The organism is Mesoflavibacter zeaxanthinifaciens subsp. sabulilitoris (assembly GCF_014191595.1).
GTDB lineage: Bacteria > Bacteroidota > Bacteroidia > Flavobacteriales > Flavobacteriaceae > Mesoflavibacter > Mesoflavibacter zeaxanthinifaciens.
The window spans coordinates 1-57671 of the sequence record NZ_JACHWV010000005.1 but is presented as its reverse complement, the minus strand read 5'-3'; the positions used below and the strand labels follow the sequence as shown (position 1 = coordinate 57671).

Here is a 57671-nt window from a genome sequence, read left to right as displayed (position 1 = left end):
GAATAGTTGTTGCAGATGGAGAAGTAGAAGAACCAAATCAAGAAATTTCATTATCCGAAGCTCGTAAAATAGAACCTGATTTTGAAGTAGGTGAAGATGTATCTGAAGAAGTAAAATTAATAGATCTTGGTCGTCGTGCAATTTTAGCATTACGCCAAAACTTAATTTCAAAAATTCACGAGCACGATAATACAAACCTCTATAAGCAATTTAAAGAATTAGAAGGCGATTTATATACTGCAGAAGTGCACCACATACGTCACAGAGCTGTAATTTTATTAGACGATGAGGGAAATGAAATTATCCTTCCAAAAGACAGACAAATACCATCAGATTTCTTCAGAAAAGGAGATAATGTAAGAGGTATTATTGATAGTGTAGAGTTAAAAGGGAACAAGCCTGCAATTATCATGTCAAGAACATCGCCAAAGTTCTTAGAAAAATTATTTGAATCAGAAATCCCTGAAGTATTTGACGGATTAATCACAATTAAAAACGTAGTAAGAATACCAGGTGAAAAAGCAAAAGTAGCAGTAGATTCTTATGATGATAGAATAGATCCTGTTGGAGCTTGTGTTGGTATGAAAGGATCTCGTATTCACGGAATTGTACGCGAGTTAGGAAACGAAAATATAGACGTAATTAACTATACAAACAATTTACAGTTGTATATTACGCGTGCATTAAGCCCAGCAAGAGTAACATCTATCAAAATAGATGAAGAAAATAAAAGAGCAGAAGCCATCTTAAAACCAGAAGAAGTAAGTAAAGCAATCGGTAGAGGTGGACACAATATACGTCTAGCAGGTCAATTAACAGGATATGAAATTGATGTGTTACGTGAAGGTGCAGAAGAAGATGTAGAATTAAGAGAATTCTCGGACGAAATCGAAGAGTGGATCATAGACGAATTCTCTAAAGTAGGTCTGGATACAGCAAAAAGTGTACTAGAACAAGACGTAGAAGATTTAATAAAAAGAACAGACCTAGAAGAAGAAACAATTTTAGATGTTATCAGAATTCTTAAGGAAGAATTCGAAGATTAACATATATTTGAAAAAAAACAAGGTTAAAGGCAATTTATGGCTGAAACAATTAGATTAAATAAAGTATTACGCGAGCTTAACATCTCTTTAGATCGTGCTGTAGAATTCTTGGATTCTAAAGGTATCGAAATAGAGAAGCGTCCTACTACAAAAATTTCGCAAGACACTTACAATATTCTTTCTGACGAATTTGAGACAGATGCAAATAAAAAAATCAAGTCTCAAAAAGTAAATGAAGAAAAGAATAAAGAAAAAGAAGAACTTAGGCTAAAGCGCGAAAAAGAATTAGAGGCAAAGCAGAAAGCAGAAGAGGCAGAAAAAGCAGCAAAAGCAGCAAAAGAAGAAGCTCTTAAAAAAGAGCAAGAAGTTGTTAAGGCTTCAAAAACACTTTCTGGTCCTAAAACTGTCGGTAAAATCGACTTAGACCAAGGTAAAAAGGCTAAAAAAGAAGAAAAGCCAACCGTAGAAAAAGCCAAAGAAGCGCCTAAGCCAAAAGAAGAAAAAGTCTCAAAAGAAGTTTCTAAAAAGGAAGATGTTGCTGCTCCTAAAATAGAAAAGTCTAAAGTTGAAGCTGAAAATAAACAAGAGCCTAAAAAAGAACAGCCAAAAACTGAAGAGACAAAAGCTGAAGAAGTAAAATCAGAACCAGCAGAAGAAACTATAAAGACCCAATATAAAAAGCTTTCTGGTCCAAAAATAGCTGGAGATAAAATAGATCTTTCTCAATTCAATAAGCCTAAGAAAAAGAAAGACGATAAAAAATCTAACGATTCTTCAAACAAAAAGAAAAGAAGACGTATTTCTAAACCTGGAGATAACAACAACTCTGGTAATAACAGAAATAATAATAACAATAATAAAAAAGACAGCAGGTTTAAAGGTAAAAAAGGACGTAAAAGCGCTCCTGTAAAAGAAGAACCAAGCGAAGAAGAAGTACAAAAGCAAATCCGCGAAACCTTAGAAAAACTTCAAGGAAAGTCTAACAAGGGTAAAGGTGCTAAATATAGAAGAGAAAAAAGAGAGCAGCACAGAGAAAAAACCGAAAAAGACTTACAAGCAGAACAAGCAGATAGTAAAATTCTTAAAGTAACAGAGTTTGTTACAGCAAGCGAAGTTGCTACAATGATGGATGTACCTGTAACATCTATTATCTCAGCATGTATGTCTCTTGGTATGATGGTAACAATGAATCAGCGTTTAGACGCTGAAACATTAACTATTGTAGCAGAAGAATTTGGTTATGAAGTAGAATTTGTAACTGCAGATATAGAAGAGTCTATTGAAGAAGTAGAAGATAAACCGGAAGATTTAAAATCTCGTGCACCAATCGTAACTGTTATGGGTCACGTAGATCACGGTAAAACATCTTTATTAGATTACATTCGTAAAGAAAATGTAATAGCAGGAGAATCAGGAGGAATTACTCAGCACATTGGAGCATATAGTGTAGAGCTCGAAAATGGACAAAAAATAGCCTTTTTAGATACACCAGGTCACGAAGCCTTTACAGCAATGCGTGCTCGTGGTGCACAAGTTACAGATATTGCAATAATTGTAGCAGCTGCTGATGACGATATTATGCCTCAAACAAAAGAAGCAATTGCTCACGCACAAGCTGCAGGAGTACCAATTGTTTTCGCAATTAACAAAATAGATAAACCTACAGCTAATCCAGACAAGATTAAAGAAGGTTTAGCAAACATGAACTTACTTGTAGAAGATTGGGGAGGAAAAATTCAGTCTCACGATATCTCTGCAAAAGTAGGAACAGGAGTAAAAGATTTATTAGAAAAAGTATTGCTTGAAGCAGAATTATTAGAGCTTAAAGCAAATCCAAATAAACCTGCAGTTGGTACAATTGTAGAAGCGTTCTTAGATAAAGGACGTGGTTATGTCGCAACCGTTTTAGTACAAGCAGGTACATTAAGAATTGGAGATTACGTATTAGCTGGTAAACATAGTGGTAAGATTAAAGCAATGCATGACGAAAGAGGTCATGATGTAGAAGTTGCTGGGCCATCAACACCAGTATCAATCTTAGGATTAGATGGCGCACCACAAGCAGGTGATAAGTTTAATGTCTTTGAAGACGAACGTGAAGCTAAACAAATTGCAAACAAGCGTATGCAATTACAACGTGAGCAAGATGTAAGAACAACTAAGACATTAACATTAGATGAAATTGGTCGTCGTATTGCCTTAGGAACATTTAAAGAGTTAAATATCATTCTTAAAGGAGATGTGGATGGTTCTGTAGAAGCATTAACAGACTCATTCCAAAAGCTTTCAACTGAAGAAATTCAAGTTAAAATCTTACACAAAGGTGTCGGTGCAATTACAGAAAGTGATGTGTTATTAGCATCAGCTTCAGATGCCATCATTATCGGATTTAATGTTCGTCCAGTTGGTAATGCAAGAACAATTGCAGATCAAGAAGAAGTAGATATCAGAACATACTCTATCATCTATGACGCTATTAACGATCTTAAAGACGCTATGGAAGGTATGTTATCTCCAGAAGTTAAAGAAGAAGTTACAGGTACTGTAGAAATTAGAGAACTGTTTAAAGTATCTAAAGTTGGTACAATTGCAGGATGTATGGTAACTAATGGTAAAATCTTAAGATCATCTCAGGTTAGAATTATTAGAGATGGAGTTGTGGTTCATACAGGCGAATTAGCTTCTCTAAAACGCTTTAAAGATGATGTTAAAGAAGTGTCTAAAGGATACGATTGTGGACTTCAGATTAAAAACTATAACGACATTCAAATTGGAGATGTTATAGAAGCATTCCATGAAGTAGAAGTAAAAAAGAAGTTAAAGTAATTTTAACTTAAATCATAAAAAAAAGCGATTCTAATATCTTTAGAATCGCTTTTTTATTTTAGTTAAAAAACAGCCTTAATCTTTGTCTTTTTTAGGTTTAAAAATGAATGCTGAAGGGAATTTCTTTTGAATCTCAATAAGCGCTCTATCAGCCTCTAATCTGCTTCTAAAACGACCTATCCATACCTTGTAATTTGGCGTTTCATAAACTAACTCACAAGGCCATTTTTCATAAGAATTTATGAATTTTGATTTCTCTTTTTCAGCTGCTGTTAATGAGCCTGAGAAAATCTGAATTTTATATTTATTAAAATCTGTATTCTCCTTATTTAGATCTTTTTTAATCTCGATAACTTTAGTCAATTTATCGTCTTCATTAACGGTAATGTTTCCATTTTGAGCAAATATTTCATTACTAAATAGAATAATAACAGTTGTTAACAATAAGGTTTTTAAGGTATTAATTTTATTCATTTTTATCTTTGTTTAATGCAAATGTAAATTTTATAAACTTATTTATTAGTTAATTTATTATTTAGAATTACTCTAAATTACCAATTAACAGTTCGCTAACATTTCTAAAATCGACTTTAAATATTACTTTTGCATAGCGCATTTTATAACTGTGTTTGTAAAATATAGATGAAAAAATCATACCAAAGTCAAGAAGTAAATTCAATATATAATATGAAACAGGTGATTCACCGTAAGTTAGGCATTAATTCCCTTCGTTTAAGCTTAATTTTTTTACTAACTTTTTCTACCTCGCTTTTCGCTCAAGATGGCGATCCTGTAGCAGGAAAATCATTGTTTAATGCTAATTGTGCGGCTTGTCATAAGCTTGATAAGAAAATGACCGGTCCGGCGCTACGTAATGTAGAGCAGCGTCTTTCTGAAGAAGAAGGCTTAGATAGAGAGTGGTTATACACTTGGATTAAGAATAGTCCATCAATGATTAAGTCTGGAGATGCTTATGCTAATAAAATCTATGAAGAGTATGGTGGTGCAGCAATGACTCCATTTCCTCAATTATCTAATGCAGATATAGATAATATCTTAGCATACACTGCTACAGAAGCAGCTCCGCCACCAGCGCCAACTCCTGGAGCAGAAACAGGAACAGCTCAAGTAGAAGGTGGTATTTCAAACGATATTATTTTAGGTGCTTTAGGTTTGTTGTTTGCTTTATTAGCAATCGCATTATTTTTAGTAAACAAAACATTACGTCGCTTTGCTGAAGCAAAAGGAGTTGAGCTAGAATCTACAAAACGCACACCGATTTGGAAAGCATTTATTCAAAATCAATTTTTAGTATTGGTAAGTGTAATTGTGTTGTTGTTAGCTTCGGCATATTTTGTCTACGGTTACTTTATGCAAGTTGGTGTTAATCAAGGTTACGAGCCGGTACAGCCAATTCACTATTCTCACCGTATTCACGCTGGAGAAAATGGTATAGATTGTAAATATTGTCACTCTTCAGCAAGAGTTAGTAAGCATTCTGGTATTCCTTCGTTAAACGTTTGTATGAATTGTCATAAATCAATTTACGAAGTAGCGCCAGAGACCCAACAAGAAGGTTTAGCTGAATATGGAGTTGATTACAATGCAGAAATCAAAAAGCTTTACGCTGCTGTTGGTTGGGATGATGCTGAACAAAAATATACAGGAGAAACTTCTCCAGTTAAATGGATAAGAATACACAACTTACCAGACTTTGCATACTTTAACCACTCGCAACACGTAACTGTTGCAGGTGTAGAGTGTCAAACATGTCATGGTCCTGTTGAAGAAATGGAAATTATGAGTCAGCATGCACCATTAACAATGGGATGGTGTATTAACTGTCACAGAGAGACCAATGTAAAAGTTAAAGACAATGCTTATTACACAAAAATCCACGAGCAATTATCTAAAAAGTATGGTGTAGAAAACCTTACTGCTGCTCAAATGGGTGGATTAGAATGTGGTAAATGTCACTATTAATTATTAATAAGAAATAAATTCAATTATATAATATGTCATCAAACAAGAAATACTGGAAAAGTGTTGAGGAGCTAAATGAGAATAGCTCTATTGTTGAGACGCTAAAACAAAACGAATTTGTTCAAGAAATTCCAACTGACGAGTTTTTAGGAGATAAAGATAAGTTAGAGAGTTCTTCAACAACACGTCGTGATTTCTTAAAGTATGTTGGTTTTAGTACAGCTGCTGCTTCTTTAGCGGCTTGCGAAGGACCAGTTGTAAAATCAATTCCTTACGTAGTTCAGCCAGAAAGAATCGTTCCTGGTGTAGCTAACTATTATGCTACTGTAATTGCAAATGGTTTTGATTATGCTAGTGTTTTAGTAAAAACTCGTGAAGGTCGTCCAATTAAAATTGAAAATAACACTTTAGCACCAACACACGGTAGTGCTAATGCAAGAGTGAATGCTTCAGTTTTAGATTTGTATGATAGCTTAAGACTTCAAGGACCAAAAAAAGGAGGTAATAATATCTCTTGGTCTGATTTTGATGCTGAAACCTCAAAAAAATTAAATGAAATTAAAGCGTCAGGAAAGCAAATTGCTTTGTTGACTCAAACATACTCTAGTCCATCAACCAACAAATTAGTAGCTGAATTTACTGAAGCTTATGGTAATGTAAACCATGTGGTTTATGATGCTGTTTCAGAATCTGCTGCTTTAGATGCTTTCCAAGCTAAATACGGAGAGCGTGGTTTAGCTAATTATGATTTTTCTAAAGCAATGACCATAGTTTCTGTTGGTGCAGATTTCTTAGGAGATTGGCAAGGTGGAGGATTTGATGCAGGTTATGCGCAAGGACGTATACCGAAAGATGGTAAGATGTCACGTCACATCCAATTTGAATCTAATATGTCTTTATCAGGTGCAAACGCAGATAAGCGTGTTCCTGTAACACCAACTAACCAAAAATTAGTGTTAGCGCAATTACATAGTTTAATTGTCGGTGGATCTGTAAATGCTAATGCACTACCAGCAAATGTAAAAGAGGCTGTTCAAAAAGTAGCTTCAGAATTAAAAAGAGCAGGAAGCAATGGTGTGTTAGTATCAGGTATTCAAGATGTAAACGCTCAAACAGTTGTTTTAGAAATTAACGAAGCTTTAAATAGTAAAGCATTTGATGCTAAAACACCTATAAAAACACGTCAAGGTAACGTAAAAGCTGTTCAAACTTTAATATCAGATATGAAAGCTGGTAAAGTTGGAGCGGTAATTATGAGTGGTGTAAACCCAATGTATACTTTACCTAACGCTAAAGATTTTGCTGAAGCAATTAAGAAAACAGATCTTTCAATTTACTTTACAATGAAAGAAGATGAAACTGCATCTGTTTCAGAATATCTTGCTGCAGCACCACATTACTTAGAATCTTGGGGAGATGTAGAATTCAAAAAAGGACACTATGGTTTAATGCAACCAACAATTCGTCCTTTATTTGATACAAGACAATTTCAAGAAGCATTATTAAAGTGGAACGGTAACGATTCTTCTTTAAATGAATATATCAAAACTACGTGGAATGCAGGTGTACTTAATGGAGGTTCATTCAACAAAGCATTACACGATGGAATATTTGTAGGTTCAATTAACTCAGCTGAAGTTGCAGAAACTGAAGAAGTTGAGCAAGACGAAACACCTGCAAGTAATGCTGCAAGAGCTTTAGCATCTTCAGCTAAATCAAAAGGTACTGAATTAGTGCTTTACACTAAAACAGGTATGGGAGATGGACAACAAGCTAATAATCCATGGTTACAAGAGTTTCCAGATCCAATATCTAGAACATCGTGGGATAATTATTTAACAGTATCAAAATCAGATGCTGAAGCTTGGGGATTAGTAAATGAACATGAAGCTACAGGTGCTTTAAATGGTAGTTATGCTACTGTAAAAGCCAATGGTGTAAGTGTTACAGTTCCTGTAATTATTCAACCAGGACAGGCAAAAGGATCTGTTGGTTTGTCTTTTGGATACGGTCGTACAGCTGGTTTAAAAGAAGAAATGCAAACAGGTGTAAACGCTTATCCTTTATACAAAGACTTTAACAATGTTCAATCTGTATCAGTAGAAAAAGCTACTGGAATGCATGAGTTTGCTTGCGTACAATTACAAAACACCTTAATGGGTCGTGGTGATATTGTTAGAGAAACAACTTTAGAAATTTTCAATACTAAAGATAAACATTATTGGAACCCAATTCCTGAAGTATCATTAAACCATGAAGAAACTCCGGTAACTTCACCAGAAGTAGATTTATGGGATGAATTTGATAGATCAATAGGTCACCACTTTAATTTATCTATAGACTTAAACGCTTGTACAGGATGTGGAGCATGTGTTATTGCATGTCATGCTGAAAACAATGTTCCTGTAGTAGGAAAAGAAGAGATAAGACGTAGTCGTGATATGCATTGGTTACGTATTGATAGATACTATTCTTCTGAAGAAACTTTTGAAGCTGATGATGAAAAGAAAGAAGGTTTCTCTGGACTATTCGGAGATAACGGATCATTAGGTGGATTTGGAGAATTAGAACATCCAGCGGATAATCCTCAAGTGGCTTTCCAACCAATAATGTGTCAACATTGTAATCATGCACCTTGCGAAACTGTTTGTCCAGTTGCAGCAACAGCTCATGGTAGACAAGGTCAAAACCATATGGCATATAACCGTTGTGTAGGTACAAGATACTGTGCTAACAACTGTCCATATAAAGTACGTCGTTTTAACTGGTTCTTATACAATGGAAACGATGAGTTTGATTATCACATGAATAATGATTTAGGTCGTATGGTTGTTAATCCAGACGTAACAGTACGTTCTCGTGGTGTAATGGAAAAATGTTCTATGTGTATTCAAATGACACAAAAAACCATTCTTGATGCTAAACGTGACGGACGTGAGATTAAAGATGGAGAGTTCCAAACAGCATGTTCTGCAGCTTGTAGTAGTGGAGCAATGATTTTTGGAGATATCAATGATAAAGAAAGTAAAGTTGCAAAACTTACAGAAGATAATAGAATGTATCACTTACTAGAGCATGTAGGTACAAAACCAAATGTGATGTACCATACTAAAGTAAGAAATACTACAGAATCATAAATTAACTAAGAAACACTTATATAAGGATTATGGCGTCTCATTACGAAGCACCTATTAGAAGACCTCTAGTTACCGGCGAGAAATCGTATCACGATGTAACAGTAGATATCGCTGCTCCTGTAGAAGGTAAAGCAAATAAACAATGGTGGATTGTTTTTTCAATTGCTCTTGTTGCTTTTCTTTGGGGAATAGGTTGTATTATTTATACCGTATCAACAGGAATTGGTACTTGGGGATTAAACAGAACAGTAAACTGGGCTTGGGATATTACTAACTTCGTTTGGTGGGTTGGTATTGGTCACGCAGGAACTCTGATTTCAGCAGTACTTTTATTATTCCGTCAAAAATGGAGAATGGCAATTAACCGTTCTGCAGAAGCAATGACAATTTTCTCTGTAGTTCAAGCTGGTTTATTCCCGATTATTCACATGGGTCGTCCATGGTTAGCATATTGGGTATTACCAATTCCAAACCAATTTGGATCGTTATGGGTTAACTTTAACTCGCCATTACTTTGGGATGTATTTGCAATTTCTACGTATTTGTCAGTATCATTAGTATTCTGGTGGACTGGATTACTACCAGACTTTGCAATGTTACGTGATAGAGCAATTAAGCCATTTCAAAAGAAAATATATAGTTTATTAAGTTTTGGTTGGACAGGTCGTGCAAAAGACTGGCAACGTTTTGAAGAAGTATCTTTAGTACTTGCAGGTTTAGCAACACCATTAGTACTTTCGGTACACACAATTGTATCGTTTGACTTTGCAACGTCTGTTATACCAGGATGGCATACAACAATCTTCCCACCATACTTCGTTGCTGGAGCAATTTTTTCTGGTTTCGCAATGGTAAATACACTTCTTATCATTATGAGAAAAGTGTGTAATATGGAAGATTATATTACAGTACAACACATCGAGTTAATGAACATCGTAATCATGATTACTGGTTCTATTGTAGGTGTGGCATATATTACTGAGCTTTTCGTAGCTTGGTACTCTGGAGTAGAATTTGAACAATATGCATTCTTAAACAGGGCAACTGGTCCTTACGCTTGGGCATATTGGATGATGATGTCTTGTAACGTATTCTCTCCACAGTTTATGTGGTTTAAAAAGTTACGTACAAGTATTATGTTCTCATTCTTTATTTCTATTGTTGTAAACATAGGTATGTGGTTTGAGCGTTTTGTAATTATTGTTACATCATTACACCGTGATTACTTACCGTCTTCATGGACAATGTTCTCTCCAACTTTTGTAGATATAGGTATTTTTGTAGGTACAATAGGATTCTTCTTTGTATTATTCTTATTATACTCTCGTACGTTCCCTGTAATAGCACAAGCAGAGGTTAAAACAATCTTGAAATCTTCAGGACAACGCTATAAAAACATAAGAGAAAGAGGTGACAGTTTAGTAGGAACAGGCGCAGACAAAAGAACTTCTGTTTATAATAAAGTAGAAGCACCTAAAGTAGAGGCAGCTCCAACAACAGAAGCACTACCAAAACCTGAAAACACTGAAAAAGTAAGTAATTTACTTTCAGGAATAGGAACCTTTGACCCAGCAACACAAACTGCTGATGATTTAAAGAAAATCAATGGTATTGGCCCTAAAATGGAAGAAGTACTTAACAGTATAGGTATTTATACTTACCTTCAAGTAAGTAAGATGACAAAGAAAGAATACGACTTGTTAGATGAAATTACAGGTTCTTTCCCAGGAAGAGCAGAACGTGATGATTGGTCAGGACAAGCTAAAAATTTAATAAACTAAAAGTAGCATATGGAAGCTTCAAAAGTAATTCACGCTATTTATAACGACGATGATGTTTTAATGAACGCAGTAAAAAAAGTTAAAGCTGCAAAACATCATATAGAAGAAATTTACACACCTTTTCCAGTACACGGACTAGATAAGGCAATGGGATTAGCACCAACACGTATAGCAATAACAGCTTTTTTATACGGTTGTGTAGGTTTAACAGTTGCAGTTTTAATGATGAATTTTATCATGATTGAAGACTGGCCTCAAGACATTGGAGGTAAACCAAGTTTTAGCTACTTAGAAAACATGCCAGCTTTTGTACCAATTATGTTTGAGCTTACTGTATTTTTTGCAGCTCACTTAATGGTAATTACATTCTATTTAAGAAGTAGAATGTGGCCTTTCAAAAAAGCTGAAAATCCAGATCCTAGAACTACAGATGACCATTTCTTAATGGAAATACCTGTTAGTGGAAACGAAAACGAATTACATAACTTGTTAGTAGAAACTGGTGCAGTAGAAATTAACGTAGTTGATAAAGCTCATTAATTAGATACAATGAAACATTTAATTAAAATAACAATAGTAGCCTTAATTACAGTATCGTTTACGTCTTGTAATAAAAAGACAAGACCTAATTACGAATACATGCCAAACATGTACGAATCTGTTGCTTATGAGGCTTATCAAGAATCTGATGCTTTTGCAAATGGTGTAGAAGCACAATTGCCTGTTGAAGGAACAATCTCAAGAGGATATATGCCTTTTGATTATGCAGGAGACACTGATGGATACAATTTAGCTAAAGCTGAATTAACAAGTCCATTAGATTCTACTCAAGTTGATTTAAATAGAGGTAAAGAACTTTACAATATTTATTGTGGTATTTGTCACGGTAATAAAGGTGCAGGACAAGGACAATTAGTAAAGAGAGAAAAAATACTTGGAGTTCCTAGTTATGCAGATGCAGGTAGAGCGATAAATGAAGGTAGTATTTACCATGTTATCTATTATGGTAAGAATGCAATGGGTAGCTATGCTAATCAACTAAATGAAGAAGAGCGTTGGCAAGTTGTAGCTTATGTATTAAGCTTAAAAGCAAATTTAGAAAAATAAGATTTAGATAAAGTTTATATAAAGATATGTACACGTTTTCAAATAGACTAAAGATTTTTGCTGGTATCTTAATTGTTTTAGGACTTTTAGGGGTAACCTATGGTTTTATGAATTCTCATAAAACATTAGACCAAGTAAAAGAAATGTTAGCGGCAGAAGCAAGTCATGGTGGTCATGGCGATTCTCATCAAACAGAAGAGCATGTTGTTAAAGGAGGTAATGACCATTCAGACAATGCACATGATACAAACTCGCATGGAGCACTAGAAGATGCTGGACATCACTCAAGTACAGATGCTCATCACGGTGACGAGCATGCAAAACATGTTCAACATCAAATACATAACAGACCATGGTCAGCATTATATGTGGCTGCATTTTTCTTTATGATGATAGCATTAGGTGTATTAGCATTTTATGCAATTCAATTTGCAGCACAAGCAGGTTGGTCTCCTTTATTATTTAGAGTAATGGAAGGTATTACGTATTACCTTTTACCTGGTGCAATAATTGTTCTAGCTATTGCAATGATGGCAGGAGATCATATTTTTGTTTGGATGAATCCAGACATGGTTAATCCAGAAAGCGAACACTTTGACAAATTAGTAGCAGGAAAATCTGGTTGGCTTAATTCTACAGGATTCTTAATTAGAGGCATTATTTTTATAGCAGGTTGGAGTATATACCGATTCTTTGCTCGTAAATTCTCTTTAGCTCAAGATGAAGCAGCAGCTGGAGATAACTCTAATTTCAAAAAATCATTCCGTATTGCAGCTGGATTTTTAGTATTCTTTATTTATACTGAATCTATGATGTCTTGGGACTGGATTATGAGTGTAGATCCTCACTGGTTCTCTACATTATTTGGATGGTATGTATTTGCAAGCATGTTTGTAAGTGGTATTACTGTAATAGCATTAATTACAATTTACTTAAAATCTAAAGGGTTATTACCACAAGTAAATGATAGTCACATTCATGATTTAGCAAAATTCATGTTCGGTATAAGTATTTTCTGGACTTATTTATGGTTCTCTCAATTTATGTTAATCTGGTACTCAAACATTCCAGAAGAAGTAACATACTTTGTAACTAGAATAGAAGATTATAAATTACCATTCTTTGGTATGGTAGCAATGAATTTTATTTTCCCACTATTATTATTAATGAACAGTGATTACAAACGTATTCCTTGGTTTGTTGTAATGGCAGGAGTTGTAATATTAGCAGGTCACTATCTTGATATATTCAATATGATTATGCCTGCAACAGTAGGAGATAGATGGTTTATTGGTGTACCAGAAATAGGTTCAATATTATTATTTGCTGGATTATTCTTATTGTTAGTATTCTATGCAATATCAAAAGCACCTTTAACAGCAAAAGGAAATCCTTTTGTAAAAGAAAGTGAACATTTCCATTATTAATAAAAAAACAAATAAAGAAGAACGACAACAATGACGGCTTTAATATCAATTTTAGTTTTAATATTTATTTTCGTTGCCATTTGGCAAATGGTTAAAATCTTTGATTTGACTCAAACGGGTAAATCTACAGAGAACAACCAAATTGCTAATGATAATGACAACAAAGTAAACGGTTACTTAATGATAGGTTTCTTAATCTTCATTTATGCAATAACTATTGTTTGCATCGCAAAATATGGTGATTTACCGTTACTTTCTAATTCTGCATCAGAGCATGGACCAAGTGTTGATAGATTAATGATAATCTCTTTACTTGTTATCTTCTTTGTTCAAACAGTAACACAATTCTTACTACACTATTTTGCTTTTAAATACAGAGGTCAAAAAGGAAGAAAAGCTTTATTCTTTGCAGATAACAACAAATTAGAAGCTATATGGACAATCATTCCGGTAATAGTTTTAGCAGGTTTAATCATTCAAGGTTTATTTACTTGGACTAGCATCATGAATGTTGATGAAGAAGCAGATCCTATGGTTGTAGAGCTTTATGCACAACAATTTAACTGGAAAGCAAGATATGCTGGAGCAGATAACGCATTAGGTAAAGCTAACGTAAGATTGATTGATTTAGATAAAGCTAATATCTTAGGTGTTGATGAATCTGATCCTAATGCCCAAGATGATGTTATTGTAACAGAATTGCACTTACCTGTAGGTAAACCAGTATTATTTAAAATGCGTTCTCAAGACGTACTTCACTCAGCTTATATGCCTCACTTTAGAGCACAAATGAACTGTGTTCCTGGTATGATTACTCAGTTTAGTTTTACTCCAACAAAAACTACTGCTGAAATGAGAGAAGTACCAGAAATTAAAGATAAAGTTGCAAACATTAATAAAATAAGAACTGAAAATAGTAAAGAACTTATTGCTAATGGTGAAGAAGCTTTAGAACCTTACGAGTTTGATTACTTACTTTTATGTAATAAAATTTGTGGTACATCTCACTACAATATGCAAATGAAAATTATTGTAGAAACTCAAGAAGAGTTCGACGCTTGGATGAAAGAACAAAAACAGTTCAAAAATTCATTAAATTTGTAATTCTAGAAAAAGAAAAATTTTAATTAAAGAAAAGATTATTAGATTATGTCAGCACACGTAGAAGCACATGCACATGACGATCATGGTCATCACCATAAAGAAACATTTATAACTAAATATATATTTAGTCAAGACCATAAAATGATTGCCAAGCAGTATTTAATTACTGGGCTTATAATGGGAATTATTGGAGTTGTAATGTCTTTAATGATGCGTATGCAAATTGCATGGCCTGGAGAACCTAACGCTTTCCTTCAAACCTTTTTAGGTAAATGGGCTCCAGACGGTGTAATGAGCGCAGATATTTACTTAGCTTTAGTAACAATTCATGGTACCATCATGGTATTTTTTGTATTAACAGCAGGTTTAAGTGGTACTTTTAGTAACTTATTAATACCATTACAAATTGGAGCAAGAGATATGGCTTCAGGTTTCTTAAACATGGTGTCTTATTGGTTATTCTTTGTATCTTGTGTAATAATGGTTGCTTCATTTTTTGTTGAAGCTGGACCAGCAGCAGCAGGTTGGACTATTTATCCTCCATTAAGTGCTTTACCTATGGCTCAAGGTGGATCTGGTCTTGGTATGACATTATGGTTAACCTCTATGGCTATTTTTATTGCTTCTTCTGCTTTAGGATCATTAAACTACGTTGTTACAGTATTAAACCTTAGAACAAAAGGTATGTCTATGACTAGATTACCTTTAACAATTTGGACATTTTTCGTAACTGCAATTATTGGTATTGTTTCTTTCCCGGTATTATTATCTGCAGCTTTATTATTAATAATGGATAGAAGTTTTGGAACATCATTCTTCTTATCAGATATATTTATTCAAGGTGAAGTTTTACATTACCAAGGAGGATCTCCTGTATTATTTGAACATTTATTTTGGTTCTTAGGTCACCCAGAAGTTTATATCGTATTATTACCAGCATTAGGTATTACCTCAGAAATTATTGCAACCAACTCACGTAAACCTATATTTGGATATCGTGCCATGATTGCTTCAGTTTTAGCAATTGCATTTTTATCGACAATTGTATGGGGTCACCACATGTTTGTATCAGGTATGAATCCATTCTTAGGTTCAGTATTTACTTTTACAACATTATTAATTGCAATTCCTTCTGCTGTAAAAGCATTTAACTATATTACCACATTGTGGAAAGGTAACTTACAGCTTAATCCAGCAATGTTATTCTCTATAGGTTTAGTTTCTACCTTTATTACAGGTGGTTTAACAGGAATTATTTTAGGAGATAGCGCATTAGATATTAACGTCCACGATACATATTTTGTAGTAGCTCACTTCCACTTAGTAATGGGTATTTCTGCACTTTATGGTTTCTTTGCAGGTGTTTATCACTGGTTCCCTAAAATGTTTGGTAGAATGATGAACAAAAACTTAGGTTACGTTCACTTCTGGATCACTGCAGTTTGTGCTTATGGTGTATTCTTCCCAATGCACTTTATTGGTATGGCAGGATTACCAAGACGTTATTATACAAACAGTGCATTCCCATTATTTGATGATTTATCAAATGTGAACGTTGTTATTACTGTATTTGCTTTAGTAGGTGGAGCTTTCCAAATCGTATTTTTCTATAACTTCTTCTCTAGTATTTTCTACGGAAAGAAAGCAGAACAAAACCCATGGAAGTCTAACACTTTAGAATGGACTACTCCAGTAGAGCATATACACGGTAACTGGCCAGGAGCAATCCCAACTGTACACAGATGGGCTTACGATTATAGTAAACCAGGACATGATGACGACTTTGTTCCTCAAGATGTACCTTTAAAAGAAGGAGAAGAAGAGTTACAACACTAATCATCACTCTAAAATATTTAAAAAGCCTTTCTAAACAGAAAGGCTTTTTCTTTATATTTGCTTTTGTATGAATGAAAACCTAGATCCAACAAACGATAATTTTTCTCCTGAAGAATTTGATATCGAAAAAACTTTAAGACCTCTAAATTTTAGCGATTTTACAGGTCAAGATCAGGTATTAGAAAACCTCCAAATATTTGTACAAGCAGCCAATAAAAGGTCAGAAGCATTAGACCATACGCTTTTTCATGGTCCACCAGGTTTAGGTAAAACGACATTAGCCAATATCTTAGCTAATGAGCTTAATGTTGGTATTAAAGTGACTTCTGGACCAGTTTTAGATAAACCAGGTGATCTTGCAGGACTTCTTACTAACTTAGATGAAAGAGATGTTCTTTTTATAGATGAAATTCATCGTTTAAGTCCAATCGTAGAAGAGTATTTATATTCTGCTATGGAAGACTATAAAATTGATATTATGATTGAGTCTGGACCAAATGCAAGAACCGTTCAAATCAATCTAAATCCGTTTACTTTAGTTGGCGCTACAACTCGTTCAGGATTGCTTACAGCACCTATGCGTGCTCGTTTTGGTATTCAAAGTAGATTACAATATTATAGTACCGAATTATTAACAACAATCATACAACGTAGTGCAGACATTTTAAATGTACCAATTTCTATGGAAGCTGCAATTGAAGTTGCAGGTCGTAGTCGTGGTACACCAAGAATTGCTAATGCATTATTGCGTCGTGTTAGAGACTTTGCGCAAATAAAAGGTAATGGATCTATAGATATCAAAATAGCTAAATATGCTTTAGAAGCTTTAAATGTTGATGCTTATGGTTTAGATGAAATGGATAACCGAATTCTTTCTACCATAATCGATAAATTTAAAGGTGGACCAGTCGGTATAACAACCATTGCTACAGCAGTTAGTGAAAGTTCAGAAACTATTGAAGAAGTTTATGAGCCATTCTTAATTCAGCAAGGTTTCATTATTCGTACGCCACGAGGAAGAGAAGTAACTGAACTAGCCTATAAACATCTTGGAAAAATAAAAGGACCAACACAAGGCGGTTTGTTTTAAGAAAAGAATAAAATTTATGAAGCAACAAACACATATTCCTGAGGTTTCATTGCTTCAGTTTATAAAACATTCTTTCAAAATTCTAAAAAATCCGTTACCATTTCATCATAGAAATTTTAATAAATATGGTGATATTTTTAGGCTTAATATTGGCGCAAAAAATCATATTTTCTTTTCTCGTGATGCACAATTAGCTATTCACGTACTTCAGAAAAATCAAAAAAATTATACAAAGTCAAAAATTCAAACTAAAGATTTATCAAAATATGTTGGTAAAGGACTATTAACTGCAGAAGGAGATCATTGGAAAACGCAGAGAAAACTTATTCAACCTGCATTTCATAAAAAAAATCTTCAACAGTTATTAGATACGATTCAGTCTGCAATTAATACTGAGTATGATAAAATTGAAACCAATAAACCTATAGATGTCTTTCCTATTTTTAATGATTTAGCGTTTCAAACTGTAGTTAAATCTTTATTTAGTAGTGCCGCAAATGAAGACGAGATAAATAGACTACAACACATTACTGAAGAAGTTCAGAAAATGTTGGTCAAAGAGCTTAGACAACCGTACCTAGGTTGGTGGTTTAAAATAAGTGGTACATTACAAGATTACTTAGATTTAGGACAAGAGTCTAAAGATATTTTAAAACGAATTGTAAACCAACGCCAACAATCTAGTGTTAAGTACAACGATTTATTAGATATGTTGTTGTCTGCAAGATATGATGACGGTTCTTCAATGGAAGAGAAGCAGCTGTTAGACGAAATTTTAATCCTATTTGTAGCAGGTCATGAGACAACATCAAATGCGCTAACATTTACTCTACAACTATTAGCGTTACATCCTGAATGGCAAGACAAAATTTATAATGAAATAAAAGCGAATGAAGATGAGCAAGACTTGATGAATCAAGTAATGAATTCAAAAATTTGTCAGCAAGTTTTAGAAGAATCTATGCGTTTGTATCCGCCAGTTTATTTTATTGACCGAGTAAATATTGAGGACGATAATTTTAAGGATTATCATTTTAAAGCGAATTCAAATTTATTGTTTTCGGTTTTCGAAATTCATCGTCATCCAAAACTTTGGAAAGAACCAAATAAGTTTTTACCAGAACGATTTGAAGATGGTGGTAGACAATTTTCTTCACAATATTTTCCTTTTGGAGCTGGACCAAGAAAATGTATTGGTAATAATTTTGCAATGTTTGAAATGATTATAGCAATAAACGAAATTATAAAACGCTACAAAATCAAGCCAGAATTTAAATCTATAGATATTTTGCCTCTTATTACTTTAAAACCAAAAAATGCTATCTTAAATTTTGAAGCTAGATAATATTGAATACTAAAACTAAATACACGCAATTAATTAAAACCGAAGCAAAACGTCTCGGTTTTTTGTCGTGCGGAATTAGTAAAGCTCAATTTTTAGAAGAAGAAGCGCCACGTTTAGAAAAATGGTTAAATAAGAATATGCATGGTCAAATGTCGTATATGCAAAATCATTTTGATAAGCGTTTAGATCCAACAAAATTAGTAGAAGATTCTAAAAGCGTCATTTCGTTATTACTTAATTATTACCCAGAACAAACGCAAATAGAAGATAGTTACAAGCTATCAAAATACGCATACGGTACAGATTATCATTTTGTAATAAAAGATAAATTAAAGCAACTTCTAGCATTTATAAATGAAGAAATAGGAGAAGTCTATGGTCGTGCTTTTGTAGATTCTGCACCAGTTTTGGATAAAGCTTGGGCAGCAAAAAGTGGGTTAGGTTGGATAGGCAAACATAGTAACCTATTAAGCCAAAAAACGGGCAGCTTTTATTTTATTGCAGAACTAATTATAGATTTAGAGTTAGATTACGATAACCCAACAACTGACCATTGTGGGACATGTACAGCTTGTATAGACGCGTGCCCAACACAAGCAATTGTAGAGCCTTATGTGGTAGATGGAAGTAAATGTATTAGCTATTTTACTATCGAGTTAAAAGACGAATTACCGTCCAATATGAAAGACAAATTTGACGATTGGATGTTTGGATGTGATGTGTGTCAAGATGTTTGTCCATGGAATAGGTTTAGTAAACCTCATAATGAACCATTATTTAATCCGCATCCAGAATTGCTATCTATGACTAAAAATGATTGGCAAGATATTACCAAGGATGTTTTTAATAAACTATTTAAAAAATCAGCGGTAAAACGTACAAAATTTTCTGGTTTACAAAGAAATATTAACTTTTTAAAATAGGTTTAGTAGAGTTTCTAACTATTAAATCTGTATCTAATACAACCTTTTTATATCTAAATTTCTCATTTTTCTTTTTAGCTTTAATTTCTTTATATAAAACTTTAAAAGCTTCTTTACCCATTTTAAATCCTGGTTGATTTATGGTTGTTAGAGAAGGAGATACAACTGTAGACATAAACCAATTACTAAATCCAACTATAGAAATATCTTCAGGAACTTTTATATTCATTTCATTAAAAGCAGTAATTGCTCCGATAGCAACTAAATCTGTATTTACAAAAATACCATCAACATTTTTATGTTCTTCAACTAATTTTTTTGCATAATATTTCCCTTCTTCAAAACTAACATCATTTAAAACATAAACTAGTTTAGAATCGTAAGGTATGTTAAAATCTTCTAGTGCTTTTTTGTATCCTAAAAATCTATCAATTGAGTTTTGAGGTAGCAATGGACCTCTAAAATGGGCAATTTTTTTACAACCAATTTCAATCAAATACTTTGTAGCTTCATAAGCAGCTTTTCTATCATCAATAATTACCTTCGAGCAGTCAATAATTTTTGCAATTTTATCAAACATAACTAAAGGTGTATCATTATCTATAACCTCTTTAAAATGATCAAATTTAGAAGTGCCATTTGCTATAGAAACTAAAATTCCATCCACTCTTTTATTTTGTAATAGCTCTAGTTGTTTCTTCTCTAGCTCATAAGACTCATTAGACTGTAAGATTATAACTAAATACCCTTTTTTTTCTGCCTGCGCAATAATACCCTTAATAACACTAGAGAAAAAATGATGTACAATTTCAGGAACTATTAACCCAATAGTTTTAGACTCTTTAGTTCTTAAATTTACTGCAAAAGAATTTGGTTTATAATTCATCTCTTTAGCAGTTTTAAGAATAAGCTTTTTGGTTTCAGGATTTACATCAGCGTAACCTTTTAAAGCTTTAGATACAGTAGATACAGAAACATTAATTTTTTCTGCAATTTCCTTTAAAGTAGTTGGCATTTTACATGTTTTTGTAAAAGTAACTAAAATTTACGAAAACGTTTTTGTTATTTTCGAAAACGTTTTCGTTTAGAAATTTATATTTTTATTAAGATCTAGTTATAAATTTGACAACAAACAACTAATAATTTTGAATATTTAAAACTCATTACATGATGAACACGATTAAAACAAAATGCTTTTTAGCAGTTTCTTTTTTCTTTTCATTATCGTTTGTATTGGCCCAATCAACGATAAAAGGAAAAGTTAAAGACCTTAGCGGTACACCAATACCAGGTGTTAATGTAATTTTAGATGGAACAACCAAAGGATCTCAAACAGATTTTGAAGGTAATTACACGATTTCTAACGTAGAAAATGGTACTTACATTGTAAAAGCATCATATTTAGGGTATGCATCGCAATCTAAAAATGTTTCAGTTAATAATGCAGATGTAACATTAAATTTTGATTTAGAAGAAGATACAGAATCTTTAGATGAAATTATTATAACAGGTGTTACTAATCCTAGATCAAAAATTGAATCTAGTGTATCTGTAACAAGTATGAAGCCTAAGGTTATTGCTCAGTCAGCGCCTCGCACAACTGCAGAAATTTTTAGAACGATACCTGGTATAAGATCAGAATCTTCTGGAGGAGAAGGTAACTCTAATATTGCTGTTCGTGGTGTACCAATTTCTTCAGGTGGATCAAAATATGTCCAACTACAAGAAGATGGATTACCAGTGTTGTTATTTGGTGATATTTCTTTTGGTACCGCAGATATTTTTACAAGATTTGATTCTAATGTAGCGCGTATAGAAGCAATAAGAGGTGGATCTGCATCTACATTAACATCAAATGGACCAGGTGGAATTATAAACATTATTAGTAAAACCGGAAAAACAGAAGGCGGTAACTTAGCAACAACAGTTGGTTTAGATTACAATTCTTTTAGAGCAGATTTTGATTACGGTACTAAAGTAGGAGAAGATTTATACTTGCATACAGGTGGTTTTTATCGTGTAGGAGAAGGTGTGAGAGAAACTGGTTTTACGGCTAATAATGGAGGTCAATTAAAATTAAGTTTAACAAAAGAATTTGAAAAAGGTCAAATTAGAGTTTATGCTAAATATTTAAATGATAAAGCAGCAGCTTACTTACCAATGCCAATGAAGGTAACAGGAACAAATAGTAATCCAGATTGGAGTAATGCACCTAATTTTGATGCAACAACAGGATCTTTACACTCGTCAAATTTATTACAAACAGTAGGTTTAGGTGCAGACGGACAGTTAAGAAGAGGAGATGTAAGAGACGGTATGCATCCTAAATCTACATCTGTAGGTATGGAAGCAAAATTTGATATAGGTGAAGGTTGGAAAATTAAAAACAACGCAAGATTTTCTGCAAATAACGGAAGCTTTGTATCTCCATTTCCAGCAGAAGTTGCTTCAGCATCTTCAATAGCAGATAGTTTTGGAGCAGGATCAACATTACAATTTGTAGATGGGACAGCAGTCCCTACGAACAGTTTAGTAGCTAGAATACATATGTTTGATGTAGAGTTAAACAACTTTAACAACTTTATGAATGATTTTAAACTTCAAAAATCTTTTGAAGGTGTAGATTTAACTGTTGGTTACTTTAAATCTTTACAAAATGTGTCAATGTCTTGGTTATGGAATTCTTACTTACAAGAAGTTAATGATGATAACGCAAGATTAATAAATGCATTTGACGCATCAAATAATCCATTAAGTGAAAACGGATTGTATGCTTACGGAGTTCCGTTTTGGGGTAACTGTTGTACAAGAAACTACGATACACAATACAATGTTTCTGCACCATATGCTAACGTAACAGTAGAAGCTACAGATCAATTAACTTTTGATGCAAGTGCAAGGTATGATAAAGGTAGAGTAGATGGTTCTTTTGCTGGCGCAGTAACAACTCAATTTGATGTTAATAATGATGGAGTTATTTCTGTACCAGAACAAAGCGTAGCTGCAATAGATAATGCTAATGTAACACCGGTAGATTACGATTACGATTATTTTTCATACTCAATAGGAGCAAACTTCAAGATTAAAGAAAACCAAGCAGTTTTTGCAAGATATAGTAAAGGTGCTTCAGCAAAAGCAGATAGAATTTTATTTTCTGGATTAAACTATACAGACGGAGATAGAATAAACGCTTTAGACTTTATTAGACAAGCAGAATTAGGTTTTAAACAAGGATTTAAAAACGGAGCTTTGTATGCAACTTTCTTTATGGCTAATACAGCCGAAGAAGGCGGTTTTGAGGCTTCTACAAATAGTATCATAGAAAATGATTATAAATCTAAGGGATTAGAAGTAGAAGGTTTTTACAACTTTAATAACTTTAACTTACGCGGTGCTGTAACTTACACAGATGCAGAAGTAGACTCTGGTGCTAACGAAGGTAATACACCAAGGAGACAACCAGACTTTATTTATAACATAATGCCATCTTATAACTTTGGTCAAACAAAACAAAACTCTATAGGATTAAGCTTTACTGGTCAAACAGAAGCTTATGCGCAGGATAATAACGAGTTAGTAATGCCAGGCTTTGTTATAGTAAGTGGTTTTGCTAACGTTAAGATTACAGATTCACTTTTTGCTAACATTTCTGCTAACAATATTTTTGATAGTATAGGTGTAACAGAGGTAGAAGAAGGAAGCATTGTAGAAAATCAAGACAACTATGTTAGAGCTAGACCTTTACCAGGAAGATCTATGACACTTGGTTTACAATATAAATTTTAAAATTTATTTGATTTGATTGATAAAAATAGGTTGGTATTTAAAAAAGTATCAGCCTATTTTAAATAAAGCTTACTGTGAAAACAATAATTCTAAATACTTTTTTTTCATTAATATTTCTTTTCAATACAAGTGTAATTGAAGATCAAAACCAATTTAAAAATAATAATATTCAAGATGTAATAATAGTTTATGGAAGTGATACTTGCCATTACTGTTTGGATACAAAAACATTTTTAAATAAAAACAATATTAAGTATACGTACTATGATATTGATGAAAATGAAAAAGCATTAAATGAAATGCTTAATAAACTAAGAGAAAAAAAAATAAGTGTTTCAGATTTAAAGATACCGGTAATAGATAAAAACGGAAACATCTTTACAAATAACATTAAGTTTGAAGATTTTTTAAATAAGATAAAAGAATAAACGTAATGCTAAAAAAACCAAAATTAAGTTTCTGGCAAATACTAAATATGAATGTTGGGTTTTTCGGAATCCAATACAGTTTTGGTTTACAACAAAGCGCAGTTACACCTATTTACGATTTTCTAGGAGCAAGTCCTGATCAAATCCCAATACTACATTTGGCAGGACCGGTTACAGGTTTAATTGTACAACCATTAGTTGGTGCTTTAAGTGACAAGACTTGGCATCCTAAGTTAGGTAGACGTAAGCCTTTCTTTTTAATAGGAGCAATATTATGTAGTATAGCTTTGTTAGCTTTTCCGTTTAGTAGTTCATTATGGATGGCTGCTGGTTTGTTATGGATTTTAGACGCAGGTAACAATACTGCTATGGAGCCCTACCGTGCTTTGATTGCAGATAAATTAAGCGAAGAGCAACAACCACTTGGTTTTCAAATGCAAAGCTTTTTTACAGGATTTGGACAGACGTTAGCTAATTTATCTTTATTTATTTTTCCTTTAATTATAGTTGGTACCACAGGTTCATTACCTTCATGGGTCTATGCATCTTTCTTTTTAGGATCTATATGTTCTATCGGATCTATTTTGTGGAGTATGAGTAAGACTAAAGAAGATCCACCAACAAAAGAAGAGTTAGAGTTAATAAGAAGCAATGATAAAGGAATTTTTCATCCATTATTAGAGATAATAGAAGCTATCAAAGATATGCCAAAAGTAATGTGGCAATTAGCTTTAGTATATCTATTTCAGTGGTATGCATTATTTTGTTATTGGCAAAATTCTTCAAAAAGTGTAGCGCTTTCTGTCTGGAATGCTACACCAAGTTCTAATCCAGATGCATATGCAGAAGCAGTTGGTTGGACAGGATTAATTAACGGCTGGTATAATATTATAACATTTTTAGTTGCTTTTGGTTTAGTATATCTAACAAAAAAAATAAAACCAAAACATGTACATGCTATCTGTTTACTTGTAGCAGCAGTTGGTTTTTTTGCATTTCCAATTATAGAGAATAAAAATTTATTGTTTGTGGCAATAACAGGATTTGGTATTGGCTGGGCAAGTATGATGGGTATTCCTTATTTAATTGTTGTATCAGACATACCAAAAGAAAGATACGGAGTTTATATGGGAATTATCAATATGATGATAGTTATACCAATGATTATTCAAACATTGTCGTTTGGATACATACTTAAACACTTTTTAGGTAATGATCCAAGAAACGCAATAACTTTTGCAGCAGTACTATTGGTTATCAGTGCTGCGTTAACATTAATTATTAAAACAAAAAATAAAGCTTAATATATGCACTACGAAAAGTCCATAGAGTTACTTTTAAAATGCAGTACAGAAAAAGGATTTGTTGCAAGCGCTCAAGATATTTCAAATTATAAACGTGTTTGGGCTAGAGATGGAGTAATATGTGGTTTATCTGCTTTAGCTTCTGGACATAGAGAGTTAATAAAAACATTTAAAAACACATTACTTACACTAGCAAAGCATCAACACGAAGTAGGTACAATACCATCTAATGTAGGTGTTTTAAAAAAAGATGAATCTGTAAGTTATGGTGGATTAGCAGGTCGTGTAGATGCTGCTACTTGGTTTGTAATTGGTGTTTGCCAATACGCTAACTATACAAATGATTTTGCTTTTTTTAATGATTTAAAACCAAAAATATATAAAGTATTACAGCTTTTAAATGCTTGGGAATTTAATAATAAACACCTAATGTATATTCCGTTATCGGGTAATTGGGCTGACGAATATATTACCGACGGATATGTCTTATACGACCAACTATTAAGGTATTGGGCAATACAATCTTTTAATTATTTAGAAAACGATCAAAGCTTAAGTAATAAGCTTATTCAAATAAAAAATCAAATTAAAGCAAACTTTTTTCCTAATTCTAATAAAGAAAAATTTCATGATCGTGCCTATAATGCAATAAAGATAGATTCATTTTTACCATGCTCATTCTCACCATCAGGATATAAAACTAACTACGACGCGTTTGCAAATGCATTGCTGTTAATTTTAGATTTTGGAGATAAAAAATTTAAAAACAAACTAATAGATTACAGTTTAGAATTAGCAGAATCTACAAAATTAGGTTTGCTACCTGCTTTTTGGCCAGTTATAAAACCAAACGATCAACATTGGGATTTACTTAAAGATAACTGTAAATATGAATTTAGAAATTACCCATACGAGTTTCATAACGGTGGTAGTTGGGCAATGGTTAATGGTTTTTTTGGATTAGGACTACTTAAACAAGGAAAAACAGAACAAGCAAAAAAAATACTTAAAAATATAGATAAAGTTAATCAAGTTGAAGATTATAAGTTTTACGAAAACTTTAATACTAAAACAACAGAACCTAACGGAGTGCCTTATTGCGCATGGAGCGCAGCAGCATCTGTATTACTTACTCAGTCTATAAAACAACAAATAAAATTTATTTAAATTGAAAACTATAGATATTTTATGCGTTGGTGAAGTATTGTTAGATTTTATTGGAGAAGAAGCTAATAAAACAGTACAAACAACAAGCGCATATAAAAGATACTTAGGAGGATCTCCTACAAATGTTGCAGTAAATGCAGTAAAGCTAGGCTTAAAATCTGCATTAGTTGCTACTTGTGGTAATGATGGATTAGGACGTTTTGTAGAAGATAAATTAACCAAAAGCAATGTAGATGTAAGTGCATTAAATAAAACTGAAGAGTATCCAACATCTATCATTTTAGTGTCAAAATCTACAGAAACTCCAGATTTTTTACCATTTAGACAAGCAGATTTTCATATAAATGAAAGTCAAATTTCAGAACAATTAATAGAGTCGTCAAAAATTTACCATACAACTTGTTTTGCGTTAAGTAAAAATCCGGCAAGAACAACAATTCTAAATAAAGCAAAAAAAGCAAAAGAAAAAGGATTGTCACTTAGTATAGATGTAAATTATTCTGAAAAAATTTGGCCAAACACAGAAGAGGCAATTTCTGTAATTAAAGAATATTTAAAATTAGATCCTTTAGTAAAATTAAGTTTAGATGATTGTAAGCGATTATTTAAAGAAGATAAAAAAGACCAATTTATTTTTGATTATTTTCATTCTTTAGGTGCATCAGTAGTATGTTTAACAAAAGGAAGTGAAGGAGTTGTGGTATCTGATAAGTCTGGAGAGTTAGTAGAAAAAGCAAGCTTAAAAATAGAAAATATTAAGGACGCAACAGGAGCTGGTGATGCTTTTTGGACAGGTTTTTTATATAGTCAATTAAATAATAAAAATTTAGAGGATAGTGTTGATTTTGCTCAAAAAATAGCAAAACAAAAACTTCAACACGTTGGAGGTTTACCTAATCATGTTAAGTTTTAAAAAAAATATTCATAATTTTATGAAAAGCTACCTATTAAAGGTGGCTTTTTTTATACACTAATTTTAAGCAAACAATTATATAGCTTACATTTGTAATTCAATTTAAACTTAAAAAAATTCCGCGTAAGCAGAAACATTATATCCTTATGAGTAAACAAAGTAGACGTCGCGAAGCTTTAGTATATCACGCAAAGCCAACTCCAGGAAAAATTAAAGTAGTACCAACAAAAAAATATGCAACTCAAAGAGATTTGTCTCTTGCATATTCACCAGGTGTTGCAGAGCCTTGTTTAGAAATAGAAAAAGATAAAAATAATGCCTATAAATATACTTCTAAAGGAAATTTAGTAGCAGTAATATCTAACGGGACAGCAGTTTTAGGATTAGGAGATATTGGTCCAGAAGCTTCAAAACCAGTAATGGAAGGTAAAGGTTTATTATTTAAAATCTTTGCAGACATTGACGTATTTGATATAGAAGTTGATACAAAAAATGTAGAAGAATTTATCCAAACCGTAAAAAATATAGCTCCAACCTTTGGAGGGATAAATTTAGAAGATATTAAAGCGCCAGAAGCTTTTGAAATAGAGCGTAGATTAAAAGAAGAACTGGATATTCCAGTAATGCATGATGACCAACATGGTACTGCTATTATATCTGCAGCAGCATTATTAAATGCTTTAGAGTTAGCAGAAAAAAAGATAGATGAAGTTAAAATTGTAGTAAGTGGTGCAGGTGCAGCTGCTATCTCATGTACAAGACTATATCAAGCTTTTGGAGCAAAACGCGAAAACATTGTCATGTTAGACAGTAAAGGTGTAATTAGAAGCGATAGGGATAACTTAACAGCTCAAAAAGCAGAGTTTGCAACCGATAGAAAAATAAATACATTAGAAGAAGCAATGCAAGATGCAGATGTCTTTATTGGCTTATCAACGTCAGATATTGTAAATCAAGATATGTTACGTTCAATGTCTGTAAACCCTATTGTATTTGCTATGGCAAATCCAGATCCAGAAATAGCCTATGATTTAGCAATAGCAACTAGAGAAGATATTATAATGGCTACAGGACGTAGTGATCATCCTAATCAAGTAAATAACGTATTAGGTTTCCCATTTATTTTTAGAGGTGCATTAGATGTTCGAGCAACAAAAATTAACGAAGCTATGAAAATGGCAGCAGTTAAAGCTTTAGCAGATTTAGCTAAAGAGCCAGTGCCAGAACAAGTAAATATAGCTTATGGCGAAACGCGTTTAGCATTTGGTAAAGATTATATTATACCAAAACCATTTGACCCAAGATTAATTTCTGAAGTACCACCAGCAGTAGCAAAAGCAGCTATGGAAAGTGGCGTAGCAAAAGAACCAATTGAAGATTGGGAAAAATATAAAGACGAATTAATGCAACGTCTTGGATCTGATAACAAATTAATGCGATTATTATTTAATCGTGCTAAGATGAATCCAAAGCGTGTTGTATTTGCAGAAGCAGATCAGTTAGACGTACTAAAAGCAGCTCAAGTTGTATATGAAGAAGGTATTGCACATCCAATTTTGTTAGGTCGTCAAGAAGAAATAGAGCGTCTTAAAGAAGAAATAGAGTTTGATGCAGAAGTGCCTATTATAGACCCAAAATCAGATGAGCAGTTAGAGCAAAAAAATAAATATGCTCAAGTCTATTGGGAACAACGTCAAAGACGTGGCGTAACTCTTTTTAATGCACAAAAGATTATGCGAGAGCGTAATTATTTTGCAGCTATGATGGTTAACGAAGGAGATGCAGATGCTGTAATTACAGGATATTCTCGTAGTTACCCTTCTGTTGTAAAACCAATGTTAGAACTATTTGGTTTAGCACCTGGTTCTTCAAGAATAGCTACAACAAACTTAATGATGACACAACGTGGACCATTATTTTTAAGTGATACGGCTATAAATGTAGATCCTTCTGCTAAAGATTTAGCTAGAATAGCTCAGATGACAGCAAAAACCATGAAAATGTTTGGTTTAGAGCCCGTAATGGCAATGACCTCATATTCTAATTTTGGATCATCAACAAATCCAAGAGCATCAAAGGTAAGAGAAGCTGTAAGTTACCTACATAGAGCCTATCCAGATTTAGTAGTAGACGGAGAGTTACAAACAGATTTTGCTCTTAATAGTAAAATGCTTCAAGACATTTTTCCTTTTTCAAAATTAGCAGGACGTAAAGTAAATGCATTAATATTTCCTAATCTAGATGCAGCTAATATTACTTACAAGCTTTTAAAAGAATTGAATAAAGCAGATTCTATAGGACCAATTATGATGGGTATGAAAAAACCTGCTCATATACTACAATTAGATGCAAGTGTAGACGAAATTGTAAGTATGGCAGCTATAGCTGTAATAGATGCTCAGCAAAAGCAAAAACTAGAAGAAAGTCTAAGGAATAAGAAGTAATTTTGAGTAAGAATAATTTTATTACATTTGAGGGTTTAATAGGGCTATTTTATGATTACTCATATACAAGGTAAATTAGTAGAAAAAAATCCTACAGATGTTGTAATAGATTGCAACGGTGTAGGATATTTGTTAAATATATCACTTCATACTTATTCTCAAATACCAGACCAAGAAGCATTAAAACTGTATACACATCTTCAAGTTAGAGAAGATGCACATACACTTTTTGGATTTGCGTCATTGGCAGAAAGAGAAGTATTCAGGTTATTAATATCTGTAAGTGGTATTGGTGCAAATACAGCAAGAACGATGTTGTCTTCGTTAACTCCAAAGCAAATTAGAGAAGGTATTGCAACAGAAGATGTAGCTTTGATTCAATCTATAAAAGGAATTGGAGCAAAAACAGCACAAAGAGTAATCATAGATCTAAAGGATAAGATTCTTAAAATCTATGATATAGACGAAGTTTCTGTTAAAGAAAGCAATACAAATAAAGAAGAAGCGTTATCTGCATTAGAAGTTTTAGGTTTTGCTAAAAAGCAAGCCGAAAAAGTTATAGATAAAATAGTGGCTCAACAACCAGATGCCAACGTAGAAACTATAATAAAACTAGCACTAAAAAATTTATAATTTATTTTGAATACAGCTCAACATAGTTTTTATAAATCCACACTAACTAACCTATTTACCACTTTTTTATTATTATTTAGTGTTGTTATTGTAGCTCAAGAAACTCCAGAAACAGAAACCGATAGTACCAAAACAGGCTTTAATTTAGGGCAAATACAAATGCCTAATCCAAGCAGTATTGTTTCAAAATACACTTATGATGCTTTAACAGATAGATATATCTATACAGAATCTGTAGGAGAGTTTAATATCAATTACCCAATAATTTTAACACCACAAGAGTATCAATCTTTAGTAGATAAAGAAAACATGCAATCTTATTATAAAGAAAAGATTGATGCTTATGATGGAAAGAAAGAAAACTCAGAAGAAGCTCAGAAAAATCTATTGCCAGAGTTTTATGTAAATTCAGGTTTTTTTGAAAGCATTTTTGGAGGAAATACTATTGAGTTTATCCCTCAAGGATCCGTAGAAATGGATTTAGGTATCCTTTTTACAAAGCAAGATAACCCTTCATTTTCACCAAGAAACAGACGTAACTTTACTTTCGACTTTGACCAACGTATTAGCTTAAGTATGTTGGGTAAAGTAGGAACACGTTTACAAGTAAATGCAAATTACGATACACAGTCTACGTTTGATTTTCAAAACGTAATAAAATTAGAATATACACCAACAGAAGACGATATCATTCAAAAAATTGAAGTTGGTAACGTTAACATGCCTTTAAACAACTCATTAATTTCAGGAGCTCAAAGTTTATTTGGTGTTAAAACGCAACTTAAATTTGGTAAAACAACAATTACAGGTGTGTTTTCAGATCAAAGATCAGACACAAGATCTGTAGTTGCTCAAGGTGGCGGAACTTTAGATGAATTTGATTTTTTTATTAGAGATTATGATGAAAACCGTCACTTCTTCTTAGCACAATATTTCCGTAACAACTATGATAAAGCATTAGAAAACTACCCGTTTATTAATAACAATATTCAGATTACAAGAATAGAAGTATGGGTAACAAACAGAAGTAATCAAACGCAAAATGTACGTAACGTTGTAGCGTTTCAAGATTTAGGAGAAACAGGTGTTATAGGTAATACTGGTGTAAATGTTTATCAAGGTCCAAACGCATTTCCGGATAACGGAAACAATGGTTTAGATCCAACAATTATTGGGCAGCCAATGTCTCAATTAACAGATGCAGTAAGAGATATTGCTACCGTACAAAACGGAATTTTAATACCTGGTTTTAACGAAGGTTTCGACTTTGCAAAACAAGAAAATACCAGAAAGTTAATAGAAGGACAAGAATATAAAGTAAACACACAATTAGGATATATTTCTTTAAATCAAAGACTTAATAACGATGAAGTTTTAGCAGTAGCTTATCAATATACTGTTGGTGGGCAAGTATTTCAAGTAGGAGAATTTGCTAACGATGGTCTTGATGCAACAGATGTTAATACCAACTCTCAAGGTCAAGTAACTAATGTAACTAACAACGCATTAGTTTTAAAACTTTTAAAAAGTAGTATTACTAGTGTACAGCAGCCAATTTGGGATCTAATGATGAAAAACATTTACGATACCGGAGCTTATCAATTAAGTCAAGAAGATTTTAAGCTTAATATTTTTTATAACGAAGCTGCACCACTTAACTATATCACACCAGTAGAAGGTACATCTTTTCCTACTGTAGATTTAGATAATAATCCAACAACAGATGATGAGGTTATACAAGAAACTACGCTGCTAAGATTATTCAATTTTGATAAATTAAATTTTAATAATGATCCTCAAATAGGAGGAGACGGATTTTTTGATTTTGTATCAGGAATAACTGTAATACCAGAAAATGGTAAAATAGTTTTTACTAAAGTAGAACCGTTTGGACGTTATTTATTCGACTTATTAGATGATGATGGTAACCCAGGTGATAATGCTGCAGATTATGAAGCAGATACTTACACTAACCCAAACCAAGAAAAATACGTTTATGACTTGTTATATAAAGCAACAAAAACAGCTGCTTTAGACGAGTCCGAAAAAAATAAATTCCAAATAAAAGGACGTTACAAATCGTCTGGTGGTGATGGTATCCCGATTGGAGGATTTAATGTGCCAAGAGGATCAGTACGTGTACAAGCAGGAGGAAGAGTGTTAGTAGAAGGTGTAGATTATACAGTAAATTATCAGTTAGGTAGAGTATACATTATTGATGATGCTTTAAAAGCCTCTAATACTCCTATTCAAGTTTCGACAGAAAATAACTCAATCTTTGGGCAACAAACTAAACGTTTTACAGGAATAAATGTAGAACATCGTTTTAACGAAAACTTTGTGGTTGGTGCTACGTATTTAAATCTTAACGAAAGACCTATTACTCAAAAAGCAAACTATGCTACAGAGCCTATAAACAATACAATTTTAGGGTTTAATGGTAATTATTCTACAGAAGTTCCATTCTTTACAAGACTTGTTAATAAGCTACCAAATATAGATACAGATGCACCATCAAATTTTTCTGTTCGTGGTGACTTTGCATACTTACTACCAGGTGCACCAAAAGGAACTAATTTTAATGGAGAAGCTACTGCATATATAGATGACTTTGAAGGTACTCAAAACGGAATTGATCTAAAATCACCTCAAGCTTGGACACTATCTTCTAGACCTTTAAATTTAAATAACACGACAGCTTTTGATGCTGTAGGTATAGAAAATGGTTATGGTAGAGCAATGTTAAATTGGTATTCTATAGACCCAATTTTCTACGGAAGTCAAAGACCATCAGGTATCTCAGATGATGATATGTCAAGCCTTTATACAAGCCGAGTATTTGTAAACGAACTTTTTCCGCAGCAAGATATAGCTCAAGGACAAACTACAGTTATTAATACTTTAGACTTAGTTTATTATCCAGATGAACGTGGTCCGTACAATTTTCAACCCGGTTCTGAAAATGGAAATACAGTAAACCCTGAAGAGAGTTGGGCAGGTATAACTAGACAAATAACATCTACAGATTTTGAGCAATCTAATGTTGAGTATATCGAGTTTTGGCTTCAAGATCCATTCCAAGAAAATCCATCTAATCCAGGAGGTAAATTATTTATAAATCTTGGAAGTATTTCAGAAGATATCTTAAAAGATGGACGTAAACAATATGAAAACGGTTTACCACAAGACGGTAATATTAGTTTGTTGCCTCAAACAGCTTACCAGTCTGTAGTACCACAAAACCAAGCGTTAATTTATGCATTTGATACGACAGGAGATGAAAGAACTAATCAAGATGTTGGATTTGATGGTTATAATGATGCAGAAGAAGCAGCTAATTTTCCAGCAGCATTTTCAGGAATAGCAGATCCAGCAAAAGATAACTACAACTATTATTTAAATGCTGAAGGCGATTTGTTTGAGCGTTACAAACAATATAACGGTGTAGATGGTAACTCTCCAGATTTCTTTAGCGATACTAACAGAGGATCAACAACACAACCAGATGTAGAAGATGTTAATCGTGATAATACTATGAATACTATTGATAGCTATTATCAATATGAAATAGAAATAACACCAGCTACATTAAACTTAGATAACGAATTTATTGTTGATACTAAAAATGTTAACGGAAACAGTAATCCAAGAGTTTTACCAAACGGAGATACCGCTTATCCAAAATGGTATCAATTTAGAATACCAGTAAGTTCTGGTGAAGCTGTAAATGGTATTACAGACTTAAGATCTATAAGGTTTACAAGACTATTCTTAAATGGCTTTGAGCAACCTACAGTATTTAGATTTGGTACATTAGATTTAGTAAGAAGTGATTGGAGAAGATTTAGATTAGCATTAGATGGCGGTCCAACAGATCCAACATTTGAAGATACAGATTTTAGTGTAGGTGCAGTAAGTACACAAGAAAACGAAGGTAGTTATGTATCGCCACCAAGCGTAGTTCCAGAACAATTAAATAATAACAATACCATTGTTAGGCAAAATGAGCAGTCTTTAGTCGTTAAAGTATGTGATTTAAAAGCTAAAGATGCTAGAGCTGTATTTAAGAATATTGCAATAGATATGCGTCAATATAAAAAGTTGCGTATGTTTATGCATGCACGTCAAGGCGAAACACCAGGCTTAGGTGATAATGAGATGGTAGGGTTTATAAGAATGGGTAACGATTTAACCCAAAACTATTATCAAATAGAAATTCCATTAGAAGTTTACAACGGAGGCGGTACAGCAGAAGATTTTTGGCCAGAAGTAAATGAAATAAACTTAAAGCTAGAGGTTTTACAACGCCTAAAAGCTTTAGCTATTAGTAACCAAACCTTAACAAGTGGTCAGGCTAATTTTTATGATGTTGTAGGAGATGATTTAATAGAGGTTCCTTTTTCTGAACAATTTGAAGGTTATGTATCTGGTCAACATCGTGTGGCAATAAAAGGTAACCCTAATTTTGGAGATATTAGAACCTTAATGGTTGGTGTAAAAAACGCAACTAATAGTAATTTATGTGGTGACGTTTGGTTTAATGAGCTAAGACTTTCAGACATGAATAACGAAGGTGGTTGGGCTGCCGTAATGAGTGTAGATACTAATTTGGCAGACTTTGCAACAGTAAGTGCTACAGGTAGAATGAGCACTTCTGGTTTTGGAGACATCAACCAAGGACCTAGCGAGCGTAGCTTAGAAGATGTAAAACAATATGATGTTGTAACCAATGTTAATATTGGTCAATTATTACCAGAAAAATGGGGGTTACAAATACCATTTAATTATGGTCAAGGAGTAGAAGTGGTAACACCAAAGTTTGATCAACAATACGAAGATTTAGAGCTTCAAACACGAATGGACGAAGCTGCAGACGATGCAGAACGTGATCAAATTTTAGAACAATCCGAAGAGTATACTAAAAGAAAAAGTATCAACTTTATTGGAGTTAAAAAAAATAGAACAGGAGAAGCAAAACCTCGTTTTTACGATGTAGAAAATTTAACACTTAACTACTCTTACAACAAAACAGAACATAGAGATTTTGAAATTAAAAACTCTGTAGACAAACAAGTAAGAGCAGGCGTTAATTATGCTTATAATTTTGAACCAAAAGTAATTGAGCCATTTAAGAAAAATGATTCTTTATTTACTGGAGAATATTGGAAGCTATTTAAAGATTTAAACTTTAATGTGTTACCTGCTAGTTTTACTGTAAATACAGATTTAAACCGTCAGTATAATAGGCAAAAGTTTAGAGACATAGATTTAGGAGGTAATAATATTGGATTAGAAGAACTATATAGAAGAAACTATACTTTCGACTATCAATACAATATCAACTGGAATCTTACAAAATCACTTCAACTTAACTTATCTGCTTCAAATAACAATATTGTTCGTAATTATTTTAAAAACAATATTATTAACGGAGAACCAGATCCTATGCTAGATGTTTGGGACGGTTTCTTTGATTTTGGAGATCCAAACCGTCAACAACAACAAGTTGGTATTAATTATGAAATTCCTTTTGCTAAAATCCCAACCTTAAACTTTATAAAAGCAACGTATAGTTACTCTGGGTTATACCAGTGGCAAAAAGGATCTGATTTATTTGGTAATCTAACAGCAGATGATGGTAACACCTACGATTTAGGTAACTCAATTTCTAATGGTAATTCACACAATATTAATTCAACTTTAGACATGAATAAGTTGTATAAATATTTGGGTATAGCAAAAAAGAGAAGTCCAAGACGTAGTAATAGAGTTAGTAGGTCACGTGGTGCACAACCACCAGCAGTTGCCAATAAAGATGAAAAAGCAAAACAAAAGAAAAAAGGAGATGGTTTTGGAGCCAAACTAGGTAACTTTGGTATAGGAATATTAACATCGATTAAACGTATACAAGCTGTTTATAGCGAAACTAATGGTACATACTTACCAGGATACTTACAAACACCAGGTTTTTTAGGTACATCAAAGCCAACATTAGGTTATACATTAGGTAGTCAAAGAGATGTGCGTGATCTTGCAGCAAGAAATGGATGGTTAACCATCTTCCCAGATTTTAACCAACAGTATACGACTAACCAAACTAAACAGTTAGATTTATCTGCAAACTTAGAGCCGGTTAAAGATTTAAAAATCGATTTAATTGGATTTAGGACTTATGCTGAAAATTATACAGAAAACTATCGTATAGAAAATGACGAGTATGTTTCCTTAACACCAAATACTTACGGTAACTTTAGCATATCAACATTTACATTACCAACAGCATTTAGTAAAAGTGATGAGAATGGATCTCAAGCATTTGATGATTTTAGAGCAAATAGAATTGAAGTAGCAAAACGTTTAGCCACGCAAAGAGGAATTGATGTTACAGATCCTGTAAATCTAGATGCAGAAGGTTATCCAAAAGGGTTTGGTAAAACAAGTCAACAAGTATTATTGCCATCATTTGTTAGTGCATATACAGGAAGAGGAGCTAACAAAACACCATTAGATGCATTAAGAGATATACCAATTCCAAACTGGGATTTAAAGTACACAGGTTTTATGAAGTTTAATTGGTTTAAAAAACGATTTAAACGTTTCTCTTTAACACACGGTTATCGTTCAACATATACCATTCAACAGTTTAGAACAAACTTAGATTATACACCAATAGATTTTACAGTAGATTATGATTCTCAACCAAATGAAGCTTTAGATCAAGCAGGAAACTATAAAGCAAAAAGTTTATTAAGCGGTGTAACTTTAACAGAAATGTTCAGCCCATTATTCCGTTTTGATATGGAGATGAAAAACTCAGTAAGAGTACTTTTAGAGATGAAAAAAGACCGTATGCTATCATTAAGTTTTGATAATAATCTAATGACCGAAATTGCAGGAAACGAGTATACGGTAGGATTAGGCTACCGCCTTAAAGACGTACGCATAAAATCAAAATTAGCAGGACCAAGACGATCAATAGTATCAGATTTAATTATGTCTGCAGACTTGTCTGTAAGAGATAACAAAACAATAATTAGATACTTAGATGTAGACAACAACCAAATAACAAACGGTCAAACCATTTGGGGATTAAAATACAATGCAGAATATGCTTTTAGTAGAAACCTAACAGGTATTTTTTACTTCGATTATACTTTCTCAGAATATGCAATTTCAACAGCATTTCCTCAAACAACAATTAGATCAGGTTTGACACTTAGATATAATTTCGGAAATTAGTAATTCTTTATTTGAAATTATTACTCATTTAAATACATTTGTAGCAACTTAAAAAATAAAAGATGAATATTCCAGCAGATTTAAAATATACTAAAGACCACGAATGGGTTAAAATTGAAGGCGACCAAATAACAGTTGGTATTACAGATTTTGCTCAAAGTGAGTTAGGAGATATAGTTTACGTTGAGGTTGAAACTTTAGACGAAACTTTAGATGCAGAAGAAGTTTTTGGAACAGTAGAAGCAGTAAAAACAGTATCAGACTTATTCTTACCTGTAGCAGGAGAGATTGTTGCTTTTAATGATTCTTTAGAAGACGAACCAGAAAAAGTAAACACAGATCCTTACGGAGATGGTTGGATGATTAAAGTAAAAGTATCTGATGTATCATCATTAGATAACTTACTTTCTGCAGAAGATTATAAAGCCATAATTGGTGCGTAAATTATTAGTATTACTTAGCATAGGTTACTCAATTGTGCTTACAATATTAAGTTTATTGCCACAAGTAGGACCAAGTAATATGCCAAGTAATAGTGATAAAGTATTTCATGCAGTTGCTTATATGTTTTTTACCATGATTTGGTATCTAACACTAAAACAAAGTTATTTTTTAAAAAAAGCTTTAAGTAAAGCAGTTGGATTAGCCATAGTTTTTGGCATAATTATTGAAATATTACAACACACATTAACACAGCACAGAGAAGCAGATATTAAAGATGTAGTAGCCAATATAATAGGAGCTCTTTTAGCTGTATTGATTATTAAATTAGCGTTAAAAATGAAAGTTAAAAACAACTAATACCTTGTTTTTTTAGTAAATAAATAGTTATTTTAGCATTCAGTAAAAATCACAAACATGGAACCAAAGAAAAATCCAGAAGCAAATGTAGGTCGTAACAGTAGTCTATATCTAGCAGTAGGTTTAGCACTTATGATGTTTATTTCGTACACAGCGATTAATCATAAAACATATGACAAAGAAGCAATTGACATTGGTCAATTAGATCTTGGTGAAGAAATAGAAGAAGAAATTCCAATTACTGAAATACAAAATACACCGCCACCACCACCGCCACCACCAGCAGCTCCAGAAGTTATTGAAGTTGTGGAAGATGAAGAAGAAGTGGAAGAAACAGTAATCGAGTCTACAGAAACAACTCAAGAAGAAGTAATCGTAGAGGTTGAAGAAGTAGAGGTAGAAGAAGTAGAAGAGGTAATAGAAGATGTACCATTTTCTATCATTGAAAACGTACCAGTATTTCCAGGTTGTGAAAAAGGTAACAACGATACTAAGAAAAAATGTATGTCTGATAAAATCAATAAGTTTGTACAACGTAACTTCAATACAGACTTAGCTCAAGATTTAGGTTTAGATTCAGGTATTAAAAGAATCTTTGTATCATTTAAAGTAGATACACAAGGTAATATCGTAGGAATTAGATCGAGAGCTCCGCATCCAAGATTAGAACAAGAGGCTGCAAGAGTAATCCAAAAGTTACCTAAAATGAAACCTGGTAAGCAAAGAGGTAAGCCAGTAAATGTACCTTACTCTTTACCAATTACATTTAGAGTAGAATAGTTAAAAAACTATCATATATTAAAAATCCCGTTACAATTGTAACGGGATTTTTGTTTTTGGTATGTTTATTGTAACATTTTCATAATATTAACATTTAAACTTTATTAATTATGAAAAATCTTAAAAAAGAGCACAATCTCACTCGCCAAAATGAGAAAAGTGTGCAGCATTCACAAAAACATGATGCAAATTTACAAAAAAACTCAACGTTGTATTTTCAAGTGGGTTTAATTCTTTGCTTATTGGCTGTTTATGGCGCTTTAGAAATGCGTTTCGAATCAACAGATTTAGCTATTGTCGAAAATTCTGTAGTGCCAGAATTTGAAGAATACACTTTAGATCAAAAAAAGTATGTTGTTGAAGATGCAGTTAAAACTGAAGAACCGCAACCAAAAGAGCAACCAAAGGAATTGATTGATTTAAAAGAAGTGCCTGATGATACTCCTGATGAAAAAATCACAAAGAATATTGTTACAGAAACAAATGTAAAGACTAAACCAATTGATTTAAACCCTGACGATTTAAATGTTGATGAACCAGAAGAAGAAATTGAAAAAATTTTTAATGTAAATTTGGTTGAACAAGTACCAATTTACCCAGGTTGTGAAAGTGAAACCACTAATAATGGGCGAAAAAAATGTCTATCAGATAAGCTCTCCAAATTAGTTAGAAAAAAGTTTGATACTGGTCTTGGTAGCGAGTTAGGTTTAAACGAAGGTATTCAAAAAATCTATGTGAATTTTAGAGTTGATAAAGCTGGTAATGTTCAAATTTTAAAGACACGTGCACCACATCAAGATTTAGAAGAAGAAGCTAAACGTGTGGTTAGTAAAATACCACAAATGAAACCTGGTAAACAAGGTGGAAAAGAAGTTTCGGTTTTATATACCTTACCTATAATATTTCAAGTAAGATATTAAACAGATACTATCATTTTTTAAAAGTCGTTATCGTAATAGATAGCGACTTTTTTCGTTTAAAGCTGTTTTAAAAAAAGCATTATCTTTCAGCAAAATTTAAACCCAAAATAAATGAAGTCATTCATTTTAACCCTATTCACTTTAGTAACGTGTTCAACCTACGGACAAAACAATACTTTTATAAGTAAACCACCAGTTTTTAAAAATTGTAAAAATCAAGAAGATAGTTCTCAACTTAATTGCTTTAATCAAGAGGTTTTTAATTTTATATTTAAAAATTTTCAAACTCCGGAAGATATTGATTCTAATTATAAAGGTGAAATAGTTGTAGTTTTTGAAGTCACAGAAAAAGGAACTTTTAAAACAGTTTTTGTAGAAGCAAAACATAAATCTTTAAAGAAAGAAACGCAACGTGTTTTTAATCAGTTTCCTCAAATAGAACCAGCAACTTACAACGGTAATCCAACGTTTAGACAATATTCTATGTCTATTTATTTGCCATTAAACGAAGCTAATAAACCTTCAGATATTGAAGATTTTAGTGTTAATAACAATAATAATCAATCTAAAACTAATGAAATTGAGCAATTAACAGCTTTAGAAAAAAAGGCGAAAGCCGAATTTGATAGCGTACAAAAAGCAGTAACAAAATATCAAAATAAAGAATATAACAGTCAAATATATATCCCATTTAGTCATGAAAACTATTTTCGTTTTGACCGTTCGATGAATTTAGTAGGTACCAATAGTCACACAGCATCAAAACCATTTATGTACGAAGATGTTAAAAATTATTACGATTTTGAAGCAGAAAATGAAGCTTTAAAACAAGATAGACGGACTTGGGCAGGACAAAAGTTATGGAATGAGCATTTAGTGCAATTACAAGGTAAAGAGTATTGGTTTACTGTAGATCCTGTTTTTGATTTACAATTAGGTAAAGATACTGATGCAGATTTTGATTACACGTATAACAATACACGTGGAGTTTATATACAAGGTGGATTAGGTAATAAGTTTAGCTTTTCTGCAACGGTTTACGAAAATCAAGGTCGGTTTGCACAATACGTTAATCAATATGCAGAAAGTTTAAAGGCGTTTGGTCCTGATCCTGCCATAATACCTGGTCGTGGTATTGCAAAACGATTTAAAGATGATGCTTATGATTATCCTGTAGCAGAAGGATATTTGTCATATTCACCTGCAAAATTTATTAATGTTCAGTTTGGGCATGGCAAACAATTTATTGGCGACGGTTACCGTAGTTTACTACAAAGTGATGTAGCAAGTCCTTATCCTTTTTTAAAGTTGAATACTAAATTTTGGAAAATTAAGTACACCAACACTTGGACCTGGTTAAAAGATGTAAGACCAGAAGCGGTAGTAGATGATGCATTTAGAACAAAATATATAGCAAATCATTACTTAAGCTGGAATGTCTCAAAAAAATTAAACATAGGATTATTTGAATCTGTTATTTGGGAAAATACTAACGATAGAGGCTTTGATGTTAACTATTTAAACCCAGTAATTTTCTTTAGAGCGATAGAATTTGAAACTGGTCAAGGTGCAGGTAATGCTATTTTAGGAGCTTCAGGAAAGTATAAATTTAATGATAATGTAAATGTTTATGGACAATTTATTTTAGACGAATTTTCTTTAAATGATGTGAAAGCAGGAGAAAAAAGCTGGAAAAATAAGTTTGGGTTTCAATTAGGCGCTAAATATTATAACGCTTTTAAAGTAAAAAACTTAATGCTTCAAGCAGAATATAACCAAGTAAGACCGTATACATATTCTCATAATACAATTGTTCTAAATTACGCACATAACAATCAACCTATGGCTCATCTTTGGGGCGCAAATTTTAGAGAGTTAGTTTTAATTGGACGTTACCAAAAACAACGTTGGTTTGGAGAAGTTAAGGTTATTACTGGTGTTAGAGGTTTTGATTACAATAACCAAACAGATAACTTTAGCTATGGTGGCGATATTTATAGAGATTATAATGACAGACCATTTGATACAGGTGTAGAAATAGGTCAAGGTATAAAAACAACATCTATAAATGCAAGTGCTCAATTAGGATATTTAGTTAATCCAGCCTCTAATTTAAAAGCATTTGTTAATGTAAACTACAGAAATTTTAATCCAGAAGGAGAAACATTAAACGTTTATAATAACAGTACTGTTTGGTTTAACTTTGGTTTAAGAACAGACTTATTTAATTGGTATTTTGATTACTAAAAACATTTAAAAGTATCATATTAAAACCTCAAGTTAAAAACCTTGAGGTTTTTTTATGCTAAATAATCAATTAGCAGTATCTTTGCGCAAGCAAAAAACTAAGCTAAAATTTTGAGTACAACAACTACGGTCGTAAAACATACAGCAATTTCAGATTTTAAAGAAATTACAAAAATGCGTTTGTCTCTAAGCGTAGTTTTTTCATCTATTGCAGGTTATTTACTTGGTGCAGATACAATAAGTGTAAAAGTCTTAATTTTATTAGCTCTTGGTGGTTATTTTATGGTTGGAGCAAGTAATGCTTTTAATCAAATTATAGAAAAAGATTTAGATGCTTTAATGCATCGCACAAAAAATAGACCAGTTGCTTCAGGAAGAATGACTGTAAACACAGCATTTATAATTGCTTGCGTTTTTACTATTTTAGGTATAGTTATTCTTTATACTATTAATCAGCAAACAGCAATGTTTGGTGCTATTTCAATATTTCTTTACACAAGTGTTTACACACCTTTAAAAACAAAAACACCTTTATCAGTATTTGTAGGAGCTATTCCAGGAGCTATTCCATTTATGTTAGGTTGGGTAGCGGCAACAGATCATTTTGGTATAGAACCAGGAACTTTGTTTGCACTTCAATTTTTTTGGCAATTCCCTCATTTTTGGGCAATAGGCTGGTTTTTATTTGAAGACTATAAACGTGGTGGGTTTTTTATGTTACCTACAGGAAAACAAGATAAAGGAACAGCAATTCAAGTCATATTATACACTATTTGGACTATTTTAGTTTCAATAATTCCAGTTTTTGGTTTTACAGGAAAATTAGAATTATCGATAGTAGCAGCAATTATTGTTTTTGCATTAGGTTTAGTAATGTTATACTACGCTATACTTCTTTATAAGAAAATGACCGAAAAAGCGGCAAAACAATTAATGTTATCTAGTGTACTTTATATAACAATTATTCAAGTTATTTACGTCGTAGACAAATTTTTAAGATAAACAATGGATTTAACCGAAGGAACAATTCAAGAAAAACACAGAAGATCAAGAAAAATGATGCTATACTTTGGTATAGGAGCATTAATTATGTCTTTTGCAGGTTGGACTAGTGCATTTATAGTAAGTAGTTCTAGACCAGATTGGTTATCAGATTTTGTAATGCCTCAGCCTTTTTGGACTAGCATTATAATTATGATAATTAGTAGTGTAACTTTTATAATAGCTAGAAAAGCTTTAGAAAAAAATAATAAATCATTAACAACTGTAATGCTAGTAGTTACATTTGTTTTAGGGCTATTATTTGTTTTAAATCAAATTAAAGGATTTAATCAAATTATAGACATGGGATATAATTTTACAGGACCAACAAGTAATGTAACGGTAAGCTATATCTATCTTATAGCAGTGGTACATATTATTCATGTTCTTGCAGGATTAATACCAATTTTAGTAGTAATAGTAAATCATTTAAGAGGAAAATATACCTCAGAAAATTATACAGGTTTTGAATTAGCCGAAATATTTTGGCATTTTGTAGACCTATTATGGCTTTATTTATTCTTCTTCTTATATTTTTTCTTAAGCTAAAAATTGGCGTAAAACCTTATTTAGACGCGTTAAAATTTAGCGGAAGCAATTTTTTTAAGTCAATAAATTGATTATTTTTGTCACACTTTTTAACAACTAATTTAACACTATGAGCACGACAGTTGCAACTACCAATACAGAAGGTAAAACTTGGAGTGGTGGAAATGAGCCACTTAAAGCAAGTTATGGTAAAATGATGATGTGGTTTTTTATCGTAACAGATGCCCTTACTTTTTCTGCGTTTCTAGCAGCTTACGGATTTTCAAGATTCAAATTTATAGACTCTTGGCCAATAGCAGATGAGGTTTTTACTCACGTACCTTTCTTACACGGTCAGGAATTACCTATGATTTATGTGGCGTTTATGACGTTTATATTAATCATGTCTTCTGTAACAATGGTATTAGCGGTAGATGCTGGTCACCATATGAAAAAGAATAAAGTAACTTGGTATCTTTTCTTAACAATTATTGGTGGTATCATCTTCGTTGGTTCTCAAGCTTGGGAATGGGCAACATTTATAAAAGGAGATTATGGTGCTGTTCAAACAAAAGGAGGAAACATTTTACAGTTTGGAGAATATAAAACAAACGAAAACGGAGAACAAGAATTTAAAAGAGTAGCAGTTAAAGATTTTGTTATAGTATCTCCTACAGAAAGAACTAATCACGAGCGTAAAAACGGACTTTGGTTTGTAGATGAAGGTACATTACCTCCTTATCAAATCAAAGATGTCGTTGCTGGTTTAGAAGCTAATCCAAATATTTTAGTAAGAACTCAAATTTTAAATGAAGAAAGAGAAAAAACTGTACTTTCTCGTGAAGAGTCATTAGCAGCTATCAAAAATAACGGTAAGCGTGTTGTAGAAGGTGCAAACTTAGAAGTTAATGAATATGGATCGCCATTATTCGCAGATTTCTTCTTCTTTATTACAGGTTTTCACGGTTTTCACGTACTATCAGGAGTAGTAATTAATATTATCATTTGGTTTAATGTTATTTTAGGAACTTACGAAAGACGTAAAAGCTACGAAATGGTTGAAAAAGTTGGTCTTTACTGGCACTTTGTAGATTTAGTTTGGGTATTCGTATTTACATTCTTCTACTTAGTATAATTTAATAGAAAAAGATTTATCATGGCAGATACACATAAATTAGAAATATTTAGAGGACTTATCAAGTTTAAGTCTAACACTCAAAAAATTTGGGGCGTATTAATCTTACTATCTATTGTTACAGCTGTAGAAGTTGTCTTAGGTATTTACAAACCAGAAGCTTTAGAATCTCACATATTAGGGATGAAAGGTTTAAACTGGATCTTTATCATTTTAACAATAGTAAAAGCATATTACATTACTTGGGACTTTATGCACATGCGTGACGAAACACCAGGGTTAAGACGTGCAGTTGTTTGGACAGGTGTATTCTTAATCTGTTACCTAGTATTTATTTTATTACAAGAAGGTGGATACGTTTATGATGTTTATGATAATGGTTTTATTAAAAGAGATTTCTAATATAGAAACTTAACATAAATTATAGTAAAAAAGGTGGCTTTATAAAGCCACCTTTTTTTATTTTTGCATAACTAAATACATTTCATAAAAATGACGAAGAAAAATATAAAAAAAGGAGCTATACTAAGTATTCTATTCTTTCTACCAGTTATTTTTCTTTTGTTTCTGTATCCATCTACAAATAATTATAATCCATTAGATGTAGTGCATGAAGATGTTTTAGATTTTTCTAATCTTTCTTCAGCAAAAACAGACATAAATCTTAAAGATCACATAACAGTTTTAGGTTTTTTAGGAGAAGATCCAGAATCAAAAATTGTAGAAACTTCAAATTTAAAAGAGCTTATTTATGATAAGTTTCAAGGGTTTAAAAAGTTTCAAATTGTGATGATTGTAGCAGAAGGTACAGAAGATAAAACAGAACGATTATCTAAAGAGCTATCTAAATTTGAACCTTTAGAATATTGGCATTTTGTTTCACTAAACAATTCAGACATAAAAAAACTGTTTAATAGTTTAAGATCAAGTCAAGTTTTAGACTATAATCATGCTATTAGTAATGTTTTTATAGTAGATAAAGACCTAAACCAAAGAGGACGATTTGATGATAGGTCAAAACGAGAAATTAAAAGAGAAGAGAAGCCATATATTTTAACTTCATACAATGCAACAATGGTTTCTGAGTTAAAAAATAAATTAGCAGCAGAAGATTTGCGAGTACTTTTTACAGAGTACAGACAAAAACGTAAAGGCGAATTTAACTCAACAGTTAGAAGAGCAGAAGATTTAAAAGGAGAGCAAAATGAGTAAAAAAGCAAACTATTCATACGTAGGAATATCGTTTATTATTTTACTGTTTGGAATTATTTTTATTCCAAAAATTGTAGACAGAATAACTAACAAAGATGTAAATCGTACCTATGAAAGTAGATCAGGAAGTATATTAAAAAATCCTTCAGAAGTAGATAAAAAAGATCAAGCTTTAGAGTATTTGGTTATTAATGGTAAACGTAAAAAGGTGCCAGAATTTAGCTTTACTGATCAAAACGGAAACACAATTACTAACAAAGATTACTTAGGTAAAGTTTATGTGGTAGAGTTTTTCTTTACAACATGCCCAACTATTTGCCCAAGAATGAATAGAAATTTAGTCGAAGTTCAAAATACTTTTAAAAACGAAGATAACTTTGGTGTAGCGTCATTTAGTATAATGCCAGAGACAGATACGCCAGAAAAATTAAAAGAATATGCCGAAAACTACGGAATAACAAATCCTAATTGGCATTTAATGACAGGAGATAAACAAGATATTTATAACTTGTCAAATATTGGATTTAATATCTTTGTAGATGTAGAAAATTTTGAACATTCAGGAGATTTTGCTTTAGTAGATAAAAACGGATTTTTACGATCTAGAAAAGACAACTTTGGTAACCCAAAAATCTTCTACAAAGGTGTAATTAGCGAGCAAGAAAAAGTAGACGAAGATGGCAATCCGCAAGAAATCTCAATGCTTAAAGAAGATATTGCCAAATTATTAAAAGAATAAATAAACATCACTTCCAGTGATTTTGAGCTACGAAAAATTGTATCGAGAAGAAAACATGAGCACAGAAAACCTACAAGAAGAAAAAAAGTACAACAAATGGATTGTTGCACTTTCGGTAATTATCCCATTAGCTGTAGCAGCATTATTTGGTATAAAACTTAAAGATTTTGGTATAGATGTAGAGCCATTAACTTTTTTACCTCCAATTTATGCCGCTATTAATGCAGTAACAGCAATAGTTTTAGTGTATGCTGTAATTTCTATTAAAAAAGGACAACGCAAACAACACGAAAATTTAATGAAGTTTGCCATAACGCTTTCAGTGTTATTTTTAGTCATGTACGTAGCTTACCATATGACTAGCGACTCGACCAAATTTGGAGGAGAAGGTGCTATAAAATATATCTATTACTTTATTTTAATAACTCACATTGTATTGTCTGTTGCAGTAATACCATTTGTGTTAATTACATATGTTAGAGCCATTACAAACAATTTTGAAAGACATAAAAAAATAGCAAAAATTACTTTTCCGTTGTGGCTATATGTAGCAGTTACAGGAGTTATAATTTATATAATGATTTCACCCTATTATGTTTAATTTGTCTGTTCGAGCGCAGTCTTAATGATTTCACCTTAATAAGCAAAATTGTCATTCAGAGCGTAGCGAAGAATCTTATAATTATGAAAACTAAATTATTCTTTTTTATTTTTTCTCTTTTCTTTTTTCTAAAAAGCAACGCACAATGCGCTATGTGTCGTGCTGTTTTAGAAAACGAAGAAGGGCAATCTGCAGCAAAAGGCATTAACGACGGTATTATTTATTTAATGTCTATACCTTATATCTTAGTATTTGGTTTAGGTTTTTTTGTGTATTGGAAATATTTTAGAAAGAAAAAAGTAGAGGCTTAAAATCTCTAAATCAACTTTTAACAAAATATTTAAAAAAAAATTGTAACAAATCTTGTCCTTTGTAGTCTAATTGATAATGAGTAACTTAAATCAATCAAAAACCATCAATTATGCTCACCATAAAAAAACTACACAAGTCTTACCCAATTGGGGATTCTAGTCTACATGTTTTAAAAGGAATTGATTTACAAGTCGAAGAAGGCGAAATGGTAGCCATTATGGGTTCTTCTGGTTCAGGAAAATCTACGTTGCTTAACATTATTGGTATGTTAGACGAAGCTGATGAAGGAGAATATATTTTAGATGGTGTACCAATTAAAAATCTTACAGAGAAAAAAGCAGCCATATATCGTAATAAATTTTTAGGATTTATATTTCAGTCGTTTAACCTAATTAGTTACAAAAACGCTTTAGAAAATGTGGCACTTCCATTATATTATCAAGGTCAAAAAAGAAAAGACCGTTTAGAAAAAGCTTTATTTCACCTTGAAAAAGTAGGTTTAAAAGAATGGGCACATCACTTACCTAACGAGCTGTCTGGAGGGCAAAAACAACGTGTAGCAATTGCGCGTGCTTTAGCAGCTAACCCAAAACTATTATTAGCAGATGAGCCAACAGGAGCTTTAGACACCAAAACATCTCATGAGATAATGGATTTTATCCAGTCTTTAAACGATGAAGGAAAGACTATTCTTATGGTAACACACGAAGAAGATATTGCTAGTATGTGTAAGCGTATTGTACGTCTTAAAGATGGTGTGATTATGGAAGACACATTTGTAGAACAAGTAAGAGCTTCTCAATATGTTTGATATAGATCTTTGGCGCGAGATATTTCAAAGTATCAACAAAAACCGAACTAGAAGTTTGTTGTCTGGTTTTACGGTAGCGTTTGCCATTTTATTATTTGTTATACTTTTTGGGATTGCTAACGGACTTAAAAATACGTTTGCAGAAGCATTTGTAGATGATGCAGCCAATTCTATTTTTATCAATGCAGGTATGACTACTAAAGCCTATAAAGGATTGCAGTCAGGTAGACGTATTCAACTTAAAAATGAAGATCAAAACTTTATTGAAGACGAGTACGGTAATAAAGTTCAATACATCACTTCTAGAATTTATAAAAATGTCAACGCCTCATTTCGTAACGAAAAAAACAGTTACAATTTAAGAGCAGTAAATCCTGATCATCAGTTTTTAGAAAAAACAATGATAAGAGATGGACGTTACATAAACCAATTAGATATAGATAATAAGTCTAAAGTTGTTGTTATTGGTCGTTTGGTAGAAGAAGATTTATTTTTAAAAACAACTGCTTTAGGTAAATATATAAACCTAAGTGGTATACCTTATAAAGTTGTAGGAATTTTTACAGACGATGGTGGCGATAATGAAGAACGAATGATTTATATGCCTGTATCTACCGCACAACAAATTTATGGTAATAACGATTATATAGATCAGATTAACCTAGGCTACAATCCAGAATTAGATTACGATCAAGCTATAAACTTTGGAAGACAATTAGAAAACAAATTAAAGGAACGTTTTACAGTGTCTCCAAAAGATCAGCGTGCCATTAGAGTACGTAATATGGCAGAAGGGACAAAGCAAGTTGGTATGATGACTTTTGGACTAACTGTTATAATTATAGTTATTGGTTTTGGTACACTAATAGCAGGTGTTGTTGGTATTAGTAATATCATGATATTTATAGTTAAAGAACGTACTAAAGAAATAGGTATACGTAAAGCACTTGGGGCATCACCACGATCAATAGTTTCAATAATTTTAATAGAATCTATCCTAATTACAGCAATTGCTGGTTATGTAGGATTGTTAATTGGTGTTGGTGTTTTAGAATTTGTTGGACCAATTTTAGAGCCTTACTTTATTAAAGATCCAGGTGTAAGTACCAGTTTGGTTGTAAGTGCAACCATTACGTTAATTATTGCAGGATCTATAGCAGGATATTTACCAGCAAAAAAGGCATCAAAAATAAAACCAATAGTAGCACTTAGAAACGATTAATATGAAGTTTTTATTCGAAAGAGATACTTGGCAAGAAGTGTACGAAAGTTTAAGCAAAAATAAACTTCGTACCATATTAACCATGGTTGGTGTTTGGTGGGGAATTTTACTCCTTATCGGTTTACTTGGTGCTGCACGCGGATTAGAAAATTCGTTTAACAGATTATTTGGTGACTTTGCTACAAACAGTGTATTTGTTTGGGGACAAAGTACAAGCAAACCTTTTAAAGGTTTTCAAGAAGGAAGACAAGTACAATTACAATTATCTGACGCTAAAAAAGTAGAAGAAAATGTAGAAGGGATTGAGTTTGTTGTACCTCGTAATCAAAATCAAGCACAAGTTGTTAGAAATTTTTTATCAGGGACATTTAGTTTAAATGGAGATTATCCTTTATTAGATAAAGTACAGAAGAAAAAGCTAATTCACGGTAGATTTATCAATCAAAATGATATAGATAATAATAGAAAAGTTGTTGTGATTTCAGAAGAAGTCTATAAACAATTATTTGAAAAAGATGCTGAAATGATTGGCGAATACGTTCAAATAAACGACATGAATTTTAAAGTGATTGGTATGTTCCAAAACGGAAATGTAAATATGGGACCAACCAGTGATATGCACATACCGTTTACAACATTTCAGCAAATCTATAATTTAGGAGATAGAATTGGTTGGATGATGATTACCGGTAAACCAGAATATGATATCGCTCAAATAGAACAAGACGCAAAATTATTACTGCGTAATCTAAATAGAATTCACCCAGAAGATAATCGTGCTTTTGGTAGTTTTAACTTAGGTAAAGAGTTTAAAAAAGTAACAGGCTTTTTAGTTGGTATGCAGTTTTTAACTTGGTTTGTAGGTATAGCAACATTAATTGCAGGTGTTTTTGCAATTGGAAATATTTTGCTAATTACGGTTAAAGAACGTACTAAAGAAATAGGTGTAAGACGCGCATTAGGTGCAACACCTTTTGAGATAAAACGACAAATTTTAGTAGAAGCCGTTTTCTTAACCATATTTGCAGGAATATTAGGAATAATTTCTGGAGGTTGGATATTAATAGCATTAGATGCAGCTTTTGGACAAGGTGATGAAGCTGTTATAGTAAACGCTTCAGTCTCTATAGCAGTCGTTTTTATAGCATTAATTATACTTGTTGTTTTAGGAACATTAATAGGACTAATACCAGCATTTAAAGCCACAAGTATAAAACCAATAGAAGCATTAAGAGAAGAATAAACTAAACAATCAAAATTAATAATCAATACAATGAGTAAAACAGCAAAAATCCTAATTAGCGTCATAGTAATAGTATTACTGCTAGCTGTAGTTTTAAAGTATTTTAATAACGCTAATTCTAAAGCTATTGAAGAGTTTAAAGTGGAAGAGCCATTTTATACCTCAATTAACACTAAAGTTGTCGCAACAGGAAAATTAAATCCAGAGGAAGAAATTGAGCTTAAACCTCAAATCTCAGGAATCGTAGATAAAGTGTTAGTAGAAGAAGGAGATATCGTAGAAAAAGGAGATTTAATTGCAAAAATTAGAGTCGTTCCTAACGAGCAAAATTTAGCAAGTGCAAGCAGTCGTATTGCATCAGCTAAATTATCTATGAATAATGCTGAAACACTGTACAACAGAAACAAAACTCTTTTTGAAAAAGGAGTAGTTTCTAAACAAGATTTTGAAAATAGCGAGCTGTCTTACAACCAAGCTAAAGAAACTTATAACCAAGCTTTAAACGATTATCAAATCATAAAACGCGGATCGTTATCTGGCGGAAGTAGTGCAAACACAAACATTACTGCACAAATTGCAGGAACAATTCTAGAAATCCCAATTCGAGAAGGTGACCAAGTCATTCAAAGTAACAACTTTAATGCAGGTACAACTATTGCTACTATTGCAGATATGAGTAAAATGATTTTTGAAGGAAAAGTAGACGAAGCTGAAGTTGGTAAAATAGAAGAAGGCAAAAAGATAAAAGTAGTTTTAGGAGCTTTAAACGAAAAAGACTTCCCTGCAACTTTAACCTTTGTAGCACCTAAAGGAATAGAAGAAAATGGTGCAGTACAATTTACTATTAAAGCAGATGTAGATGTAGAACAATCTACAAAAATTAGAGCAGGTTATAGTGCTAATGCAGAAATAGAAATGGAAAGCAAAGACAGTATTCTTTCAATTAAAGAATCATTACTTCAGTTTGATAGAATAACAGAAAAGCCATTTGTTGAAAAACAAAAAGAAGACGGCACTTTTGAAAAAGTAGATGTAGAAACTGGTATATCAGACGGTATCAATATCGAAATTACTGAAGGTGTAAGCGAAGGAGATAAAATAAAAGTGTGGAATAAAGCATCAAAAGATAATAATGATGGAGGTAACAACTAAGATAAAACAACTAGCCCTAGCAGGATTGCTGTTAGTAGGATTATCTGCTTCAGCACAACAAAAAAAATGGAGTTTACAAGAGTGTGTAGATTACGCTCTTGAAAATAACATAACCATTTTACAAGGAGAAAATTCAATATTAAATAACGAGCAAAATATAGATGCTGCAAAAGGACAGTTTTTACCAAGCGTGAGTGGTTTTGTTGGACACACATTGTCATTAGGTAACAGAGAGTTATTTCCTGGTCAATTTGTAGACCGTACAGATAACTCAACTAACGCATCGATTAGTTTAAATCAAACTGTTTTTAATGGATTTAGATTAACAAATCTTTACAAACAATCTCAATTAAATTTAGAAACATCAAAGTTAGAACTTAACAGAATTAAAGATGATATTTCTTTAAATGTGGTTAATGCTTATCTTAATGTATTATTTAATATAGAAAATCTTGAAATAGCTAAAGCGCAATACAGTTTTAGTAAAAAACAATTAGATCAAGTAAGAGATTTAGTAGATGCAGGTGTGCAACCACAAGCCAATGTTTATGATGCAGAAGCAACATTAAGTAGCGACTTACAAAGTGTTACAGTTGCAGAAAATAATTACGAGCTAGCATTACTTTCTTTATCTCAATTATTACAATTACCTTATGAAGGTTTTGAAGTAGAAGTTATAGAGTTAGATAACCCTTCATCAGAGTTAATGTATAATAACGCTAGTCCTATAGTTTCTTATGCTCTTGATAATAGATACGAAATTAAAGTAGCTCAAAAAAACATTGAAAACTCTGCTTTAAATACAGAAATATCTAAGAGTGGATATTTACCAACAGTTTCATTTAACTACGCATTTGGATCTAATGTCTTTTTTACAAATCTTATAGACACAGAAGATTCTTTTTTCAATCAGTTAAATAACCAAAAAGGACATAGATTTTCTTTAAATGTAAGCGTTCCAATATTTTCTCAGTTTCAAAATAAAACCAATGTCGCTAAAGCAAAAATTCAAGAAGAAAATGCTCAGCTTAATCTTAAACAAGCTAAGTTAGATGTAGAAGCAAATGTACAACGCGCTTTTACAGACGCTAAAGCTGCTTTAAGAGCTTATGAAGCTGCAAAGTCTAGTTTGCAATCTCAAGAAATAGCATTTCAAAACTCACAAGAACGATATGACATAGGAGCAATGAATGCTTTTGATTTAGAACAATCAAGATTAAGATTGGTCAATGCAGAATCATCTTTAATTAATGCTAAATACGATTTTATTTTTAAAACAAAAGTGTTAGATTTCTACCTTGGTAAACCAATAACTCAGTAATACTTTGGCATACATCCTAAACATAGAAACTGCAACAACAAACTGCTCGGTATCTGTTGCAAAAGACGGTAAAACTATAGCTTTAAAAGAAGACTATGACAACGGTTATAGTCATGCAGAAAAACTTCATGTTTATATAGATGAAGTTTTAAAAGAAGCACAAATCGAAAAGCAACAATTAGATGCAGTTGCGGTTAGTAAAGGACCAGGTTCTTATACTGGTTTGCGTATTGGTGTATCAGCAGCAAAAGGATTGTGCTTTGCGTTAGAAGTTCCTTTAATTGCTGTATCTACTTTAGAGGCTTTAGCACATCAAGTTGAAGCTGAAAGCGGCTTAATTGTACCAATGTTAGATGCGAGACGCTTAGAAGTGTATTCAGCAATTTTCAATTCAGATTATCAAGAGGTAAGAGCTATTGAAGCTCAAGTTTTAGATGAAAATTCTTTTTCAGAATATTTAAAAGATAATAAAGTTTACTTTATAGGAAACGGTGTAAAAAAGACAATGGATTTAATTAAAAGTGAAAATGCATTTTTTATAGAAGAAAAACTACCTTCTGCAAATGAAATGAGTGCATTGTCTTTTGAAGCCTATAAAAAAAGCAACATACAAGATGTTGCTTATTTTGAGCCTTTTTATTTAAAAGATTTTATTGCTTTAAAATCAAAAAAGTAATTAGTTTTCTTTGTGTATTTCTACTTGATGTGGATATGGTATTTCTATACCAGCAGCATCTAGTGCTTCTTTAGTGTTTTCCATAGTTTCAAAATATACATCCCAGTAATCTTCAGTCTTACACCAAGGTCTTACAGCAAAATTTACAGAGCTATCTGCTAGTTCTAAAACGTTAACTGTAGGAGCTGGTTGTTGTAGTACCTTCGGGTTATCAGTAATAACTTTCATTAAAACCTCTTTAGTTTTTTTAATGTCAGAATCATAACCAACTCCAAAAACCAAATCCACACGTCTTGTACCTTCCGTAGTGTAATTAACAATGTTTCCATTAGATAATGCACCGTTTGGGATGATAATTTCTTTGTTAGAAAGACCTATAAGTTTGGTGGTAAATATTTCGATTTCTTTTACAACACCTATTTCACCTTGTGCTTCAATTAAATCACCAATTTTAATTGGTTTAAAAATCATCAATAAAACACCGCCAGCAAAGTTACCTAAAGATCCTTGTAAAGCCATACCTACAGCTAAACCAGCAGCTGCTAAAATTGCAGCAAAAGAAGTAGTTTCTACACCTAATTTAGATAGAATAGCTAGGATTAGTAAGATTTTTAAAACCCAACCTAAAAAATTTACAAGAAACTTTTTTAAGCTTTCGTCATACTCTCTTTTTTCCATAAATTTTTTAGTAGAGCTTAGAAGTTTTTTAATAATCCATGACCCTACAACCCAGATAATAATTGCTGCGATTATTCTTAATCCATAATCAGTAGCGTACTTAATACCTGTATCAATCCATTCTTCTTTCATAAATAAAATTTTAATTGTTTAACTTTAAATTCAAAGTTAGGAATTTATTGCTCTAACTTGTTTTATATTTGATAAAACTATTCAAATAGTTAAAAAGCGATTTTTATCGATGAAATAGTTAAATTATCAGATTTATTAGGCAAAATTTATGCGATGTCGTAAATTCAAACACATTTTTAACAAATTCTTTACAGTAAGCATGAAGAAATTTTTACTATCGTTATTCTCTTTTTTCTTGGTAATCTTAGGATGGGCACAAGATATTAATATGCAAAACGGAACGTTTAACCAATGTTCGGGTGTTTTTTATGATTCTGGAGGACCTTCATCTAACTATGCAGATGATGAAGATTTTGTTATAACTATATGTCCAGATGGACCAGAACAATTTATTCAATTAGACTTTACTTTATTTAGTACTCAGGTTAGTTTAGATGTCATGACTATTTATGATGGAGACGATATTACAGCTCCTGTAATAGGTAGTTATTCTGGTGGAGGAGCTGCAAATAACCCAGGTACTGTTTCTGCGTCACCAACTAGTGCTACAGGTTGTATTACTATTCAGTTTACTTCAGATAGTGGAGCTAACACTTTAGGATGGGCAGCAAATATTTCATGCTTACAATCTTGTCAAACTATAACGCCTAGTATAGATTCAACAGATCCTGTTGCAGATGGAACTGGTGTTATTCAAATTCCCTTAGGCGGTACAGTGTTGTTTGATGGAAGTGCAACGTTTGAAGATGATGGTACTGGTGCTACTTATAATTGGAATTTTGGAGATGCAGGTGTAGCTTCAGGACAATCAGTTAGTCATACATATAATAACTTAGGGACTTTTACAGCTACATTAACGGTTACAGATACAAATCCAACAGGATGTTCTGCTTCAACATCCGTTACAGTAGAAGTGCTTAGTCCATATATAGATGTAGATCAAACAACTTATACCGTAGACCAATTAGTTACAGATGTGTTAATAGATAGTCCTTGTGCTGCAGTATCAAACATTAACTGGAGTACAGGATCAAATTATGGTCAAGAAAACGGAATAGGTTATTTTTCTGCTATACCTGGTGCGTTTCCATTTGAGTCTGGTATTGTTTTAAATTCAGGAGATGCAATGGAAGCAGAAGGACCAGAAACCGGTACGCAAAGTAGTGGTGGATGGCCAGGAGATGCCGATTTGGAAAATGCAATTCCTGCTTTAAATGCGAATGATTCAAATGATGCTAGTTTTATCCAATTTGATTTCGTACCTATTGCTAATTCAATAAGCTTTGACTTTTTATTTGCGTCAGAAGAATATGGTGGTTTCCAATGTAGTTTTACTGATGCATTCGCTTTCTTACTAACAGATTTGACTACTGGAGTAACTACTAATCTTGCATTAGTACCAGGTACAACAGATGTAGTATCTGTATTTACAGTTCGTGATAATACTTATAATGGTGGATGCCCATCTGTAAACCCAGGATATTTTGATTCTTATTATGGCCCAGGTGGAGAACCTCTAAATAATGACCCTATTGACTTTAGAGGCTACACTAGATCAATGACGGCTTTTTCAAACGTAACACCTAACAATAATTATCGTATTAAATTAGTTATTGCAGACGCGTTTGATAGTGCATATAATGCTGCTGTATTTTTAGGAGCAGGTTCTTTTGACTTAGGAGGAGATTTAGGTGATGATGTAACAATTGATGCAGGAACTGCAATTTGTGGAGGAAATCCTATTACATTAGATACAGGACTTACAACAGCTACACATACTTGGTATTTTGAAGGAAATCCTATAGCGGGAGAAACAGGACCAACTATAGATGTTTATCAAGAAGGAAATTATAGTGTAGATATTGTGTATTCAGCTTCTTGTCAAACTTCAGATTCTATTTATATTGAATTTTTGCCTAGCCCTACTGTTGAAAATACAATAGACTTAATACAATGTGATGTGTTTTCTTCAGATGAGACATTTGATTTAACGGTTAATGATGCTGAAGCTATTGGTACTCAAGATGCTTCTTTGGTTAATGTTAGTTATCATAATTCTCTAACAGATGCTCAAAACGATACTAATCCAATTACGACGCCCGATAATTATATAACTTCAGGTCCTTACCCAGAAACTATATTTGTAAGAATAGAAGATAGTGCTTCTGAAACTTGTGTAGGTACTGATAGTTTTACTTTAGATATTTATTCCTTATCAATCAATCCAGCGTCAGATATGGTAGTTTGTGATGATCCGAGTAATGATGGTGTAGAGCCATTTGATTTAGAGAGTCAGACGCCATTTATATTAGGTACTCAGCCAGCTTCAGATTATGTAGTGACGTATCATAATAGTTTTGCAGAAGCAGATTCAGACACAAACGCATTAACGAGTCCTTATGTAGGCGGACCAAACGAGCCAATATATGTAAGAATAGAGGCATCGGGAGATGCGACGTGTTATAGTGCAACTGCGATGCCATTATTTAATTTAATAGTAAATGCCAATGACGATTCAAGTTTTACAGCGACACCAACGTGTGATGGCGCAGTAATGAGTAATGTCGTAACGCCAGGCGGAACTTTTGCATTAACAACCAC

The 57671-nt window shown here is 32.5% G+C and carries 44 protein-coding genes (1 of these 44 running past the window's edge); 41 read left to right on the top strand and 3 right to left on the bottom strand.

Annotated features, from left to right (window positions below; genetic code table 11):
* Together nusA and infB are read left to right on the top strand one after the other, a co-directional pair.
* On the top strand, positions 1-1046 hold the 3' portion of the coding sequence (gene nusA, locus FHS04_RS08475) for a transcription termination factor NusA (RefSeq protein ID WP_106677443.1). It extends 187 nt beyond the left edge of the window; the window shows 1046 of its 1233 coding nt (coding positions 188-1233); its start codon lies beyond the left edge, outside the window; the stop codon is at positions 1044-1046.
* A 36-nt stretch (positions 1047-1082) separates the two neighbouring features.
* Positions 1083-3872 (top strand): translation initiation factor IF-2, encoded by a 2790-nt coding sequence (gene infB, locus FHS04_RS08470; protein WP_183408372.1) that lies wholly within the window; start codon positions 1083-1085, stop codon positions 3870-3872.
* A 75-nt stretch (positions 3873-3947) separates the two neighbouring features.
* Here infB and FHS04_RS08465 read toward each other — a convergent pair whose 3' ends face one another.
* Positions 3948-4346, bottom strand: a complete 399-nt coding sequence (locus FHS04_RS08465; protein WP_106677447.1) for an SPOR domain-containing protein — start codon at positions 4344-4346, stop codon at positions 3948-3950.
* Positions 4347-4559: 213 nt separating this feature from the next.
* On the opposite strand from FHS04_RS08465, the gene FHS04_RS08460 reads away from it, so the two are divergent.
* The 11 genes from FHS04_RS08460 to queG all read left to right on the top strand — a co-directional run bounded on the left by FHS04_RS08460 (position 4560) and on the right by queG (position 19605).
* The gene (locus FHS04_RS08460) at positions 4560-5855 is read left to right on the top strand and encodes a c-type cytochrome (RefSeq protein WP_027879461.1); all 1296 of its coding nucleotides are present in this window, start codon (positions 4560-4562) and stop codon (positions 5853-5855) included.
* Positions 5856-5887: 32 nt separating this feature from the next.
* Complete coding sequence (locus FHS04_RS08455; RefSeq protein WP_106677449.1) at positions 5888-8992, top strand: TAT-variant-translocated molybdopterin oxidoreductase; 3105 nt, start codon at positions 5888-5890, stop codon at positions 8990-8992.
* Positions 8993-9021: 29 nt separating this feature from the next.
* Positions 9022-10773, top strand: a complete 1752-nt coding sequence (gene nrfD / locus FHS04_RS08450; RefSeq protein WP_106677451.1) for an NrfD/PsrC family molybdoenzyme membrane anchor subunit — start codon at positions 9022-9024, stop codon at positions 10771-10773.
* A 9-nt stretch (positions 10774-10782) separates the two neighbouring features.
* Positions 10783-11313, top strand: a complete 531-nt coding sequence (locus tag FHS04_RS08445; RefSeq protein WP_027879459.1) for a DUF3341 domain-containing protein — start codon at positions 10783-10785, stop codon at positions 11311-11313.
* 9 nt (positions 11314-11322) lie between these two features.
* Entirely contained in the window at positions 11323-11880 is a 558-nt protein-coding gene (locus FHS04_RS08440) for a c-type cytochrome (RefSeq protein WP_027879458.1), read from the top strand.
* A gap of 26 nt (positions 11881-11906) precedes the next feature.
* Positions 11907-13307, top strand: a complete 1401-nt coding sequence (locus FHS04_RS08435) for a DUF4779 domain-containing protein (RefSeq protein ID WP_106677453.1) — start codon at positions 11907-11909, stop codon at positions 13305-13307.
* 30 nt (positions 13308-13337) lie between these two features.
* Positions 13338-14411 carry a cytochrome c oxidase subunit II gene (locus FHS04_RS08430; protein WP_027879456.1) on the top strand — a complete coding sequence of 358 codons (1074 nt, stop codon included), beginning with the start codon at positions 13338-13340 and terminating at the stop codon, positions 14409-14411.
* A gap of 45 nt (positions 14412-14456) precedes the next feature.
* Entirely contained in the window at positions 14457-16247 is a 1791-nt protein-coding gene (locus FHS04_RS08425; protein WP_027879455.1) for a cytochrome c oxidase subunit I, read from the top strand.
* Between the two features lie 67 nt (positions 16248-16314).
* Complete coding sequence (gene ruvB, locus FHS04_RS08420; protein ID WP_027879454.1) at positions 16315-17337, top strand: Holliday junction branch migration DNA helicase RuvB; 1023 nt, start codon at positions 16315-16317, stop codon at positions 17335-17337.
* 16 nt (positions 17338-17353) lie between these two features.
* Positions 17354-18682 (top strand): cytochrome P450, encoded by a 1329-nt coding sequence (locus tag FHS04_RS08415; RefSeq protein WP_106677455.1) that lies wholly within the window; start codon positions 17354-17356, stop codon positions 18680-18682.
* 2 nt (positions 18683-18684) lie between these two features.
* Positions 18685-19605: a tRNA epoxyqueuosine(34) reductase QueG gene (gene queG / locus FHS04_RS08410; protein WP_106677457.1), complete on the top strand. Its 921-nt coding sequence runs from the start codon at positions 18685-18687 to the stop codon at positions 19603-19605.
* On the opposite strand, the gene FHS04_RS08405 is transcribed toward queG, so the two are convergent.
* Positions 19589-20620 (bottom strand): LacI family DNA-binding transcriptional regulator, encoded by a 1032-nt coding sequence (locus FHS04_RS08405; protein ID WP_106677459.1) that lies wholly within the window; start codon positions 20618-20620, stop codon positions 19589-19591. The genes queG and FHS04_RS08405 overlap by 17 nt on opposite strands.
* A gap of 155 nt (positions 20621-20775) precedes the next feature.
* On the opposite strand from FHS04_RS08405, the gene FHS04_RS08400 reads away from it, so the two are divergent.
* From FHS04_RS08400 to tsaB, 27 genes are all read left to right on the top strand, one after another.
* Positions 20776-23391, top strand: coding sequence for a TonB-dependent receptor (locus tag FHS04_RS08400; protein WP_106677461.1), 2616 nt, complete (start codon positions 20776-20778; stop codon positions 23389-23391).
* A 74-nt stretch (positions 23392-23465) separates the two neighbouring features.
* Positions 23466-23819 (top strand): glutaredoxin family protein, encoded by a 354-nt coding sequence (locus FHS04_RS08395; protein WP_181256108.1) that lies wholly within the window; start codon positions 23466-23468, stop codon positions 23817-23819.
* Between the two features lie 5 nt (positions 23820-23824).
* Complete coding sequence (locus tag FHS04_RS08390; RefSeq protein WP_027879449.1) at positions 23825-25123, top strand: MFS transporter; 1299 nt, start codon at positions 23825-23827, stop codon at positions 25121-25123.
* A 3-nt stretch (positions 25124-25126) separates the two neighbouring features.
* On the top strand, positions 25127-26290 hold the full coding sequence (locus tag FHS04_RS08385) for a glycoside hydrolase 100 family protein (RefSeq protein WP_106677465.1): 1164 nt from the start codon (positions 25127-25129) through the stop codon (positions 26288-26290).
* A 1-nt stretch (position 26291) separates the two neighbouring features.
* Positions 26292-27203, top strand: a complete 912-nt coding sequence (locus tag FHS04_RS08380; RefSeq protein ID WP_106677467.1) for a carbohydrate kinase family protein — start codon at positions 26292-26294, stop codon at positions 27201-27203.
* Between the two features lie 146 nt (positions 27204-27349).
* Positions 27350-29647, top strand: a complete 2298-nt coding sequence (locus FHS04_RS08375) for an NADP-dependent malic enzyme (RefSeq protein ID WP_106677469.1) — start codon at positions 27350-27352, stop codon at positions 29645-29647.
* Positions 29648-29698: 51 nt separating this feature from the next.
* The gene (gene ruvA / locus FHS04_RS08370) at positions 29699-30280 is read left to right on the top strand and encodes a Holliday junction branch migration protein RuvA (RefSeq protein ID WP_027879445.1); all 582 of its coding nucleotides are present in this window, start codon (positions 29699-29701) and stop codon (positions 30278-30280) included.
* A gap of 6 nt (positions 30281-30286) precedes the next feature.
* Positions 30287-37519, top strand: coding sequence for a T9SS outer membrane translocon Sov/SprA (gene sov / locus FHS04_RS08365; RefSeq protein ID WP_106677470.1), 7233 nt, complete (start codon positions 30287-30289; stop codon positions 37517-37519).
* Positions 37520-37581: 62 nt separating this feature from the next.
* Positions 37582-37962, top strand: coding sequence for a glycine cleavage system protein GcvH (gcvH, locus tag FHS04_RS08360; protein WP_106677472.1), 381 nt, complete (start codon positions 37582-37584; stop codon positions 37960-37962).
* Positions 37955-38320, top strand: coding sequence for a VanZ family protein (locus tag FHS04_RS08355; RefSeq protein ID WP_146131293.1), 366 nt, complete (start codon positions 37955-37957; stop codon positions 38318-38320). Before gcvH ends, FHS04_RS08355 begins: the two co-directional genes overlap by 8 nt.
* A 57-nt stretch (positions 38321-38377) precedes the next feature.
* On the top strand, positions 38378-39100 hold the full coding sequence (locus FHS04_RS08350; RefSeq protein WP_106677476.1) for an energy transducer TonB: 723 nt from the start codon (positions 38378-38380) through the stop codon (positions 39098-39100).
* A 110-nt stretch (positions 39101-39210) separates the two neighbouring features.
* Entirely contained in the window at positions 39211-40020 is an 810-nt protein-coding gene (locus tag FHS04_RS08345; protein ID WP_106677478.1) for an energy transducer TonB, read from the top strand.
* Positions 40021-40131: 111 nt separating this feature from the next.
* On the top strand, positions 40132-42267 hold the full coding sequence (locus FHS04_RS08340; RefSeq protein ID WP_106677480.1) for a gliding motility protein RemB: 2136 nt from the start codon (positions 40132-40134) through the stop codon (positions 42265-42267).
* A gap of 108 nt (positions 42268-42375) precedes the next feature.
* A complete protein-coding gene (gene cyoE / locus FHS04_RS08335) occupies positions 42376-43269 on the top strand; it encodes a heme o synthase (protein WP_027879438.1) in 894 nt (297 codons plus the stop codon).
* A gap of 3 nt (positions 43270-43272) precedes the next feature.
* The gene (locus tag FHS04_RS08330) at positions 43273-43857 is read left to right on the top strand and encodes a cytochrome c oxidase subunit 3 (protein WP_027879437.1); all 585 of its coding nucleotides are present in this window, start codon (positions 43273-43275) and stop codon (positions 43855-43857) included.
* A 109-nt stretch (positions 43858-43966) separates the two neighbouring features.
* Positions 43967-44971 (top strand): cytochrome c oxidase subunit 3, encoded by a 1005-nt coding sequence (locus FHS04_RS08325; RefSeq protein ID WP_106677482.1) that lies wholly within the window; start codon positions 43967-43969, stop codon positions 44969-44971.
* 21 nt (positions 44972-44992) lie between these two features.
* Positions 44993-45373 (top strand): cytochrome C oxidase subunit IV family protein, encoded by a 381-nt coding sequence (locus tag FHS04_RS08320; protein ID WP_027879435.1) that lies wholly within the window; start codon positions 44993-44995, stop codon positions 45371-45373.
* A gap of 90 nt (positions 45374-45463) precedes the next feature.
* On the top strand, positions 45464-46183 hold the full coding sequence (locus FHS04_RS08315) for a hypothetical protein (protein ID WP_106677484.1): 720 nt from the start codon (positions 45464-45466) through the stop codon (positions 46181-46183).
* On the top strand, positions 46176-46922 hold the full coding sequence (locus FHS04_RS08310; RefSeq protein ID WP_106677486.1) for an SCO family protein: 747 nt from the start codon (positions 46176-46178) through the stop codon (positions 46920-46922). The genes FHS04_RS08315 and FHS04_RS08310 overlap by 8 nt, the downstream gene beginning before the upstream one ends.
* A 55-nt stretch (positions 46923-46977) precedes the next feature.
* A complete protein-coding gene (locus tag FHS04_RS08305) occupies positions 46978-47523 on the top strand; it encodes a DUF420 domain-containing protein (protein ID WP_106677488.1) in 546 nt (181 codons plus the stop codon).
* Positions 47524-47606: 83 nt separating this feature from the next.
* The gene (locus FHS04_RS08300) at positions 47607-47834 is read left to right on the top strand and encodes a hypothetical protein (RefSeq protein ID WP_106677490.1); all 228 of its coding nucleotides are present in this window, start codon (positions 47607-47609) and stop codon (positions 47832-47834) included.
* Positions 47835-47944: 110 nt separating this feature from the next.
* Complete coding sequence (locus FHS04_RS08295; protein WP_027879430.1) at positions 47945-48646, top strand: ABC transporter ATP-binding protein; 702 nt, start codon at positions 47945-47947, stop codon at positions 48644-48646.
* On the top strand, positions 48639-49868 hold the full coding sequence (locus tag FHS04_RS08290) for an ABC transporter permease (protein WP_027879429.1): 1230 nt from the start codon (positions 48639-48641) through the stop codon (positions 49866-49868). Before FHS04_RS08295 ends, FHS04_RS08290 begins: the two co-directional genes overlap by 8 nt.
* Before the next feature lies 1 nt (position 49869).
* A complete protein-coding gene (locus FHS04_RS08285) occupies positions 49870-51111 on the top strand; it encodes an ABC transporter permease (protein WP_027879428.1) in 1242 nt (413 codons plus the stop codon).
* A gap of 30 nt (positions 51112-51141) precedes the next feature.
* The gene (locus tag FHS04_RS08280; protein WP_106677493.1) at positions 51142-52263 is read left to right on the top strand and encodes an efflux RND transporter periplasmic adaptor subunit; all 1122 of its coding nucleotides are present in this window, start codon (positions 51142-51144) and stop codon (positions 52261-52263) included.
* On the top strand, positions 52247-53584 hold the full coding sequence (locus FHS04_RS08275) for a TolC family protein (RefSeq protein WP_181256109.1): 1338 nt from the start codon (positions 52247-52249) through the stop codon (positions 53582-53584). The genes FHS04_RS08280 and FHS04_RS08275 overlap by 17 nt, the downstream gene beginning before the upstream one ends.
* Positions 53585-53588: 4 nt before the next feature.
* Entirely contained in the window at positions 53589-54260 is a 672-nt protein-coding gene (tsaB, locus tag FHS04_RS08270) for a tRNA (adenosine(37)-N6)-threonylcarbamoyltransferase complex dimerization subunit type 1 TsaB (RefSeq protein ID WP_106677497.1), read from the top strand.
* Here tsaB and FHS04_RS08265 read toward each other — a convergent pair whose 3' ends face one another.
* Complete coding sequence (locus FHS04_RS08265; protein WP_106677499.1) at positions 54261-55070, bottom strand: mechanosensitive ion channel family protein; 810 nt, start codon at positions 55068-55070, stop codon at positions 54261-54263.
* A gap of 199 nt (positions 55071-55269) precedes the next feature.
* Between FHS04_RS08265 and FHS04_RS08260 the strand changes: the two genes are divergently transcribed.
* A partial coding sequence (locus FHS04_RS08260; RefSeq protein WP_183408371.1) for a choice-of-anchor L domain-containing protein occupies positions 55270-57671 on the top strand: 2402 nt, incomplete at its 3' end.

Bases quoted from the DNA above. Each gene is read 5' to 3' on its own strand.
- FHS04_RS08415 (WP_106677455.1), top strand. From the start codon at position 17,354: ATGAAGCAACAAACACATATTCCTGAGGTTTCATTGCTTCAGTTTATA.
- FHS04_RS08385 (WP_106677465.1), top strand. From the start codon at position 25,127: ATGCACTACGAAAAGTCCATAGAGTTACTTTTAAAATGCAGTACAGAA.
- FHS04_RS08340 (WP_106677480.1), top strand. From the start codon at position 40,132: ATGAAGTCATTCATTTTAACCCTATTCACTTTAGTAACGTGTTCAACC.
- FHS04_RS08440 (WP_027879458.1), top strand. From the start codon at position 11,323: ATGAAACATTTAATTAAAATAACAATAGTAGCCTTAATTACAGTATCG.
- FHS04_RS08285 (WP_027879428.1), top strand. From the start codon at position 49,870: ATGAAGTTTTTATTCGAAAGAGATACTTGGCAAGAAGTGTACGAAAGT.
- FHS04_RS08350 (WP_106677476.1), top strand. From the start codon at position 38,378: ATGGAACCAAAGAAAAATCCAGAAGCAAATGTAGGTCGTAACAGTAGT.
- FHS04_RS08390 (WP_027879449.1), top strand. From the start codon at position 23,825: ATGCTAAAAAAACCAAAATTAAGTTTCTGGCAAATACTAAATATGAAT.
- gcvH (WP_106677472.1), top strand. From the start codon at position 37,582: ATGAATATTCCAGCAGATTTAAAATATACTAAAGACCACGAATGGGTT.
- FHS04_RS08290 (WP_027879429.1), top strand. From the start codon at position 48,639: ATGTTTGATATAGATCTTTGGCGCGAGATATTTCAAAGTATCAACAAA.
- FHS04_RS08345 (WP_106677478.1), top strand. From the start codon at position 39,211: ATGAAAAATCTTAAAAAAGAGCACAATCTCACTCGCCAAAATGAGAAA.
- FHS04_RS08305 (WP_106677488.1), top strand. From the start codon at position 46,978: ATGAGCACAGAAAACCTACAAGAAGAAAAAAAGTACAACAAATGGATT.
- FHS04_RS08265 (WP_106677499.1), bottom strand. From the start codon at position 55,070: ATGAAAGAAGAATGGATTGATACAGGTATTAAGTACGCTACTGATTAT.
- FHS04_RS08320 (WP_027879435.1), top strand. From the start codon at position 44,993: ATGGCAGATACACATAAATTAGAAATATTTAGAGGACTTATCAAGTTT.
- FHS04_RS08400 (WP_106677461.1), top strand. From the start codon at position 20,776: ATGAACACGATTAAAACAAAATGCTTTTTAGCAGTTTCTTTTTTCTTT.
- FHS04_RS08405 (WP_106677459.1), bottom strand. From the start codon at position 20,620: ATGCCAACTACTTTAAAGGAAATTGCAGAAAAAATTAATGTTTCTGTA.
- FHS04_RS08330 (WP_027879437.1), top strand. From the start codon at position 43,273: ATGGATTTAACCGAAGGAACAATTCAAGAAAAACACAGAAGATCAAGA.
- FHS04_RS08435 (WP_106677453.1), top strand. From the start codon at position 11,907: ATGTACACGTTTTCAAATAGACTAAAGATTTTTGCTGGTATCTTAATT.
- FHS04_RS08425 (WP_027879455.1), top strand. From the start codon at position 14,457: ATGTCAGCACACGTAGAAGCACATGCACATGACGATCATGGTCATCAC.
- FHS04_RS08430 (WP_027879456.1), top strand. From the start codon at position 13,338: ATGACGGCTTTAATATCAATTTTAGTTTTAATATTTATTTTCGTTGCC.
- FHS04_RS08455 (WP_106677449.1), top strand. From the start codon at position 5,888: ATGTCATCAAACAAGAAATACTGGAAAAGTGTTGAGGAGCTAAATGAG.
- FHS04_RS08445 (WP_027879459.1), top strand. From the start codon at position 10,783: ATGGAAGCTTCAAAAGTAATTCACGCTATTTATAACGACGATGATGTT.
- FHS04_RS08325 (WP_106677482.1), top strand. From the start codon at position 43,967: ATGAGCACGACAGTTGCAACTACCAATACAGAAGGTAAAACTTGGAGT.
- FHS04_RS08465 (WP_106677447.1), bottom strand. From the start codon at position 4,346: ATGAATAAAATTAATACCTTAAAAACCTTATTGTTAACAACTGTTATT.
- FHS04_RS08315 (WP_106677484.1), top strand. From the start codon at position 45,464: ATGACGAAGAAAAATATAAAAAAAGGAGCTATACTAAGTATTCTATTC.
- FHS04_RS08300 (WP_106677490.1), top strand. From the start codon at position 47,607: ATGAAAACTAAATTATTCTTTTTTATTTTTTCTCTTTTCTTTTTTCTA.
- ruvA (WP_027879445.1), top strand. From the start codon at position 29,699: ATGATTACTCATATACAAGGTAAATTAGTAGAAAAAAATCCTACAGAT.
- FHS04_RS08275 (WP_181256109.1), top strand. From the start codon at position 52,247: ATGGAGGTAACAACTAAGATAAAACAACTAGCCCTAGCAGGATTGCTG.
- nrfD (WP_106677451.1), top strand. From the start codon at position 9,022: ATGGCGTCTCATTACGAAGCACCTATTAGAAGACCTCTAGTTACCGGC.
- FHS04_RS08310 (WP_106677486.1), top strand. From the start codon at position 46,176: ATGAGTAAAAAAGCAAACTATTCATACGTAGGAATATCGTTTATTATT.
- ruvB (WP_027879454.1), top strand. From the start codon at position 16,315: ATGAATGAAAACCTAGATCCAACAAACGATAATTTTTCTCCTGAAGAA.
- FHS04_RS08280 (WP_106677493.1), top strand. From the start codon at position 51,142: ATGAGTAAAACAGCAAAAATCCTAATTAGCGTCATAGTAATAGTATTA.
- FHS04_RS08375 (WP_106677469.1), top strand. From the start codon at position 27,350: ATGAGTAAACAAAGTAGACGTCGCGAAGCTTTAGTATATCACGCAAAG.
- FHS04_RS08295 (WP_027879430.1), top strand. From the start codon at position 47,945: ATGCTCACCATAAAAAAACTACACAAGTCTTACCCAATTGGGGATTCT.
- infB (WP_183408372.1), top strand. From the start codon at position 1,083: ATGGCTGAAACAATTAGATTAAATAAAGTATTACGCGAGCTTAACATC.
- FHS04_RS08460 (WP_027879461.1), top strand. From the start codon at position 4,560: ATGAAACAGGTGATTCACCGTAAGTTAGGCATTAATTCCCTTCGTTTA.